This window comes from Psychromonas sp. L1A2 (genome assembly GCF_009828855.1).
In the GTDB taxonomy this organism is placed as follows: domain Bacteria; phylum Pseudomonadota; class Gammaproteobacteria; order Enterobacterales; family Psychromonadaceae; genus Psychromonas.
In genome coordinates this window covers 1-57,671 of sequence record NZ_WUAG01000001.1, presented here as the reverse complement: position 1 = coordinate 57,671, position 57,671 = coordinate 1, and the positions used below count along the sequence as shown (strand labels likewise).

The following is a 57,671-nucleotide window of genomic DNA, read 5'->3' as shown; positions in this document are numbered from 1 at the left end:
GTACAGCCCTATTAATATTTTTTGGTGTTGGGTGTGTCGCTGCATTGGTATTAGCAGGTGCCAGTTTTGGACAGTGGGAAATTAGCATCATGTGGGGAATGGGGGTCGCGATTGCGATTTACTGTACTGCAGGTGTTTCTGGCGCGCACATTAATCCAGCAGTAACGATTGCGTTAGCTTTATTTCATGGTTTTGGTAAAGAAAAAGTATTGCCTTATATTATATCGCAACTGCTAGGTGCATTCTGCTCAGCAGCTTTAATTTACGCGCTTTACAGTAACCTATTCACAGATTACGAAATAGCACATGGATTCTTACGCAGCAGTGAAGCTGCTTTATCAACCGCTGGCATATTTTCAACTTACCCTCATCCATCACTATCAATGTTTGGTGCATTTTCAGTAGAATTTGTTATCACAGCAGTATTGATGTTTGTAATTTTAGCACTTGGTGATGAAAATAATGGTGCTCCGCGCGGCGCATTAAATCCAATTTTAATCGGCGTCTTAATCGCAGTGATCGGTGGTTCATTAGGTCCATTAACCGGCTTTGCAATGAACCCAGCGCGTGACTTTGGCCCTAAATTATTTGCTTACCTAGCAGGATGGGACTTTGCCTTAACAGGTGCAAAAGAAATTCCTTACTTTATTGTTCCAATATTAGCGCCAATCTTCGGTGCATGTTTTGGGGCGTGGATATACCCTAAAGTGATTTCTCCATACTTACCTGAAACAGGCCACGGCTGCACAATTCCAAATGAATGTGATTAAAAAATTAATGAATATAAACAAATAACCAACAATATTTTAAAAGAGCGGAGTTATCCGCTCAATATTAAACAAAGAGGAAAATGTAATGACAGATAAAAAATATATTGTGGCACTTGATTCAGGCACAACAAGTTCTCGCGCAGTGATCCTTGATCATGATGCCAATATCGTCAGTGTTTCTCAGCGTGAATTTACGCAAATTTACCCACATTCAGGATGGGTAGAGCATGACCCAATGGAAATTTATGCAACACAAAGTGGCGTATTAACTGAAGCATTAGCAAAAGCAAGTATTCGCAGTGATCAGGTTGCTGCTATTGGTATCACTAACCAACGTGAAACTGCGATTGTATGGAACAAAGAAACAGGTAAGCCAGTTTATAATGCGATTGTATGGCAGTGTCGCCGTACGGCAAGTATCTGTGAAGAACTAAAAGCACAAGGTTTAGAAGAATACGTACGTGAAAATACAGGCTTAATGCTTGACCCATATTTCTCAGGCACCAAAATTAAATGGATACTCGACAACGTAGAAGGCGCTCGTGAAGACGCTGAAGCTGGAAAATTATTATTTGGTACCGTTGATACTTGGTTAATTTGGAAAATGACGCAAGGAAAAGTACACGTCACTGATTACACCAATGCATCACGTACTATGTTATTCAACATCAACACATTAGAGTGGGATGACAAACTATTAAAAGATTTTGGTATTCCAAGATCAATGATGGCTGAAGTGAAAAGCTCTTCAGAAGTTTACGGTAAAACGAACATTGGTGGTAAAGGTGGAACACGTATCCCTATTGCAGGTATTGCTGGTGACCAACAAGCTGCATTATACGGACACATGTGTGTAGAAAAAGGCCAAGCAAAAAACACTTACGGTACAGGTTGTTTCTTGTTAATGAATACAGGTAAAGAAAAAATAACATCCACACATGGCCTATTAACAACAATAGCTTGTGGTCCTAGAGGTGAGGCAACTTACGCACTAGAAGGTGCAGTATTCATGGGTGGTGCTTCAATTCAATGGCTTCGTGATGAAATGAAATTAATCTCAGATGCAAAAGACTCAGAGTACTTTGCTACTAAAGTTGATTCATCAAATGGCGTTTATGTTGTCCCAGCTTTTACTGGTTTAGGTGCTCCTTACTGGGACCCGTATGCTCGTGGCACAATTGTTGGTCTAACACGCGGTACTAATTCCAACCATATTATTCGTGCAACATTGGAAAGTATTGCTTACCAAACACGTGATGTACTTGATGCAATGCAAGCAGATTCAAATATTCAATTAGCGTCATTACGTGTTGATGGTGGTGCTGTTGCGAATAACTTTTTAATGCAGTTCCAGTCTGACGTGCTAAATACCGCTGTTCATCGACCAGCAGTGACTGAAATGACAGCATTAGGCGCTGCTTACCTTGCCGGCATTGCCGTTGGATACTGGGACGGGTTAGAAGAACTATCTAATAAAGCAACAATTGAACGCTCTTTCGAACCTAAAGCAGTACAAGAAAAACGTCAACAACGTTACAACGGTTGGAAACGTGCCGTTAAGTGTGCAATGGTCTGGGCAGATCTTCATAATGAAAATAACGAAGATACACCATAAATATCCAATAATGACTTAACGCTTCTATACTGTTCAGTTATTAAGTAACCTAAACCAATATAAAAGAGCATCTCTAGGATGCTCTTTTTCGATACTATGCCTTTCCTAATGCTCAAAAAACATTAACAAAATGAAGATAAATGATACAACTTGTTGATAATCGAAACTAAAATACTACTTACCACTCAAAAAAATTGTAATTTCTTGCTATTCGTTTTAGTCGCAGTAAACTTGATTTATTACATTTCGGCAGAAAGACAAGGAGTAATATTTAGTGAAACAGACAACCAGGCACCAAGAAATTGTCAACCTAGTACAAAAAAATGGATATGTTAGTACTGATAGTCTTGTTGAGCACTTTAAGGTCAGCCCTCAGACTATTCGCCGAGATCTCAATGAACTTGCAGGTGAAAATAAGATTCGTCGTCACCATGGCGGAGCAACAACACAACAAAGTTCTGTTAATACCTCTTATAGCGCACGTAAAGTAATGCAATTAAATGAGAAAGACTCTATTGCAGAAGCGCTAGTTAAATACATTCCTAACGGTGCAACCTTATTTATTGATATCGGTACCACCCCAGAATCAATTGCTAAAGAACTCGTTAAAAACCACAAAGGTCTACGTGTTGTGACTAACAACATTAACGTGGCGGGTATTTTAATGGGTAATAAAGATTTCAAAGTTATCTTAGCCGGCGGTGAAGTACGTAATAGAGATGGTGGTATTGTTGGAGAAGCGACGTTAGACTTCATCAAACAATTCCGTTTAGATTTCGGTATTTTAGGGATTAGTGGCATTGATTACGACGGTTCATTATTAGACTTTGATTATCATGAAGTACGCGTTAAACAAGCTATTATAGAAAATAGTCGCAGTATTTATCTTGCTGTGGATCATACAAAATTTGGCCGTAATGCCATGGTAAACTTAGGTAACATCAGTGAATTAGATATGTTAATAACCGATTTACCGCCGCCAGATGAAATTGTAGCGATTCTAAAAGAACATGATATCCCGTATGAAGTCACCTCAGTAAAAACAACACCATAACGTTATATGATGTTGATGTTATAAATATTTTGGCTCAGTGAAATGATTATACAAAGCAAAACTTGAGTATAATCATTTCATTATTTCACCTCAATGCTGGTTAATGGAAGTTGATTATATTTAACATCATAAGGTACTATTTTTTACTAGTCAGTGCCGTTAGTTTTGCGTAGTTCAAGACTAATTATTGAAGCAATAACGGGTTATTGAGAAATAATTTAACGTAGAAATTCGCGCAAATAGAGGTGTTGTATCGTTTTGCTTATCCAGAACTGAGGTTATTTACCTTACCGCTAACATCTCTTTGTTTCGTGCCATATCAGGACGAGTCCCTTTAACCAACCTAGTCACTATCTGTTCAAGTGCTACCCTTCTAGCATCTAATAATGATTGCTTAGATAAGAATCCAACATGCGGTGTAACGATGACATTATCCATTCCTATTAATTGACTACCGCAACCATTGTCAGCAGTTAACTCGTTTTCACCGCCCTATCTACTTTTAATACATTAGAATAAATGCAGCTTCAGTTATTAATAATCAAAGGGGGTAATTAGGTGAGCCGAAAAAGAAGAACGAGAGGTATTCTACAGGCTAAAAATGTATTGGAAGCTAAGTAATAAACTCAGTGAATAGATAGCAATCACTTAATATCTTAAGCGATTGCTATCTTTAAAATACGCACGCTTTAGTTTACTGCTTATTTTCTTTTAAGAAGTTAACGGCGCGATCTGGAAAATCTGTAAATACACCATCAACACCCGCTTTGTTGTAGAAAATATCTAACAAATCTTCGAAGTTTTCTGCATATTGAGGAATTCTACCTTCATCTAATCTAAAGGTGTACGGGTGTACTTGCATACCCGCTTGATGTGCATCTTTAACCAGAGAAGTGAAAACAAGGTGCCCTTTAGTTGATTCAGGTGCCACTACCATTGGTTTCCATGGACCAACACCATCTGCATAGGTTGCAATTTCTTTCATTGCACCAGGCTTAAACATCCAATCATAATTATAATCGACCGGTTTACCGTCTACATATTCCTTTGTTTCGCCCCAGCTCGTTTCAGCCATTAACTGTACTAGCTTTATATCCATTGCTAATTTAGGCATTAATTCAGTTTTAATACGCTTCAATTCATTAGTATCAAATGACTGAAGATAGACGCGAGAAGACTTATCGGTGTAATCATATTTTTTAAGTACTTTTAATACGGCAGTACTAATATCTTTACCTTCATGACGATGGAACCAAGGCGCTTTTATTTCAAGATAAAGACCAATATCATGACCAGTACTAGCATTTAACCCTTGAATTAATTCTATTTCATTTTCTAAAGTATGTACTTGAAAGTGAGATTGACCAAGCGGAAAACGTGCTGGATAATCAGCTGATTTTTTACCTTCTTTAACATTGAATGCTTCAGTCATTTCCAGCTTTTCGATTTCAGCGAACGTAAAATCAATCGCATAGTATCGACCATCTTCACGCTTACGATCAGGGTAAACATCAGCCACATTTGTTACGCGATCTAAATAGTGGTCATGTAGTACCACTAACTTATCATCTTTTGTCATCACTACATCTTGCTCGATGTAATCAACACCCATTGCATAGGCCATTGATTTAGCTGCCATAGAATGCTCTGGTAAATAACCGCTTGCACCACGATGCGCCACAACGATTTTATCTGCATAGGTATAACTAGCGATAGGTAATGAGATAACAATACCTAATAACAGTTTTTTTAGACTTGGTAATTGTGTAAACATAGTTTAATTAACCCTTATAGTTTAATAACTTATTTAATAAATGATTTAATAAATTTTATGATTCGTTTTCCTGATGTTAAACATATTGAGATAGCTAAAAATAAAGCCTGGATTAAGTATAAATAACTCAATACAGGCTTTGTTCAATCAAGATATTAATGCATCAGTTTACCCTTAGGCTTCTTTTGCATTCTCTTGATCTATTTTGCGTTGTTTATATATCTTATTCTCGCCAAACATCGCTAAGATAAAAAACAGTATAGATAAAGCACATGAAAGAATAATGACAAGGAAGCCACCATTCCATCCAAAGTGATCAACAGTGTAACCTAATTAGGCATTGGCTGCGACGGCACCACCAAGATACCCAAATAGGCCGGTTAATCCCGCGGCAGTATCCGCTACTTTTTTAGGTGCAAGTTCAAGTGTGTATAAACCAATTAACATCACAGGGCAATAAATTAAGAAACCAATAGAGATTAAAGCTAGGATATCAACGGAAGGGTTACCTGTAGGATTGGCCCCATAAACAAGCACAAGGGAAGGAGTTAATTATTAGGAGAGCATAATAAAAATTATACTTCCTAATACTGATTTTTTGTTAAGGTTCAATTTACAAAGAAGCATAAGATAGCCGTCACTTTATATTGAAAAACGTTTTATTTTGGAGGCCCTGTCGGTGCTTCATTCACAGTAATATAACCATCTCTATTTTGGTCAAGAGACTGAAAACGCTTAGCCCTCCCTTTAAACTCTTCCATTGATACTTTATTATCATGGTCTTTATCGAATCTCTCAATAAATTTCATTTTACGGTTATTCGAATTATTTTTAGGTCTTTCATTCTTTATTGAATCAGCTCTTACTGAAGAATCATTAGGTAAAGTATTACTGATAGAACCACTACGCTTAGAGTAGGTATGAACTGTTTTTTCAGATACTTGGACAGAAGCATCGATTACACCTCCCCTGACACTGCGTACATAGTTATTTACTCTAATCATATCGCCTTGCGGCCCTCTAGACATCGCTTCGCCTGTTTTAGAGTCACTTCGCTGAGCACCTGCACCATGAACATCCATGATGCTGCCTCGCATTTGTCCTAACGACTTTCCAAAAGCAATATAGACTGCATTTTTCTCAGGAACCGGCCCATCAAGGTGAGTCGTTGAACTCCAATAATATGGATAATCCTTTTCTCCAGCTTCATTTTTAATAGTAGATGCTTTAAATACTGAATCAATAGCAGCAGAGTTCGAGGTTGCTGGCGAGCGACTATAATCAACAATACTTTGTAGTTCTTTGGCATTAGGTAATCGCCAATCGTCATGCCCGCCTAATGTTAGGTTATTAGAATATGTTAAAGCATCTTGCCAATTCATACCTTTATCGCTATCTGCGGTTTGCCACATTAAGCCCGTTGCGGTATCTGTAATAGTGCCATCATTGTTATCAACAAAGTGATTTTCACCGTAGCCTTCATTACCTCTCACAAACCTAAAGTACATTTTATTAGGCTCTTTGGTACGAGGGTTAAACTTTGGATAGCCTTTAATACGGCCATCAACAAAGTTAACACCAAACACTGTTTTATCCCCTTTCATCGTTGTTGATACATATTCAGTGCTACTCCACACTTGAGCATCAATTTCTCGCTCCCCTTGGTTTACATCACCTAATGGTTGTTGAAAGTAATCAGTATCGATAAACGGTGTAATCGCAGACTCACCTTTAACTGAGCCAGTAAATTGAATTAAAGAATAAAGCTCTTTAACATTAGCGATACGCCAATCACTATGCCCCCCTAAGTTAAAGCCTTTAACTGCTTCTAATGCTTCTTGATAAGATAGTTTTTTAGTTAACCTTTGTTGCCACATTAGTTGCGTTACGTTATCTGTAATCGTACCGTCATTATTGTTCGTGTAAGAAGGACTATTAATGATAAAACTGGCATCTTGCCCGAAGAAACGCTCTCTTTCGCTAGGATCTGCGATCACACTATTATTGCTATAAAACGTAGTTTGCGCTGTATCAACCACCTGGTAGATATAAGTTTCTTTGTTGGAGTTTGATGCAACTGTACTATTTTGAATGCTACTATTTTGAATGCTACTATTTTGATGATGAAGCACCATCAAGTCTTCGCCAAAAATAACATGACCAGCGTAGTTTTTTTGAATGACTTTCAAACTCGCTTCTTGATCCACATTGCCGGTATTAAAATGGGTATAAACCAAATTTTTAACATCTGATAATTGAGCCATTTTACTTGAATCAGCTAAGTCTAGATGTGCACGTTGACGTGTACTTTTAGCTTTTTTACCGTCATTGTTACCTTGTCTTTTTTTCGCGTTGTTTTGTTTACCATTAGCGTTTTGCATCACCATGCCACCAGAATCGATTATCATAAAATCAGCATTCTTAGCTAGCTTGGGTAATTTTTCTGAATAAGTAAGGTCGCCTGTAATCACAATAGACTGTCCTTTGTAATCAAAACGATAAGCAATAGTCTGAATAGTATGCGGCACCTCTACTGTGCTCACTTTAATATCACCCACTTTAAATGATTCACCGCCTTGTATATCTTTAACATCAAATGCTTTTTTACGATCAGCAAGTGTTCGTTGAGTCTTACCCAAACGGTACTCTATATCCTCTTGGTAAAGGTCTAAGTTTGTCTCAGTCAATTTAATAGTATTAGCTGGACCAACAACGTTGAAGTTATTACGTCCCATTAAAGCGTTGATTAAAATAGGTACAAATTCTTCATTATGATCAAGGTGATGATGAGTAAAAAATAGACTTGATAAATCACGAACTTTAATACCTAAACGATGTAAGTTAGCCTGAGTACCATTCCCCATATCGACAAGAATCTTAGTTTTTCCTGCACTAACTAATACACTCGCACTCGCCCTATTTTCATTATATTTAGGTGAACCCGATCCAATGATAGTAGCCGTCAATAAATCCTCTGCATTAACGGTATTAATTAACATTGTATTCAATAGAAAAAGCCCAACTATCATTTTAATTTTTATCATCATCGTCTCAATTTCATTAAATGAATTTTATTTCCAGTTAAAAGACTATAAAACTAAAATGAGCAAGCATTATGGAGAAAGGAATAAAACTTTTTCATAAGATGTACCAAGATCTCTATTTGGCTATATTCATTAAAAAATAATGTCTCCTTGCTTTTTAAAGTAAAAAATAACCAAAAATACAAAGTAATATAGTAAAATTTCATGTTATGAGACTTAATAATAGTTATGACTAAAACTATTTTTCAATAGACTAATCAGCCAAACACCTCTCTACAAAACCCATCTAAACACCCCACCACAAGCGGGTGAAAGCAATAAAGCAATCAAAATGTAACAAGTTAGTTAAAGCAATGAATAAACTTATAACATCAACACTATTTAAATTAACACTTGATAGTTAGTGCACTAATCATTAGGATCGTTATTAATTGAACGTTCAATTAATAACGTTTTATGAAAAATAAAAATAATAAGGAAGTTATCTATGGCGAGACCAGCGGTCAAAGAAGTTAGACAACAACAATTGATCGATGCGACATTAATGTCAGTAGAACGCCATGGTTTACAACACACTACTATCAATACAATCAGTGCAATGGCGGGTATGTCATCTGGCATTATTAGTCATTATTTTGGTGGTAAACAAGGCTTAATCGAAGCTGCACTTAAATACCTTCTCGACCAATTAAAACAAGCATTATTAAGCAGGATATCAGGTCAAGACCTATCTCCAATAGATCGTTTATCAATGATCGTTGAAGCAAACTTCACCGAATTACAACGATCGAGTGCAGCAACTAAAACATGGTTAAGCTTTTGGTCTCAAGCTATGCATGATCCAGGTCTAGCAAGACTACAAAATATCAATAGTCAGCGTTTATATAGCAATCTACTTTTTTGTTTTAAACAGCTACTACCTAACACCGCTGCAATTAATGCAGCTAAACAAACTGCAGCTGTGATTGACGGTTTCTGGTTACGTAGCGCTTTAAGCTCAACACCGGAAGAAGAATTCAAACAAGCTCAAATTTTATCTAAAGCCTTTATTAATACTGTTCTTACTCAGTATGGAGAAAATCAATGTCATCATTAATCGTTTATCAAAATTATGTCCATGGTCAATACATTGCTAATGGCACTGGCGAAACATTTGAAGTCATTAACCCAGCAACGGGTCAAGTTAGTTATTTAGTAGAAACAGCAACTGAAGCGGTACAACAAGCAGCGATTGCGAGTTCAAAAGCAGGATTTGCAACGTGGTCAAAAATGACTGCGATGGAACGTAGCCGTATCTTACTTAAAGCCGTTGCGTTATTACGTGAACATAATGACGAGCTTGCGGCAGGTGAAGTTTTAGACACAGGCAAACCATTACAAGAAGCAATCGAAGTCGATATCGTTACGGGTGCTGACTCAATCGAATTTTTTGCAGGACTCGCGCCAAGTATTGAAGGTAACCAACAAACAGTTGGTGACGACTTCTATTACACACGCCGTGAACCATTAGGTATATGCGCAGGTATCGGTGCTTGGAACTATCCATTACAGATTGCTTGTTGGAAAGCCGCACCCGCTTTAGCTTGCGGTAACGTGATGATTTTTAAACCTTCAGAAGAAACACCACGCGGAGCAATGCGTTTAGCTGAAATTTTCACTGAAGCAGGTATTCCAGATGGTGTATTTAATGTTGTTCAAGGTGATGGACGTGTGGGTGCATGGTTAACCGGTAATGAAGATATTGCAAAAGTCTCTTTCACAGGTGAAGTCGGTACGGGTAAAAAAGTAATGGCGGCAGCCGCAAGTTCATTAAAAGAAGTCACCATGGAGTTAGGCGGTAAATCACCATTAATTATTTTTGATGATGCCGATGTTGAAAATGCCGTTTCTGCAGCGATGTTAGCTAACTTTTACACTCAAGGTGAGGTTTGTACTAACGGTACGCGTGTTTTTGTTCAAAAAGAACTCTACCCTCAATTCATTAAACGTTTAGTTGAACGTACAGAACAAAACATTATCTGTGGCGATCCAATGAATCCAGAGACAAACTTTGGTGCATTAATTTCAAAAGACCACCAGCAAAAAGTGCTCGAGTACATTGAAATCGGTAAAAAAGAAGGTGCAACGTTATTAACCGGTGGTAAAGCATTACAACCTGAAAGCGCACCAAACGGATTCTTTGTAGCGCCTACTATTTTCACAGATTGCACAGATGAAATGACACTCACTAAAGAAGAAATCTTCGGTCCTGTCATGTCTGTACTGACTTTTACTGACGAAGATGAAGTGGTTAAGCGTGCAAATGATACGCGCCTAGGTTTAGCCGCAGCAGTATTTACACAAGACATCACGCGCGCGCACCGTGTAATACATCAAATTCAAGCAGGTATTTGTTGGATCAACGCTTATGGTGCATCGCCAGCTGAAATGCCAGTAGGCGGTTACAAAATGTCAGGTATTGGCCGCGAAAACGGCAGTGAGACATTAAAAGCTTATACCCAAATTAAAGCGGTATATGTTGGTATGCAAAATCTTGAAAGCCCATTTTAAGGATGACTATGACTACAACAAACTATGATTATATTATTGTGGGTGCTGGCAGCGCAGGCTGTGTGCTAGCAAACCGTTTATCAGAAAATTCTAATAATAAAGTACTACTACTAGAAACGGGTGGCAGTGATAAGAGCATTTTTATTCAAATGCCGACTGCATTATCTATCCCGATGAATACTAAGAAATATGCTTGGCAGTTTGAAACGGAAGCTGAACCCTTTTTGAATAATCGTCGCATGCATTGCCCTCGCGGTAAAGTACTGGGCGGTTCATCGTCAATTAACGGTATGGTTTATGTTCGTGGCCATGCTCGTGATTTTGATGAGTGGCAACAAGCTGGCGCTGAAAACTGGGATTATGCACATTGCTTACCTTATTTTAAGAAAGCAGAGACTTGGTCATTTGGCGGTAATGAATACCGTGGTGACTCAGGTCCACTAGCCGTTAATAACGGTAACAACATGAAAAACCCACTATACCAAGCATTTGTTGATGCAGGTGTAGACGCAGGATATTTAGCAACAGCTGACTACAATGCAGAACAGCAAGAAGGTTTTGGCCCAATGCACATGACCGTTAAAAACGGTGTACGTTGGTCTACTGCAAATGCTTATTTAAGACCTGCTATGAAGCGAAGCAACTTAACAGTGGTGACACACGCTCTAGTACACAAAGTATTGCTTGAAGATAAAAAAGCAGTCGGTGTCCGTTACCAAGTTAAAGATAAAGTAACTGACGTACTGTGTAATAAAGAAGTCTTACTCAGTGCTGGTTCAATTGGTTCGCCACATATTCTTCAGTTATCAGGTATTGGCAAAGCAGAAACATTAAAAGAAGCCGGTATTGAACAGCATCATGAATTACCTGGTGTAGGTGAAAATTTACAAGACCACCTTGAGTTTTATTTTCAGTTTAAATGTTTAAAACCGATTTCATTGAATGGCAAGATCGATCCACTGAATAAGCTATTAATTGGTATGCGTTGGATTTTAAATAAATCAGGTTTAGGCGCCACTAATCATTTTGAATCATGTGGATTCATCCGCTCAAAAGCCAGCTTAGAATGGCCAGATCTTCAATACCACTTCTTACCAGCCGCAATGCGTTATGACGGTAAAGAAGCGTTTGCAGGCCATGGTTTCCAAGTACATATTGGTCACAATAAGCCGAAAAGTCGTGGCGCAGTGAAAGTTGTTTCAAACGACCCACATGCAGCACCACAAATACAATTTAATTACTTAGCACATCAAGATGATATTGAAGGCTTTAGAGCTTGTGTTCGTTTAACACGTGAGATTATTAATCAACCTGGGTTAGATGAATATCGTGGTGAAGAAATACAACCAGGATTAACTATACAAACGGATGAAGAAATCGATGAGTTTGTAAGAAGTTCAGTTGAAAGTGCTTATCACCCTTCTTGTTCATGCAAAATGGGTGAAGATGAAATGGCAGTAGTTAACTCAGAAACTAAGGTGCATGGCATCGAAGGTCTTCGTGTTGTTGACTCATCTATTTTCCCAACTATCCCTAACGGTAACCTTAACTCGCCAACCATTATGGTCGCAGAGCGTGCAGCAGATATTATTTTAGGTAACAAGATGCTAGCACCAAGCAACGCTAAAGTGACAGTGGCGGAAGATTGGCAACAAAAGCAACGATTAGCAGAGCCAAAACGAAAAACCAATTAATTGTAAACCAGTTTCACTCTTTGTGGGTCGTTGATAAAAATCATCGAGTCACTTAGATGAGGTGTAAGGTCAACCTATGCAAGCATTGCAAATGGCCTATTAAACTACGTTATTTTTCAGGGTTTAACTATCGTCATCTAACTATGCCATTTATTGGCATTATCACTACGATACTTAAGGTTTGAGGGCAAGATTGTCTTAAAAATAATGGCGTAGCGTTTAAAACATAAAACAAGGAATTATCTATGTTTATCAACACTATCCACTTGGAGGCCAAATAATGACTCTTTGGCTTTCGATCGGCATCTTATTCGTTTTTGCTGCCATCGCATTTATCCTATTCCGTTGGGGTAATATGCAATGTATTGGTGTAACACCAGTACGTAAATTTACCTTTATCGCGATTCTATTTACATCAGGTTTAGATGTAGGTTTAATCATGTTCCCGCTCACTGAATTCGCAGGTTATGCAGATTTAGCGACTAGCCCTGAGTATGGTTTTACTAATCCACTCTCTATTGAATTTGGATTTTGGGCATTCTTGATTTGGGCTTTCTACTTTGTTACTTGTTTCTATTTTTGTGTTATTGAACCAAGAGTTAAGTTTTTCGAAATTCCACTAATCAAGTTTATTAACAATGTCGTCATTATCGGTACCTGTGCCTTTACTGCTTACTTATTGCTAACCAACTTACCTTGGTATTTACCGGGTATTGGTGATGGTGAAAGCATTGTTGGTAGTTTCTACTTAATCGTATTCTTAGCGATCGCAGCGGCTGTATATTCAAGTACAAGTATCCGTTACGTACGTATTTTAAGTTTAGGTAGTAGCTGGTTATTTTTCACATTGATTATCATCATGTGGGCAGGTGCTTTCTTATCTGATAACTCAAGTGTTGGCGAGTTCTTTACTACCTTTGGTTTAATCGGTGATTACTTTGCTAATTTAAATCATTTTGTATTACCGCTGAATGACTACCATGAGTTTTACCTTTATTGGTGGTTCGCTTGGAGCATTATGATTGGTCAATTTACCTCTCGTTTTGTAAGTGGTATGAAAACGTATCAAGTACTAGGCGCAATGATGATATTCCCATCAATTCCAATTGCGATTTGGTTTACTGTACTTTATTACTACAGCGTCAATGCTATCTCAACAGCAGGCTTTTATAACTTAGCGATGGTTATTGTAGGTGTCACCTTTGTAATCAATTCTCTAGATTCACTGGTTCGTTTATATACTGATAACTTAAACTTAACAGTACAACGCTTTGGTAAAATACCTTATATCATTGGTAATATTGTTTTATTAAGTGCTTTAACATTGTTATTCAAACTAAACTTTTTACAAATCCAATGGGTTGGTGCTTTAGCAATCGGCTTAATCTTAGGGTGTTTTGGTTATATGTTATTAACTCATTACCGTAAAGTAGCTGATATTGAACATTCTCCAAAAGAGAATAAAATCGACTTTACTAAAATTGAGTTGATGGATTAATAAATGATTACGACCTTATATTAGGTATGTTTAATACTTAATATAAAAGACAGTAATAGAACAATAAAAAGCAGAATAACGCGTTTCGTTATTCTGCTTTTTTTATGATTTTACACATGAGTCTTATGATTATTTTTGTTATGCTACACAAAAAATAGAGTGAGCATTATGGAAAAGCAAGAGCAGTTATTAATTTCATTACGCAGAGTGATCAGAGCGATTAGTATACACTCACGTCAATTGAATAAAGAGTCTGGATTAACTGGCCCACAGTTATTGGTAATGAGAAAAATTGATCAACTTGAAGCGCCACTTGCAAAGCAAATTGCTCAAGAAATAACATTAAGCGCTGCGACAGTAACGACGATTATAGATCGATTAGAAGCGCGCGACTTTGTCATTAGAACCCGCAGTAAAACAGATAAACGTAAAGTGCACTTATCATTAAGTGAAGCTGGACAAGCGGTTTTAAGCTCATCACCACAGCCATTACAAGATCACTTTATTAAACGCTATCAGCGCCTTGAAGAATGGGAGCAAAGTCAGTTACTGTCTGCCGTAGAGCGTATTGCTTCAATGATGGACGCAACTGAACTTGATGCGGCTCCAGTACTGTTGGTCGGTACTATCCAAGATGCTGAGTCTTAACAGTATCAATCTAATATTTTTACTCTTCCGTAATTTAAACTCCCCTATCAGTTAAACTCTACCGGATAGTGACTCGCTCAGTCGCTATCACTAAAAATCCTTATATTCATATCCCCCATAGCTTCATGATAGCTTTGATTATGGCTAAATAATTTGTTGGATTTGCTCTATTTGATGATTAAATATCGAATCTAGTGCTTTAATACTATCGGTCGCTAACGCAAAATACTCATCTTGATTAATACTGATTTGCTCTGTACTAATTAACTCGTTTTCAATAGTGTTGCTTAAAAACTCCATTTTTAATTTAGCGACGCTTAATAACGCCTTATGTTCATTCGTAAAGCGTTCAAGTGACGATAATTTAGGTAATGTGCTATTAATGGTTTTCTGCATATTTTGTTGTAAAAACGATAAGCGAATTTTGTGAACGCTAGTACATTTTTTACTGGTTGCAACACCCGTTCCTATTGCGCGCGATTGGCCTATTATTTCAGTCGTAACAACCAACTCTCGCCATACAAATCCAATATTAGGCAACTTAGGAAAAGACCCTGCATTTAAATGCCCTCTCTCTGCCTCATCTTCTAGTAGATAGAGTAAATTAGCGATTAACTGTGTATGTTGCTTAAAACTATTTTCTGCATCTCGAGCTTTATCATTTGTTTTTAAGCGCCCCCAATGATCGATAAACGATCCCCAACGACCATTTTTATCAAGAGTACGCTGTTCTTCAAGGTACTTAATTTCACTTTTAACTTGTTGCTCAATAGTGGCTAGTATTACTTGTTTGCTTTGGTCACCATTTAATAATGCAGAACTTAACCCTCGATGAGTTTGTATAGCGCTGATCAGCAATTTAATATGTGTGATGTTATCCAACCCTTGTACGCATAATGCTTTTTGTTGTCTCGTTTTATAATGATGTAGCCACACTGAAAATAAAATAATCAGTAATAAAATAATGATATAGATTTCCATATCCGTTCCTTATTCAATAATTTTAGCCAGCGATTTGTGTCAGTGATTTAAGGTGAGTTGCGACGGTCTCAGCCTGCTTTGCCACTTCAGCATTTGCCCTAGCACCTTGCACCACCAACTCAACATGTTCTGATATTTCATTGATAGCTAACGTTTGTTGCTCAACATTATAAGCAACAGTCTTTATTTTCTCTTTTACATCAAAAGTCGCTTCTTCAATTTGTTGTAACGATTGATCCACAACATTTGCCTCTTGTTTACATTGTGTAGATTGTTCAACAACATTAGACATGCTAAGACTAATTTTATTACCTTGATTTATCACCGAACGAACATTTTTTACAATGCTATCCGCTGCAGTATATGAGCGATGTGATAAAGCCCTAACCTCATCGGCAACAACAGCAAAGCCTAGTCCGAACTCACCAGCTCTTGCTGCTTCAATAGAGGCATTTAACGCTAATAAATTAGTTTGATCGGCTATGCCTTGAATAGACTCTGAAATTTCTGCAACAGTATTTGCGAGTGTCATTAATAGCTCAATATCATTGGCTGTTGTTCCTGCTTCAAAAGCGACTTTTTCTAATGATGCTTGTAACTCCGCAATAGATAAACGACCTTGTTCAGCGGTATTAAATGCATTTTCTGACGAGGAATGAACACCACTGATACGAGTATTAACCTCATTTAAAGAAACACTCATTTCAGTAATGGCTGCAGCCGTGGCATTCGTCGCATCTGATTGTTTTTGTACGTTTTCAGTCACGGAATGTGCAGTATTAATAACTTGTATCGCAGAGTAAGAAACTTCACTCAACTTATCTTTATTTTTATCATTAACTCGTCCAAGCTCTCGATAGGAAGAGGTTAATTGTTCAAGTAAGTTTTCAGGGAGTAAGTTGTTTGTTTTAAGATCTCGATAATCGAAAGTATCCGCATTTAATGAACTAAGCATCCTTTTAAAAGAGTGTAGCTCATCATTTATAACCATTATTAATGCCACTGAAAAATAGAACAGAACAGCTAACTCTATAGATAATAGATGTGTTGGTACTTTACCAGGGAAGTTCACTACCGAAAATTGTGTAGCAAGAATAGTCAAAAGCATACAAATATAAAAGCTAACTACCACTTTAAAACCAACGAACTGAATAACCTTTTGTACTGGCAAAGAAAATAGTTGACGCATTTTTTGCTCCATGATGACCTAGATATCACTTATTAGGTACAAATAACATACCAATTTATAAGTAACTGATAAATAATAAAAATGTTTATTAAGTTTATATATGAACGTGATAATTTGGTGCAACTTAACTATAAAGAGTCAGATTAGTGCATGATGAGATGATAATTAGATGAGTTAATTCAACGCCATCAAGGTTAATCATTAGCTAACCTTGATGGCGTTGAATAAGTTAATGAAGACTTTAATAAATGAGTTAATGAATTTAATTGAATAAAAAAGCTTAAGTTAATAAACGGGCTTAGCCTAACGAGTGAGCTAGTTACTCTCTATCGGGAAGGTAAGCCCATTTCAAAGTGATATTTACTCTCCAAGTAAATTCTTTTTAATAATATAAAGGCGATTAGCATCGACCGTATTTTTGTCTAAATACTTTTGTTCTAATTTTCCATCCGTTGACCAAGTCGCAAAATCATCATCATTTAATACGCCTAAATGCTGATCATCAATGATCCATAACCCTTCCATTTTATCGTGTGCATAAGCGATTTCTTTAACCATATCTATCACTAGTTTTTTAGTTACCGGTTTTATGCCTTTTTCAGCTAGCGCATCCCAACCATGCTTCTGTGCATACTGCTCTAATGTTAATCCATCAATCAATAAACCATGGCTTTCATCTTTAGTAATAGATGAGGATAAAGAGACTTTAGAGAGTGCAGTACCAGAACTAAGATCAACACGATAAACTTGCTTTTGTGCATTAGGGTTGGCCTTTTTAGGACCACCAAGCAGGAAACTACCATCTCGCTCAATCACTAAGAATTTATCTGCGGTTAACGCAGCGATCTCAGAGTTAGCATTTTCAAGTTTCTCTTGGCGATATAAATATTGCTCAGTTTGTCCATTACTTAAATTGAGACTAACGATGCGCGTAAGATCGCCTTTTTGTGCCGCTTTATCAGGGTTCTTTAAGGTAGATTGCATGATACCCACCAGCATCTTTTCATCAGGTGTAATGGCGAGTCCTTCCATACCGCGATTAGCACGACGATGCTGATAGACGGCAGGTAAATGTAATGAGGTACGGCTGTCATCTTTAAAGGCATTGATACGATCTATTTCGATGCCATTAGCATCAAAGTGAACAATATGTGGGCCGTATTCATCACTTACCCAAAATGAACCATCTTTTAAAGCGACTAAGCCTTCGCCATCTAAACCATAATCATCTAATTTAATGGGATTTGTTGTCGCGTTATACGGTAATTGATCATTGACTAATACTGGCTTTCCATCGGCATGGTAAGGCGTTTCACCTGTTCCTCCCAATGCAGAGCTATTAGGCAAACCTGAAATAAGGCTGCCATCGGGACGTTTTAATAGGATATCTTTTAGTTGGACAATCTTACCGTTAGCTTTAACTTCAAATAGACCAATACGAGGAGTGTAATCAGCAACAGGAAAGCTCTTACCTTTACCGTATTGACCTTGATGATTAGCATTAGGACCGCGGTCTGTTAATGCATAAAATTGATTAGCTTGAGTAGGGTGTGCAGTCATCGCTGAACCATAACCACCATTACGAATATCAAAAGGTAATTGTGTTTTTGCATCTTTTAAATCAGCACGTAATACTGAATAAGGTAATTCAGAACCCTGCTTAGGAAATGTCTCTAAGATCGTATCCATTTCTGTTGCGATTGCACTATTAACAGAGCTAAACAGAGCCACAACAGAAAGAACACTCATTAAACCAGTTTTATTTTTTAACATGTTAAACCTTAAGATCAGTTATTTTATTATCTCAAAGTACAAAATGAATATGACGATTTAATGAATTTTATAGATTCGAACACATAATTAGCGAATGCCTTAAGAATTAGGTTCATAAAAATGGATAGCGTTTTGATCCGGTGCTTTTGATTTGTACATTGCACAATCTGCCTTTTCAATTAATTCAGTAGCAGTAATAGCATCATCAGGAAATATTGCGATACCGACTGAAGCTCCAACTTGTAATAGATTTCCATTGATTTCAAGGGGTTCTTTAATGGCGTTTATAATACGTTCTGCAAGATCTAATACTTCCTTTTCTTGTATCGAATTATCAACCACAAAAATAAATTCATCTCCACCTAAACGCGCCACAATATCAGATTCTCTTACTAGTACTAATAATCTAGTAGAAATTACTCTCAGTAATTCATCACCAATATTATGGCCAAATGTATCATTAATTAATTTAAATCCATCTAAATCCAAAAACATAACGGCAAGTTTATTCTGCCTACGTTGACAGCTAAGAATTTTTTGGCCTAAACGCTCCATTAACAACGTTCTATTAGGTAAATCTGTTAATGCATCGTAAAAAGCTAAATGTTTTAAATTCTCATCTTTATGCCAATGATCAGTGATATCCCTGAATACTGAAACATACCTTATGGTTTTACCATTTATATCTTTCACTATACTAATATTCATTTGTACTAAAAAAAGATCACCACTCTTTCGGCGATTCCATATTTCTCCTGACCATTTTTCCTGCTCTTTTAATTCAGCCCATAAAGAAATATAAAAATCTTTATTTTGACGATAGGACTTAAGGATATGAGGTGTTAATCCAATTGCTTCTTTAGCAGAGTAACCTGTGATATCAATGAAAGCAGGGTTAACAGATAAAATAATCCCATTAACATCTGTAATTAAAACCCCATCAACTGTGCTATCAAAAACACAAGTTGCCAATTTTAACTGCGCTTCTGTTTCTTTTAATTCAGTTACCTCACTAGACTGAATCGCAAAACCTTTCACTGAGCCATCACTATCGAAATGAGGAACATATTGCGCGAGAATAGCGCCTGTACTTCCATCTGTTTTTTTCAGTGTACGTTCAAAGCGCTGAGCTTTACCCGCCAAAACATTGTTAATATAAGGCTCATTCAAGCGATAAAGCTCTTCTCCAGCTAACTCTTTAAAAGAGAGCCCAATAAGATCTTTAGGATCTTGAGTATGCCATTCACTAAAAGCTTTATTGGCGAATTGACAATTTAGTTCTTTATCCCAATAACCAATCATATTAGGCATAGAATTAACTAATTTAGTCATAAATTGGTTTTCCTGCTGTTCTGCTTGATAAGCTAATTCAGATTGCTTTAACTGTGTTTTATTACGTTGTAATAAACCATGTAGATAAGAAATATAACTACAAATAAGAATAAATAAGGACATTTCTATAATGTCTAAAACACTATTGAATAAGGGATGTGTTGAAATTAAGGGCCAAACAAAAAAGAGCGTAAAAGGTGTCAGTAAGGTTGTGATAAAACCAGCAGAAATACCACCATAAAGTGTTGCGAGGATAACCGCCGGATAAAACACAAACCAAGTGATATCTTTACCAATAAACTGCAATGACCAGGTAAGTAACAGAGAAGCAAAGCAGATTAACGTCAGTGAAATAATGAAGTGTTTAATATACCTAGAGAAAAGAAATTGTGCATTAACGGTGTTAATATTTTTCATTTCATTCATGCCCACCTCTTTGATTATTAGTATAAATATAGCGTTTTACTAATAGATGACATTCACCAACAATATGTTTATTTTGATTTAAAACTAAAAATATTAAAAAAAAGTATAAATATCATACAACAAAGTAGCCTAGTTTGAATTAAAAGTTAATATAAATAGGTAATTTTAGTACAGTAAAGGGGGCTTATATTGTTTATGGCTGTGATTGCAGGTAATAAAATATGCTGAAAAGAATACTAAATATAATGGAGTATTATTGACATAAAAACATCAACTTTTTACAAGTAGAAGTTATTTTTACTTATACTTATACTTATAAAAGATAAATCATATTTTATTCGTTAAGAGGTAGGTATCTGATTGTCTAATAACAATCATTGCTTCATACCAGTTGTTGACTTCGAATTGTTTGTCTTCAATTTTATTTAACATTAATTTCGACATTCCTTCACCAACCAATCGAGTATCGTATTTAACTGTAGTTATCGATGGTTTGGTATAACCGCTATACTCATAATCCCCATAACCTGCAATGGCAATATCAATACCCACTTGGTAACTTAATGCTTCACACGCTGCAATCGCACCTAACGCCATCGTATCGTCTGCGCATAAAATACAGGTAGGACGCTGAACTAAAGACATAATCTCTTGCGTCATTTTCATTGCATCATGTTCATTCAGCTCACCATTTAATAACCAACGTGGATCAATCGTTAAATGTGCTTCATGCATGGCTTGTAAATATCCTCGTTTCCGCGCCAGTGAAAAGGTCAACTCAAGTGGTGCATCAAGAAAAGCAATGTGAGTGTGTCCCTGCATTATTTGACGTTGAGTCAGGTCATAAAAAGCTTGTGTATTATCCACATCAACAAAACTGTCATTCGTAAAATTAGCATCAAACCCAAAACAAACATAGGGAAAGTGATGTTTTTTTAACATAGCAATGCGCGGATCTTGATGACGAGTACGCACAATAAAAACACCATCGACTAACCCACTGCTGATAAAATCATAATAGACTTGTTGTTCATCTTGCCACTCAAAAATAGTCGTTACAATTAACTGGTAATCATGTTTTGCTAAAAACTCTGCAGCAGCCGCCAATACTTTAGAAAATGCAGATGACACAAACGTTCTTGAATGAGCCGGTAGAATAATGCCAATATTTCGAGATTTACCAGAAGCCAATCGCTTAGCAGTCGGATTTGCCCTATAACCTATCTCCTGAGCTGCCTTTAATACTTTTTCACGTGTTTGCTCATTCACATCTGTATAGCCATTCAACGCCCTGGATACAGTCGATTTTGATAAGCCTAAATGTGCAGCGAGTTTTTTAATCGACATAAATTACCTAATATTGAGACATTAAAAATCAATCTACAACTTAGAGACGCAGATCTGTTTCATGGTCGAAAATTAACACTCGAGAGAGATCGACCAACAAGTCAATTTTTGCACCCAATGTAATATCAGATCGTAAATCTAATCGTGCTTTTACCGAGCCACCCGCTAAGTTGAACAAAACTTCTTTATCAAAACCCATTGGCTCAATCAGATCAATAACGACATTGTTAAAGTTAAAAGTTAAATCTGTTTCAGAAAAGAACGCTTTATCGTTAAAAAAGTCAGGGCGAATACCTACCTTTACCTTAAGCCCAGCCTCTGAAATTGTTTCTTGATAAGCAACATTTGATAATTGTTGTCTTGGTAAGTGATGACCATCAATATCTAAGTAATCATTAAATAAAGTACCTTCTATAATATTCATAGAAGGTGAACCAATAAACTGTGCAACGAATATATTGGTCGGGTTCAGATATATCTCCATCGGTGTACCGTATTGTGCAATATAGCCATCGTGTAAGACCACAACCTTATCCGCTAAAGTCATAGCCTCAACTTGATCATGCGTCACATACACACTGGTGCGGCCAAATTTGTTATGAATCTTGCCAATTTCTGTGCGCATATGACTGCGTAATTTCGAGTCCAAATTCGATAAAGGCTCATCAAACAAAAACACATCCGCTTCTCGTATAATGGCGCGCCCCATGGCAACACGCTGACGCTGACCACCGGATAGATCCGCAGGTTTTCTATCTAATAACTCCTCAAGTTGTAACATCTCACTAATTTCACTCAAGCGACGTTCAATTTCATCGTTATCGACCTTTAAACGACGTAACGCAAAAACAATATTTTCCTTCACTGACTTATGAGGGTAGAGCGCATAATTTTGAAAGACCATCGCGATATTACGATTTTGCGGTTCAATATCATTTACCACGCGCTCACCAATAATAATATCACCCGATGTCGGTTGCTCTAAGCCAGCAATCATTCTTAGTGTTGTTGATTTACCACAGCCCGAAGGGCCAACCAATACCACGAACTCACCATCTTCAATCGTTAAATCAATGCCTTTTACAACCTGTGTTTTGTCGTAACTTTTAATGATATTTTTTAATATAATAGCCGCCATAATTATCCTTTAACCCCGCCGTCTGTTTTTCCGCCTTTCATAAAGCGAGATGCAAATAAGAAACAAATTACAATTGGTGCCAAGGTCAACATTGATGCAGCCATGATCCGATCCCAAATTGCATTTTTGGATACAAACAACTCCTGTAATGCTAATGGTAACGTGTGGAATTCTGGGTATTGTTTAAGAAACACTGATGCAAATAAATACTCGTTCCAGCCAATAATAAAACAGTAAATAAAGACGGTGGCTAACATAGGCAAAGACAGTGGCAATACCACTTTGATAATCGCTTCCTTACGCGAACAACCGTCCATCATCGCTGCTTCTTCTAATGCAAAGGGAATGCCTCGAAAATAATTTCCCAACATATACATACCGACCGGTAAGGTTTGCACAATGTAAATCAAGAACAAACAGAAGGCACTTCCCCACAAAGAAGACGCTAACCCAATATTCATTGCCATTTGATATAAAGGGACCATCAATAACACGCCACCGACCATATACACAAACAACACCGAACGCTGTATAACGACTTGTCCTTTGAAACGCAATCGACTAATCGAATAGGCTCCCATCACAGAGAAAATAAGGGAAAACGTTGCTGCACCAACGGAAAATATAACGCTATTAAGCATGTACTTACCAAAGGGAAACAAATTATCGTTAGACGTGTATTTAGCGGCAATAGCCTCTTTTTTATCTTTAGGTAACTTTGGATTATTGAGTATCTTTTGAATGGCAGCAGGTATTTCGACTTTTTTAGCTTCTGTTAATCCTAATAGCTCTTTGTACGCGTCTAGATTAATCGTTTGTGGAATCAACGAAGGATTCCCCCAGTCATACTGGTGTTTAAGCGACGTTGAAAGAATTTGAGCAAAAGGTAATAAACTAAAGCTCACCAATAATAAGATAGCTAAAGCAAATCCAATACGTCCTGTTAAAGTTCGTTTTCCTAACATTTTAAATCACCACTTCATTATTTTTTTGATGTAAAACCAAATGAATACAGACAATACAGCTAATTGAATAACAGATGTTGCGGCGGCTAAGCCTTGATCGATAACACCTGTAAAGGCTTGATAATAAGTAAAAATAGGCAAGGTTTGCACATTAGGCGCAAGAAGGTATACATCTTCAAAACGATTAAGATTCCAAATAAGACGAAGTAAAACGACTGTCGCCAATACAAAGTACAGCTCAGGTAAGGTTACATGAAAGAAACGACCAATTGGTCCATAACCATCAATAGCAGCAGCTTCATATTGATCCCGTGATACTGATACTAATTTCGAGAGTATGAGTAAGTAGGCAATCGGTGCATGCTTCCAAATATCAAACAACACAACGACCCATAATGCTGAGTCAGGATTTCCAATTAAATTAGTGCGTTCACTCCATATACCGAATACATCTACAAACAGATAATTTACAACACCAGAAATAGGATCAAACAAAAACTGCCAACCAAATACAACCGAGATAACAGGTGCAACATAGGGCAACATAATGGCGGCATTCACCAAGCCTCGGCCGTTAAAAGGGTCTTTCAACAGCAGTGCCATCGCTAAACCTAATAGCGTTGTTCCTACAACAGTACCCAATAAATACAAACTGGTTGTGCCGATTGCAGAATAGTAATCGGTATTTGAAAGTAATTTTATGTAGTTTTCAAAGCCAACAAATGTTTTATAACCGTTTAACTGAACATCAAAAAAACTCAGATAAACGTTATACATCAGCGGATAAAGAATCAGTAGGCCAAGAATGAGAATAGTCGGTGCAACCAACTTCCAACCAAACTTAGCTTCTGCTCGTTCTAGTGGCGTCATAGTGTTCCCTTATCCATATGAGGAATAGCAGCCTCATATGGATCATTGATATCTGTAAAACAGAATAACAAGCGCGAATTAAAATTAATTATTCAGAAACAACCTGTTTCATCTGTTTTTCAGCCCAATCTAACGATACTTGTGTGTTCTCATTTTCAATAGTCGCGCGGTAGATCATGCGAGGAATAATTTGTTTCGCAAAGATTTCACCAGACTTAGGAAAGGTTTTTCCATCCACTACAGAAAAATTCTTAATATTGTCAAAACCGGCAACGATTTCCTTAATAGACTCTTTGCCGTATTGCGCAAAAATACCTTTAGGATCATTTAAAAACTCATCCGTTTCAGCAATATCTCGTAACATTGGTAAATGTCCGCCAACCGCCATATGTGAATACGCAACGACTTGGTCTTTTTCATTCATATATTCAATAAAGGCTTTCGTTGCTTCAACTTCCTCTTTATTGTCATTTTTCATCACACTCAATCCAACCAAAGTACCGAATGATGAAGGAGACGTTTTAGTGATGGTGGTGGCTAAGCGTGTATTTTTTGCTAAATCAGGATCAAAAGCCGCACCTTTAAGGTCAGTAAAATTTTCAGCACTTAATGAACTAGCAGCGGCTTCTGCAAGCGCGATATCATCTAAAATATAAGATGAGTAAAAGAACATCGCTAACTTACCTTGTAAGTAATAATCTCGTGCTCTCCAACTTTGTGGTCCAGGAGGATTGTATTCCGATAGTTTTTTATAAAAGTCTAAGACTTCTTTTTGTGCTTTCGAGTTAAAAACAAGCTCACCATCTTTGTTAAACTGCCCAGCATCATTAGATAATGCAAATTGTGTATAACATTGCTCAGCATAATTATCTGCTTTAGTACCAATCAAAATTCCGTATTGATTTTCAGTTGGTTTATAAAAATACTTTGCAGCTGCTTCAATGGTTTCCCAAGTAGTCGGTGGCGCTAACCCAGCTTCTTTAAACCAATCGGCACGATACCAAATACCTTGCACCCAGCCACTATAAGGAACAGAAACGTATTCATTAAGCGTGGTACTTTCTACTAACTTAAGTGCACCAGAATAAAAACGTTGCTTACCAATTCGTTTGACTAAATCCGTATTAGAAGCAACGTCTATAATACCTTCTTCAGCAAAAGCTAATGAAAGGTCAGAACCTACTTCAATCATATCCGGTAATGTATTGGCCGCTGCCGCAGCTGCTATTTGCTTTGGCATGTCGTTTTCGTCGACTGCAATTATTTTCACATCAATACCTGTATTAAGCGCTTCGAAAACATCAGCCATCACTTCAATGGTTTGAAGTCTGTCTGATTGTGTTTGTGTCGTCCAATATTCAACTGTTGTTGCATTTGCTAAACTAGTAAATGGCAAGCTAGCCGCTAACCCGAGAGTTAAGGTATTAATTTTCATCGTTATTTCCTTATTTTAAAATAGACTTAAAGTATTCAGAGAATCAACTTAGAAAAATTCAGTAGGATTAAATACAATTTTTTAATGATGAGTAAAAAATCAGTAAGAAATCGAACAATTTATTTAATGAATTATTTGTCAAAATATATGATTATTTATTAGTCTACCCTAAATAAGAGCGATTATTATTTGAACTAAGTCTCTTTATTAGCGGATAACAAAACCGGTTTTGATCCATGCGATCGTGGTCACTATTTATACTAATACTAGTAATCGTGGATCAGAATGCCACGGTGATAGTCTTTATGTGTGATCATTTATAAGAAGTATAAAAGACTATTTTGGTGCAAAAAGATGTATTTAAAATTCAAAAGTTAGGAATATAGAAGGTGTTTATAGGAAGAACAGGCTTAAATAGATAAGAGAATGTCGTAAGATATTGGTTAAGCTAAATTTAATTAATTTTTAGCTATTTTAAAAAATGAAAAGCATTACAGTTTACATCGAGTATAAATGGCAAAGAGTTGACTAGGGTCTTCTTTTGACGGTATATCATAAGTTTTTGCATCATTAGCAATATCACAAACTAAGTGGCTTAATAATTCAGTCAATGTTTCACTGTCCTCAGCTTGGGTGATTCTGGCATACCATAATACTAGTTCATCATCGTTATCTGTTTTTGCATAAATATGTTGATTCAAACTACTGTTGAAAAACATTTGTGACGGTTTTGAACTACGAATAATTTTATCAGGAAAATAGAAATGACCATTTTCATCTGTGACCACCTGATCTAAATGTTCTTCTCCATAGGTTAACACTCTAAATACTTTAATATTAGATAGCGGTTGTCCATTATCGAGTAAAAGCCCATGAACTTCTCTTGATAAAACAACGTCCTGTTTTTTTAAGAAACCAAACATATCTGCAAATACCAATGTTGAGACGAGTGAAAGAAAAGCAATAGAAACAACCACTATGAATCGTCTTTTTAACTTAGATGATGACAAGATAATAGACTCCTCTTAAAGCGTGTTTATAAATAAGAAAAAGCAGGGCTATAAAATAAAGAGCACTCAAACATACTGATAACTAAGTTTAAAAACTTTTCTATAACAAACGATACGGCAGTTAATAAAACCAACATTAACTTACCGTACCATTTTTAGATTATAAAATTTTCCATATAACAAATGCTGCAGCAAAACCGATTAAATAAAGTAACCCTAACCAAGTTAAACTACGTAATAATGCACTATGTTGAATACTCGCTTCTGAACGTACTAGCCTAAAGTTAAGCCATGCAAATATTGGCGTCGTAACAAAAGCGAGTGTCATCGCAAACATCAACATTGGCGCAAGAACCGATTTAAAGAACAATATAACCGCCATACCAGAAAAAGATTGTAGCAATAGCCAAATATTCAAACTGTGTTTCGATTGCTTAAAGCCTAATAGTTTATGCGATTCATTAAGCGTACGCGCATAACCGTCAAGCACCGTTAAGGTTGTTCCAAATAAACATAAAAAAGCAATAATCGATACTAGGGGACGCGACCATTCACCGATCGTCATGGCATACATGTCAGTCAGTTGTTTAGCAAATGCAACGCCACCTAATACTGCCGTACTACTTTGACCATATTGTATTAATACACCTAAGCCAAAGAATACCAATGCCAAAATCGCTGTTAACCAATAGCCAACATTAAAATCCAGTAAGCCCTGTTTTCTAGTGATGGTTTGTTGTGTTTGTTTTTCCTTTAACCATAATGAACTAAGTGCAGAGACTTCAATAGGTGCCGGCATCCACCCCATTAGCGCAACCATAAAGCCAATCATAGCTAATTCATAAGGCGATGGACCTACGTAATCAGCAGGCGCCATAGGGCCGTTATTAAAGGCAATAATAAATGCAATCACAGTCGTAACCGTTAATATCAACATAATAAGTTTAGCAACATTATCAAGCGCTTTAAAATGCCCAAGTAATAGGATAACTAAACAAACTGCGAGTATTAACCAACACAACACCGTAACCGGAACAATAATAGGCAGAGCATAATGCAATAAACTTGCAGTTAACAAAATAACACCAGCAGTATTCACTACGGCGGCAATGATGTTTAAAACAATAAACGAATAAAAAAACCAAGGCCCTTTACTTTGGTACCCCTCAATCAGGCTTTTACCTGTCGCTAATGTATATTCGACACCAAAACGAAAGAAAGGATATTTAAGTATATTAACGGCAATAATTAACCAAATCAGCTGCCAACCAAAAATAGACCCCGCTTGAGTTGATGCGACTAAATGAGAACCACCTATAGAAGCTGTCGCCATGAGTATTCCAGGGCCAAAAGCATTAAGACGTGATTTGAATGTTGAGACTGATTGATTCATTTATAACCTTAAACATATATTTCTCGGGGCACTTAACATACAGAAATTAAAGGCAATAAAAAAGAATAAGTTTTTCTAATAAGTCACAGAATTAAGTTTTTTCACTTAACATTCGCTATTTTGTGAAATAAATTTAAATAATGAAGTAAAAAATATAAAAATAGATTTAAAATCTAATTAAAAGAAGATAAGTAACAGGAGAGTTATAGTAGGCAATAGAAAGTAAATTTCGATGAAACATTAAAAATAAGTTAACAAACAGAGATTATATTTTTTGTTGAGATATTGAGGGAATTAATTATTTAGATTTGAAGAGGATGGTTTATTTAGATTTAAAGAAGATGGTGCTGATAGGCGGATTCGAACCGCCGACCTCACCCTTACCAAGGGTGTGCTCTACCGAACTGAGCCATATCAGCAAATGGGGATCTGACAATGACCTACTTTCACATGAGGAGACCTCACACTATCATCGGCGCAACTGCGTTTCACTTCTGAGTTCGGCATGGGATCAGGTGGTACCACAGTGCTATTATTATCAGAAAAAATCTTATATTTATAGCATTATAAATATTAAAACCCCAGCCGTAGGACTGGGGTTTTGAATTAGGCGCTTGGCAATGACCTACTTTCACATGAGGAGACCTCACACTATCATCGGCGCAGCTGCGTTTCACTTCTGAGTTCGGCATGGGATCAGGTGGTACCACAGCGCTATTATCGCCAAGCATAAAAAATAAATTAGAAAAGCTAATAGTCGATATGTTCTAATTCTGAAATTGTTTTATCTTACAAATTTAACTATGTAAATATACTTCACAAGCGCTAGTTTAAAGAGATTCCACTCTATGTGTCTTGGTAAACACCAACACCACTTAGGTGTTGTATGGTTAAGCCTCACGGGTAATTAGTACAAGTTAGCTCAATACATTACTGCACTTACACACCTTGCCTATCAACGTTGTAGTCTCCAACGGCCCTTTAGGGAACTTAAAGTTCCAGTGAGAACTCATCTTGAGGCTCGCTTCCCGCTTAGATGCTTTCAGCGGTTATCGATTCCGAACGTAGCTACCGGGCAATGCATCTGGCGATACAACCCGAACACCAGCGGTTCGTCCACTCCGGTCCTCTCGTACTAGGAGCAGCCCCTCTCAATTCTCAAACGCCCACGGCAGATAGGGACCGAACTGTCTCACGACGTTCTAAACCCAGCTCGCGTACCACTTTAAATGGCGAACAGCCATACCCTTGGGACCGACTTCAGCCCCAGGATGTGATGAGCCGACATCGAGGTGCCAAACACCGCCGTCGATATGAACTCTTGGGCGGTATCAGCCTGTTATCCCCGGAGTACCTTTTATCCGTTGAGCGATGGCCCTTCCATTCAGAACCACCGGATCACTATGACCTACTTTCGTACCTGCTCGACGTGTCTGTCTCGCAGTTAAGCTGGCTTATACCATTGTACTAACCTCACGATGTCCGACCGTGATTAGCCAACCTTCGTACTCCTCCGTTACTCTTTAGGAGGAGACCGCCCCAGTCAAACTACCCACCAAACAGTGTCCCAAACCCCGATTCAGGGGCCATGGTTAGAACTCAAAACATACAAGGGTGGTATTTCAAGATTGGCTCCACGTCATCTGGCGACAACGCTTCAAAGCCTCCCACCTATCCTACACATGTAGGCTCTAAGTTCACTGCTAAGCTATAGTAAAGGTTCACGGGGTCTTTCCGTCTAGCCGCGGGTACACAGCATCTTCACTGCGATTTCAACTTCACTGAGTCTCGGGTAGAGACAGCATGGCCATCATTACGCCATTCGTGCAGGTCGGAACTTACCCGACAAGGAATTTCGCTACCTTAGGACCGTTATAGTTACGGCCGCCGTTTACCGGGGCTTCGATCAAAAGCTTCGACCTAAGTCTAACCTCATCAATTAACCTTCCGGCACCGGGCAGGCGTCACACCCTATACGTCATCTTACGATTTAGCAGAGTGCTGTGTTTTTAATAAACAGTTGCAGCCATCTGGTATCTTCGGCCTCTAGCAGCTTAGAGAGCAAGTCTCATCACCGCCAAAGGCGTACCTTCTCCCGAAGTTACGGTACCATTTTGCCTAGTTCCTTTACCCGAGTTCTCTCAAGCGCCTTGGTATTCTCTACCTGACCACCTGTGTCGGTTTGGGGTACGATCCTTTATTATCTGAAGCTTAGAGACTTTTCCTGGAAGCATGGCATCAATGACTTCAGTACCTTAGTACCTCGACATCGTATCTCAGTGTTAGTAGAAACCCGGATTTACCTAAGTCTCCCACCTACATACTTGAACCTGGACAACCATCGCCAGGCCCACCTAGCCTTCTCCGTCCTCCCATCGCAATAATAAAGGGTACGGGAATATTAACCCGTTTCCCATCGACTACGCCTTTCGGCCTCGCCTTAGGGGTCGACTCACCCTGCCCCGATTAACGTTGGACAGGAACCCTTGGTCTTCCGGCGGGGAGGTTTTTCACCCCCCTTATCGTTACTCATGTCAACATTCGCACTTCTGATACCTCCAGGATGCCTTACAGCTTTCCCTTCGACGGCTTACAGAACGCTCCTCTACCACGCATATAAATATGCGTCCGCAGCTTCGGTGATATGTTTAGCCCCGTTAAATCTTCCGCGCAGGCCGACTCGACTAGTGAGCTATTACGCTTTCTTTAAAAGATGGCTGCTTCTAAGCCAACTTCCTAGCTGTCTAAGCCTTCCCACATCGTTTCCCACTTAACATATACTTTGGGACCTTAGCTGGCGGTCTGGGTTGTTTCCCTTTCCACGACGGACGTTAGCACCCGCCGTGTGTCTCCCATGATTGCACTTGTTGGTATTCGGAGTTTGCAAAGGGTTGGTAAGTCGGGATGACCCCCTAGCCTTAACAGTGCTCTACCCCCAACAGTGATACATGAGGCGCTACCTAAATAGCTTTCGAGGAGAACCAGCTATCTCTTGGTTTGATTGGCCTTTCACCCCCAGCCACAAGTCATCCCCTAATTTTTCAACATTAGTGGGTTCGGTCCTCCAGTTGATGTTACTCAACCTTCAACCTGCTCATGGCTAGATCACCAAGTTTCGGGTCTAATCCCAGCAACTATTCGCCCAGTTAAGACTCGGTTTCCCTACGGCTCCCCTAAACGGTTAACCTTGCTACTGAAATTAAGTCGTTGACCCATTATACAAAAGGTACGCAGTCACGGAATAAATCCGCTCCTACTGCTTGTACGTACACGGTTTCAGGTTCTATTTCACTCCCCTCACAGGGGTTCTTTTCGCCTTTCCCTCACGGTACTGGTTCACTATCGGTCAATTAGGAGTATTTAGCCTTGGAGGATGGTCCCCCCATATTCAAACAGGATTTCTCGTGTCCCGTCTTACTCGTTTTCACTGTAAAGAAGTTTTTGTGTACGGGACTATCACCCTGTACCGTGGCACTTTCCAGAGCCTTCCACTAACTTTTAAACAGCTTAAGGGCTGTTCCGATTTCGCTCGCCGCTACTTTCGGAATCTCGGTTGATTTCTTTTCCTAAGGGTACTTAGATGTTTCAGTTCCCCTCGTTTGCTTCGCTTAGCTATGTATTCACTAAACGATGACACTAAGTGCCGGGTTGCCCCATTCGGAAATTCCAGGATATAACGCTTGTTATCAACTCCCCTGGACTTATCGCAGATTACCACGTCCTTCATCGCCTCTAATTGCCTAGGCATCCACCGTGCACGCTTATTCACTTAACCATACAACACCTAAACAGTGTCTAGATTAGTGTATGTTGCTTCCAAGACGCTTGTGACTCATATTTTACATATGAAAAACAATCGTTTTTCGTGCACCTATCAATTAATAAATTAACTGAGTAGATACGTACTCACATTACGGTAACGAATTACTATAATGTGTGCTTTTTATTTTGCTTGATTACAGTATCTAATTTAACTACAAGTAGTTATTTTAAATACTGAGAACAATTTCGTTTATATTTATCACATCAATCAACTTACTCTGTAAAACAGAACTAAGTCATTGTTATTATGTGATAAATAAGAACATTTATCAGCTTTCCTAATTGTTAAAGAGCAGACTTTTTCGTTAAAAAAAGCCTTAGATAAGGAGTGTTGCTTATCTAAGGCTTCTCATCATGTTGGTCACTTATTCTATTTAAGAATGAGTGGTGGAGCTATGCGGGATCGAACCGCAGACCTCCTGCGTGCAAGGCAGGCGCTCTCCCAGCTGAGCTATAGCCCCAACATGGTGTATATAAATAGAAATCCAATTTCATTTTACAAGAAATTGGTGGGTCTGGGCAGATTCGAACTGCCGACCTCACCCTTATCAGGGGTGCGCTCTAACCAACTGAGCTACAGACCCAAACAGGTCTATCTATACGTCTCTTCACTTTCTAATCAAACAATCTGTGTGGGCACTCATATGAAAATTGCCTAAGCAAGCTTTCATAGCCGGTAGATTTATTTGCCTAAGCAAATTCATCGTAAGGCTTGTATGTGTTTCTTTACGTAAGGAGGTGATCCAGCCCCAGGTTCCCCTAGGGCTACCTTGTTACGACTTCACCCCAGTCATGAACCACACCGTGGTCATCGCCATCCCCGAAGGGTTAAGCTAATGACTTCTGGTGCAGCCCACTCCCATGGTGTGACGGGCGGTGTGTACAAGGCCCGGGAACGTATTCACCGTGGCATTCTGATCCACGATTACTAGCGATTCCAACTTCACGGAGTCGAGTTGCAGACTCCGATCCGGACTACGACAAACTTTAGGAGATTCGCATACCATCGCTGGTTAGCAGCCCTTTGTATTTGCCATTGTAGCACGTGTGTAGCCCATCCCGTAAGGGCCATGATGACTTGACGTCGTCCCCACCTTCCTCCGGTTTATCACCGGCAGTGTCCCTAGAGTTCCCGGCATAACCCGCTGGCAAATAAGGATAAGGGTTGCGCTCGTTGCGGGACTTAACCCAACATTTCACAACACGAGCTGACGACAGCCATGCAGCACCTGTCTCAGAGTTCCCGAAGGCACTCATCAATCTCTTGGTGATTCTCTGGATGTCAAGGGATGGTAAGGTTCTTCGCGTTGCATCGAATTAAACCACATGCTCCACCGCTTGTGCGGGCCCCCGTCAATTCATTTGAGTTTTAACCTTGCGGCCGTACTCCCCAGGCGGTCTATTTAATGCGTTAGCTTTGAATCCCACGGCATATAGCCACAAAATTCTAATAGACATCGTTTACTGCGTGGACTACCGGGGTATCTAATCCCGTTTGCTCCCCACGCCTTCGCGCCTCAGCGTCAGTCTTTGTCCAGGTGGCCGCCTTCGCCACTGGTATTCCTTCAGATCTCTACGCATTTCACCGCTACACCTGAAATTCTACCACCCTCTACAAAACTCTAGTTAACCAGTTTCAAATGCAGTTCCAAGGTTGAGCCCTGGGATTTCACATCTGACTTAATTAACCGCCTACGCGCGCTTTACGCCCAGTAATTCCGATTAACGCTCGCACCCTCCGTATTACCGCGGCTGCTGGCACGGAGTTAGCCGGTGCTTCTTCTGCGAGTAACGTCACAGATAAAACCTATTAAGATTTACCCTTTCCTCCTCGCTGAAAGTGCTTTACAACCCGAAAGCCTTCTTCACACACGCGGCATGGCTGCATCAGGCTTGCGCCCATTGTGCAATATTCCCCACTGCTGCCTCCCGTAGGAGTCTGGACCGTGTCTCAGTTCCAGTGTGGCTGGTCATCCTCTAAGACCAACTAGGGATCGTCGCCTTGGTAAGCCATTACCTTACCAACTAGCTAATCCCACTTGGGCTACTCTTATGGCGTGAGGCCCGAAGGTCCCCCACTTTGATCCGGAGATGTTATGCGGTATTAGCAGTCGTTTCCAACTGTTGTCCCCCACCATAAGGCATATTCCCAAGCATTACTCACCCGTCCGCCACTCGTCAGCAAAGTAGCAAGCTACTTTCTGTTACCGTTCGACTTGCATGTGTTAAGCCTGCCGCCAGCGTTCAATCTGAGCCATGATCAAACTCTTCAATTTAAAGTTTAATTTGCACTTAATTAAAAGTGCGACTCAATACTACTGACTAAAACTTACTGCTAATGACTTATATAAATATAAGCAATTAACAATTTATTATTCTGAAATAATGAATTATTTCGTGTGTCACTATTATTGATGTTGCCTTTACAAGAAAGGACTTTGATTTTTTTGAAATCACATCAACAACAAGTGCTCACACAGATTGTTTGATTAAATTGTTAAAGAGCGTGCCTTTCGGCTAGGCGGCGTATATTACGCGCCTTTCGAACAATGTCAACGTCTTATTTTAACTTAATTTCAAACCGAAGTTCGAATCGTTAAAGCGTTTCTTTTATTCTCAGTCTTGGTTAGTGGCTTGCGCCTCCGTCCTTGTCTGTGCGGCGTATTATAGGGATCGCGAAACTATTGGCAAGTGTTTTATTGCGATTAATTACAATTAATTTTTATACCTACTTTGACCACAAGTTATCCACAACTTTGCTTTTGTTATCCACACTTTTGTGTCGTATAGTGAGCTTTTAATATAACGATCAGAAGGTTTATTATGTTTCCTACACTACGTCCTTATAAAAATATCCATCCAACTATTGGTAATGATGTTTATATTGACCCATTTTCTTCGATTATTGGTGATGTGCATTTAGCTGATGACGTTAATATCTGGCCAATGTGTGTTTTACGAGGTGATGTTAACTCTATATATGTTGGTGCTCGTACTAATATTCAAGATGGTTCTGTTTTACATGTAGCCAGAAAAGGTGAAGCGACGGTTGATGGCTACTCATTAACTATTGGTGAAGATGTTACTGTTGGCCATAAAGCAATGCTACATGCTTGCTCTGTTGGTAACCGCGTGTTGATTGGTATGGGTGCTATTGTTCTCGATAATGCATGTATTGAAGATGATGTTATCCTTGCAGCCGGTGCTTTGGTACCCCCTAATAAAACGTTGGCTTCTGGATTTTTATATGTAGGCTCTCCAGCAAAAGCTGCTCGTGAGTTAACTGAAGCTGAATTTGCTTTTTTAAAACGCTCCGCAAGCCATTACGTTAATTTAAAAAATGAATATATTGAAGAAGCATCTAAATAGTTTCTTTATTTAGGATAGTTTCATTATTTAAGCTTATTTCACTGAGCTAGCCCCTTATTATTAAGCTACTGTTTAGGTTGTCATTTCAAGTAGCTTAAATATTCATTCAAAGCACAACTGTAGTTTTAACTACATGCCTACGTATCTAAAATAGTTATCCTTCTAGTTTACTAACGCATTTGCCACCGCTTCAATTATTTTACTCATCACTTATCTGTCCATTAAGTAATAAACAAATATCCACCAGCTATTTTTAAAAACGTCCTCTTAACTTCATAAATCTACGTTATATATTAAATAAAACTCATAACATAAAAAATTCATGCATGAGCTTACAGCCAAAGGTATGCCTAGCTTCCCTGTTTATTTTCCAATCAAAATATAAATATTATTATTTATAATCAATAATTTACTGTTTTTTTTAAATCCATTTTATGTAATAAAAAAGCGCAACGTTGATGCAGTACTGCGCTTCGTTATGACTTTGAGGTAAGCAATTCAGCTTATCTATACATATAAATGGAATAAACAATGAAAAATATAAATTACGATCATATTAAAACAACCGTGGCACAACCTTTATCAAATTTTGATTCGTACTGGCCATATCATGTGACTCAAGACATTTTGGAAGGTAGTTGGAGTCAAACCAGTATTAACAAGCGTATCAACTTAGCTGAATGGCAAACCTACCTAGAAGATTTACCAAGAGATACCTATGTTGATACTCGTTGGAAAAGAATGTCATGGCTTTATTTGGATCAAGCTGGCGAGATCAATACATTAGATGATTGTCCAATGGCGCAAGGAGGAAGTTATAATGATGCAGATACGATGGCCGATAAATTACGCTATTACCCCGCATTAGAAACCTCTTTCTTGCAACGAGATGATGTGCAATCATTTATAAAAGCTTGGGCAGATCTTTGGGATATTAATCCTAAAGAACCCATTTTAATGCAGATTAATGGTATCAAAGGAAATCAAGCTATCGATCCTTTACAAGGACAAGGCATTCATCAAGATGGTAGTCAATTTTTAAGTATATTAGTCTTAAGTAGAGAAAATGTAACAGGGGGAGAAAATACACTGTATGAAGATAAAGCAGGACAACGTCAAATTACCCATGCGACATTAGTACCAGGTGAAATAATGCATGTTAGAGATAATGAAGTGTTTCATAATATATCGTCAGTACAACCTCTAAATAGTGACGTACCTTTTGAACGGTTTATCATTATCATTAATTGTCGTTTTAACGACACGTTCCAAAATAGAATATTACGTCAGCACTTTCCTGATGTTGTACTTAATCAAGGGTAAGCTTTTATTTGAATGAACAATGATATTACTAGGACTGGTTTGTGATATTGCAGATTAGTCTTTAATAGAAGGTGTGTTTCTATTAGTAAAAACACACCTTATTAAGTCTTACTTACCTTTTACTCATCTCTTTCTGAAGTAACATACTTGTTTTGTAGTTTAGCTCTAATGCTTTTTCACCATTAGCATGCTCACTGACAAACATCGCACAATCTTTCAGTACTTTTTCTGGCATCGTTGTTTTACTTGCAGGACTAAACCCTAACTTCATATAAAAATCAGCCATACGTGTTAATGCAAATAAACGTTTAATTGCTAATTTTTCAGAACGTTTAACTAACAGTTCGACGATTGCACTCCCTTGACCACGGCCTTCATAACCAGGCTCTATACCTAATGAGCGAATTTCAGCCAAACCTGTGTCATAAATATGAACAGACCCGCAACCCGTTACTTTTCCATCTAATTCAGTTACCACAAATTCACCAACTGAATGAGATAGATCTGATTTATCTCTTGGTAGGTTCTCACCTTTTTCAGCCCAATGATTAACCATCGATTCAATACGATCTATATCATCTAAACATGCCGCTCTAATGGTGACACCTGATGTATCTCGTTTTGCCAAACGTTGTTCAGCTTCTGTTAATGCAAATTCAACTTGGTTAGGAGAAACTCCACCTAATGCAACACGAGCAGCTAAGGTCGCTTCTAATGTTAGTGTTGGGTAAACATCTTCTTCAATCACATCTGAGAATTGTTTGAACTCTTCAACGCTCAAGTCTTCAAGTGGCACACCTTTTTCAATGGCTGCAACAACAGCTACGCCAACAATATGGTGAGCTTCACGGAAAGGAATACCTTTTGCTACTAGATAGTCAGCCAGTTCAGTCGCATTTGAATAACCACCTTGTGCCGCTTCTTTAGTGCGTTCTTCATTAACTTTAAGATCAGTTAACGCCATTGACGCCATTTCTAAACAATCGCCCCACGTATCTAACGCATCAAACAAACCTTCTTTATCTTCTTGCATATCTTTGTTGTAAGCCAAAGGTAATGCTTTAAGTGTCATTAACATACCCGCTAATGAACCAAATACACGACCTGATTTACCACGGATCAACTCCATTGCATCAGGGTTTTTCTTTTGTGGCATTAATGATGAACCAGAAGTCACAAGATCCGACATTTCGATAAAGGCTGCTTCACCACTGTTGTAGAAGATAAGGTCTTCTGCCATACGTGATAAATGCACCATTGATAATGTGGCACAACTCATTAACTCAACAACATGGTCACGGTCAGATACTGAATCTAAACTATTACGTGTTGCACGTTTAAAACCGAGAGAGTGTGCTAATACAGTACGATCCATTGCATAACCAGTACCTGCAAGTGCGCCACTACCTAATGGACAGGTATCCATACGATCTAAACAACCTTCTAAACGGCTATGGTCACGCTCTAACATTTCTAAGTAAGCTAAACACCAGTGAGAGAAAGTCACTGGTTGTGCACGTTGGAGATGAGTATAACCAGGTAAAATAACACCTTGGTGAATACGTGCTAATTCGATTAATTTCGCTTCTAATTGCTCTAGATTGGTAATTAAGCTTAATGTCGTTTTTTTACACCATAGTTTCAAGTCAGTTGCTACTTGGTCATTACGGCTACGACCTGTGTGTAATTTTTTACCTAAATCACCCACTTTATTAATAAGTTGGCCTTCGACCCAAGAGTGGATATCTTCAGCATCTGACTGTAGCACTTGTTCAGGATTGGCTTGCACTGATACTAATAATTCATTCAAGCTAGCTTCAATACTTTTTTGCTCTTCCGTCGTTAATACATTAACTGACAACAAAGCATGAGACCATGCGATTGAACCAATAATATCTTGTTCAGCAAGACGGTAATCGAATTTCAATGAATCATTAAATAATTTAAATTTTACGTCTGCCGCTTGGCTGAAACGTCCGCCCCATAGTGCCATTTGTTACTCCATTCTGACTTGGTTGTTAACCCGATCTATTTGTTAAAGGATTTGATTAATAACCCAGTCCATTTGTTAAAGGATTGGTAATATTGAAATGCAATTTATAAACACTCTAATTTTAAAACGCTTATAAATAGAAATTCCTGCCCCCGATAACCGGAGACAGGAATTTTATAACATATTTTGCTTATTTGTTACTGTTTAGCTTACGAATACGGCTAGACAGTGAATATAAACGGATGAAACCTTCAGCATGTTTTTGGTCGTAAACATTATCATCACCAAAAGTAGCAAACTCTTCTGAGTAAAGGCTATTTGGAGAACGTTTCTTAACCGCTGTTGCTTGTCCTTTGTATAAACGAACAACCACTTCACCGTTAGCATCTTGCGCTAATGATTCAGAAGCCGCTAATAAAGAACCGCATAATGGTGTAAACCAACGACCGTCATACACTAAGTGAGCAAATTCTTGGCCCACTTGGTCACGCCAGCGACGAGATGGTTTGTCATGTACTAGCTCATCGATACCACGAAGTGCAGTTACCATCACTGTGCCTCCTGGTGTTTCATAACAACCACGAGACTTCATACCAACTGTACGGTTTTCAGTAATATCGATACGGCCAACACCATGTGCTGCTGCTTTATCATTTAGTAACATTAATGCATCGTAAGGAGAAAGCTCAACACCATCAACAGCGGTTACACGTGCTTTTTCAACTTTTAACGTTACATATTCAGGCTCATTTGGTGCATCAAGCGGATCAACCGTTAATGTCCAAACACCTTTACTTGGCTCGTTATATGGGTCTTCTAATTCGCCACCTTCGTGCGAAATATGCCATGCATTTGCATCACGGCTGTAGATTTTAGTTGCTGAAGCAGTTGTTTCGATTTTACGTTCAGCAAGGTAGTCTAATAAATCTTCACGAGACGTCATTTCCCACTCACGCCAAGGCGCAATTACTTTTAGTTCTGGTGCTAGTGCAGCAAAACAACTTTCAAAACGAATTTGGTCATTACCTTTACCAGTACAACCGTGACAAACTGCGTCAGCGCCTACTTTTAAAGCCACTTCAACTTGTGCTTTAGCAATGATTGGACGCGCCATTGAAGTACCTAATAAATAAGTACCTTCATATACTGCGCCAGATGCAATCGTTGGGTAGATGTAGTCTTTAACAAACTCTTCTTTTAAATCAACGATGTGACATTCAGATGCACCAGAAGCAATTGCTTTCTCGTGCAAACCGACTAATTCTTCTGCACCTTGGCCAACATCGGCACAAAACGCTACGATTTCACAATCATTATAAGTTTCTTTTAACCATGGAATGATTGCTGATGTATCTAAGCCGCCTGAATAAGCGAGAACTACTTTTTTAACTGAACTCATTGAATATTTTCCTTTCTCAATTATTTTATTTGTTAATTAGGGTAAGCATTATAGCGTTTTGAATGTGCATTCTATTTTCAGCTTGATCAAAAATCAATGACGCTGGACCATCCATTACATCTGATGTGATATCTAGACCACGATGTGCAGGTTGGCAATGTAAAATATGTTTAATACCGGTATTATCAAGCAATGCTTGGTTAATTTGGAATGGCATAAATTTAGCTTTAATTTGTTCTAGTGGTGTATCGTCGCCCATTGATAACCAAGTGTCACCATAAACAACATCATAACCTTTAATATCGTCGATATTATTTGTCACAGTGATCGTCGCGCCAGTTTCTTTTGCGATTTCTTCTGCTTTTTTCATAATTTGTGCATCTGGGCTATGGCCTAAAGGACAAACAGCCGTGACTGTCGCACCTAAAATAGCACCAGCAATAAATAATGAATGCGTTACATTATTACCATCGCCAATATAAGCGAGTTTAACTTTGGTTAAATCATCGTAATTTTGTGCGATTGTTAAGAAGTCTGCCATACCTTGACACGGATGGTATAAGTCACACAGAGAGTTAATCACTGGTACGCTTGCATATTCTTGCATTTCAACCAATGTTTTATGGTCAAATACACGCGCAACAATACAATCTGCCCAACGAGAAATATTAGCGGCGAAGTCTTTAACGTCTTCACGGCTACCCATCGCGCCATTAGTTTGATCTAAATAAACAGCATGGCCGCCTAATTTATTAACACCAATATCAAAGGTCACTCGTGTACGTAGCGATTGCTTTTCAAATAAAGTAACAACGCTTTTACCGGCTAATGCCTGCGCATATTTACTTGGATTTGCTTTTAAATCTTTACCCAATGCAATCAGGTCTAATGCCTGTTGTTGAGTCATTTCCATGCCAGTTAATAAATTTTCCATTGTCACTCTCTATTGCTTCTTCATTTAATTACTTTGGTCCCCACTGCTTTACCTGCAAGCAATGACACTAAATTCTCTGGATTCTTCCAACTTGCTAACATTACATAGCCTAATTGATCAGCAGCTTGTAATGCAGCTTTTACTTTAACAGCCATACCATCTTGAATCACATTTTCAGCAATAAGTGTATCAGCTAGTTGTGTATTTAACTCAGGTATAACTTGTTTCTGTGCATCCCATACGCCATCCACATCGGATAAGAATACAAGCTCTGCGCCCACCAGCTCACAAATAGCAATGGCAGCTTGGTCTGCATTAACATTATATAGATTACCATCTTCACCAATCGCAATTGAAGAAATTACAGGTAAAAACCCACCCGCTAATAAACCATTAATTAAGGCTGGATTATTTGGGCTACAAATACCTACGGCACCAAGATCTGGGTCCATCTGCTTAACTGAACAACTAAATCCATCTGCTAATGATAAACCAACCGCTGATAAACCTGCTTGTAATGCTTTAGCCATCAACAGTTTATTAGATGTACCTGCTAATGCACCTGCAACATAAGGGATTTGATCAAATGGTGTAATACGTAAACCATTTTTCTTCTCACTTTTAATGTTCATCTTTTTCAGAACATCTTCCACAATCACACCACCACCATGTACTAATAACAATGGACGTTGTTGTATTGCTAAATATTCAGTTAATGCTGAAAACAAATTAGTCAGTGCTTGATTATTCTCTAAAACCGCTCCGCCTAATTTAATTAACAGCGGTTTTTGTTGTACTTGTGTCATTTAAAATCCGTTTTATAAAATAGAAGTCGTAATATCAAAACCGAAACGTAAATTAATGCATTGCATTGCTTGTGATGACGCGCCTTTTAATAGGTTATCGATAGCACTAAACACGACTAAATCCTGCCCATCAACTGCCCAGCCTAAATCACAGAATGGCGTACCAACAACATTTTTCAGTGCAGGGAACGATCCTTCCATTAAACGAACAATCGGTTTATCCGCATAAGCAGTTTGATAAGCTTGATTAATTTGCTCCGCAGTTGTGCCTTCATTCAATACCACATTGATACTCGCTAAAATACCACGCTTGAAACTGCCTAAGTGCGGTGTAAATACAACGTCAGTCCCTAAATGCTGATCAATTTCTGGTTTGTGACGATGTGTGAAGACACCATAAGGTTGTAAACTCACTTCACAAAAGCTGCTTGCCACATTGGCTTTACGGCCTGCACCACTCACACCACTTGTTGCATTAATAGTCGGCTTAATGCCTGCTTTAATTAAACCAGCATCAAACAATGGTTTTAATGCAGTTAAAGAAGCCGTGGTATAACAGCCTGGTACTGCAATTAAATCAGTTCCTTTTACTTGTTCAGCATTCCATTCCGCTAAACCGTAAACTGCTTTTTCTAATAAATCTGGATGTTGATGCGTGAAGCCATAATATTTTTCATAAAAGCCAGCAGATTTAACACGGAATGCACCAGACAGATCAAACACGACCGTATTTTCAGCTAAAAACAATGGTGCTAAGTCATGGCTTACTTCATGCGCAGTTGCAAGAATAACAATATCAATATTTTCACAAGCAGCTTTAATACCACTTACACCAAGAGGTTGTAATGCTAGGTCAACACAACCGCGTAAGTTACCGTATAACTCAGATATACTTTTTCCTTTATCTAAGCTACCTTCTGACACATATAATCCAGCCAATTCGATATTCGGATGACGCGTTAAAAATTGTGCTAACTCCGCTCCTGTATAACCGCTAGCTCCCACTACAATTGCTTTTAACATAAAGAAAATTCCTGTTTCATTACTGACTTAATGCGTGATAAATAAATATGGGTAACAAGGCGCTTTTCACGTTACCAACTATAAAAAGACATTTTAAATCAAAGTGACTATTTATTCAATAAATGTGAATAAATATACCAAAAATGGTAAATTGCTTATAAACTCAATAAACTTATTTAGTTCTATTAAAGAAAAAATTAAAAATAAAACCGTAAGCAATTGAATTTAAATAAATTTATTTTAAATATTTTTTTTATACTATTTTAATCAATGTTGAATACCATAGAAAATAAATACAGTCAGCAAACTCAAAAAATTATAATTGCATAAAATATTACAAACAAAGTAAATAAAATAACCAAACTGAGTTTTAGCTTATATTACTATTTAAATTAAAGACTGTATTAACAAGTGATTAAGTATTTTAATCACTACAAAAATAACGTTAATAAAATGTAAAAAAAGAGCATAAAATACAAACAGTCGAATATCTTAGATATTCATCAATATTTAACATATCCGATTGTCATTTTAAAAAATCACCACTGACGCCAATTGAATTAAATTCGTGACTTTATAAGGTGTAAATAGTAGATTTAAAAATAGATAGAAATGGTCATACCATTTCACCTACGGATCTATTAGCCCTTTTGTTGTTCAATTAATACAAGGTAACAGTTTAATTTTAAGGAATAGTATGTCATTACCTGCATTCATCGACCTATATAAAGATCTTATTAAATTACCCTCTATTAGCTCAAGTGATAGCGCATGGGATCAAAGTAACGTAGCTGTTATTAATCAATTAGCAGAATGGCTATCAGACCTAGGATTTACCACGGAAATTTCTGAAGTTGCCGCTGCACCAGGTAAATTTAACTTAGTAGCAACATTAGGCCAAGGCGATGGTGGTTTACTATTAGCAGGTCATACTGATACCGTTCCTTACGATGAAGGAAAGTGGCAAACTGATCCTTTCACAGTGGTAGAAAAAGATAATCGTTTATACGGTTTGGGTACAATAGATATGAAAGGTTTTTTTGCTTTTGTTATCGAAGTACTGAAAACAATGGATCGTGAAAAATTCACTAAGCCTTTACGTATCCTTGCTACTGCAGATGAAGAAACAACCATGTCAGGTGCACAGCAAATATCAGAGCAAAAACATTTTCGTCCTGACTATGCTGTGATTGGCGAACCTACAGGTATGGTCCCTGTTACCATGCATAAAGGTCACATGTCTGAAGGTATTCGTATTACCGGAAGAAGTGGGCATAGTTCAGATCCGGACAAAGGGTTAAATGCCATTGACGTTATGCATCTAGTGTTAACTGAATTAAAACAAGTACAACAAACCTTTAAAGACAAATACCATAATCCACACTTTGAAGTACCGTATCCAACGCTTAATTTTGGTGCGATCACCGGTGGCGATAGCCCTAACCGTATTTGTGGCTGTTGTGAATTACACATTGATATGCGACCTATTCCAGGCGTAACAACCAATGAATTATTCATTACTGTTAAACAAGCATTATCAGAAATAGAAAAACGTTACCCAGACAGCTTAGAGATTTTCCATTTGCATGAGCCTATTCCCTCTTATGAATGCCCATTGCACTCAGATCTGATCAATAACGCAGAAATTTACACGGGCAACAAAGCAACCAGTGCGAACTATTGTACAGAAGCGCCATTTATTCAAGCATTAGGCTGTGACACCATTGTGCTAGGTCCTGGACACATAACACAAGCACATCAGCCAAATGAGTATTTAGACCTTTCATTTGTGAAACCAACCAAAGAGGTGATTGGTAAATTAATCCAACATTATTGCGTCTAAAGTAATAAATATTGGTACCTCGTTACAACGTGTTTAACCATGCGTCTAACAAAGTAACGAGTATAACAATTTCAACAATGTAGATAGTAAGGTGTAAGAGAGCCTAAATTGACTAGCCTCTTGATTATGGTATTTTATTTAACTCCACTATAAAAAATGTAATTTGATTACAATAATAAGGAAGAACGATGACAGAAACATATGCAAACTTACGTAGTAACGTTAGTTTATTAGGACAATTACTTGGTAAGAGTATTAGTGACCATTTAGGTGAACCTTTCCTTGAAAAAATTGAAACCATACGTCAGCTTTCTAAATCATCTCGTTCTGGTAATAGCCAAGATGGAGAACGCTTAATTGATGTATTGTCTAATCTAAGCGACAACGAACTACTCCCTGTAGCGCGTGCCTTCACTCACTTCTTAAATCTAGCTAATATTGCAGAACAATTTCACGGCATTTCTCGCCATTGTGATGGTGACGTTTGTGCACCAGACCCGCTACAAGAGCTCATCGTTAAACTCAAAAACAGCGACGTTTCTGAAGATGAAATGCGCAAATCAGTCGCTGAACTGCACATGGATATGGTATTAACAGCACATCCAACAGAAATCACTCGTCGTACATTAATTCATAAATACGCCGCGATTAATAAATGTTTAACACTATTAGAACTCACTGATATTTCAGATAAAGAACGTGACCAGCTTTTAGTTCGCCTTGAGCAACTAATCACTCAAGCTTGGCACACAAACGACATTCGTAAAAACCGCCCAACACCCGTTGATGAAGCTAAATGGGGCTTCGCAGTTATTGAAAACAGTCTGTGGGAAGCAGTACCACAATATGTACGTGAACTTGATAAAACACTAGAAGACGGATTAGGCATTTCATTACCGCTTGACGCTTCACCAATCAAATTCACTTCATGGATGGGCGGAGACCGTGACGGTAACCCATTCGTAACAGCGAAAGTTACAAAAGAAGTATTGATTACTAGCCGTTGGGTAGCGGTGAGCTTATATCTTGAAGATATTCAACAGCTGACTAAAGAGTTATCAATGGATAACTGTGATCCTGTATTACGTGCCTTTGTTGGTGAAGATGCAGATGAACCTTACCGCGTTGTTTTACGCAAATTGCGCACTGAGCTTAAAGAAACATTAACCGCTTTAAGTGCAACGCTTCAAGGTCATAACAGCACAGCGAAAGATATCATCATCAGCACTAAACAGCTTAAAGAGCCTTTAGAGTTATGTTATCGATCACTGACTAAGATGGGCATGAGCTCAATTGCTAACGGTTTACTATTAGACATTATCCGTCGAGTAAACTGTTTCGGTGTAAACTTAGTTAAATTAGATATTCGTCAAGATGGCGAACGTCACGGTGATACATTATCTGAACTAACACGCTACTTAGGCATTGGTGATTACAATGCATGGAGCGAAGAAGACAAACAAGCCTTCTTACTACAAGAGCTGAACAGCAAACGTCCATTGATACCAACATCATGGGAACCCTCTGCTGAAGTACAAGAAGTATTAGATACCTGTAAAGTGGTGGCTCAAACCGATCCAGAAGCATTAGGTATTTATATCATTTCAATGGCACGTGAAGCATCTGATGTATTAGCAGTACAGCTATTACTAAAAGAAGTGGGATGCCCATTCCGCATTCCAGTTGCACCACTATTTGAAACGCTAGATGACTTAAACAATGCCGCTGACGTTATGCAACGTTTATACGCTGTTGACTGGTACCGTGGTTACATTAACGGTGAACAACACGTAATGATTGGTTATTCTGACTCAGCAAAAGATGCCGGCGTAATGGCAGCGAACTGGGCGCAATACACATCACAAGAAGCATTGATCAAAATCAGTGAAGAAAACGACATTCAATTAGTCTTGTTCCACGGACGTGGCGGCACAATTGGTCGTGGCGGTGCGCCAGCACAACAAGCATTATTATCACAACCTCCAGGTTCATTAAAAGGTGGTTTACGTGTAACAGAGCAAGGCGAAATGATCCGCTTTAAATTCGGCTTACCAAAAGTAGCGATTAATAGCCTAAACATCTATACCGCTGCAATATTGGAAGCAAACTTACTGCCGCCACCAGCACCAAAACAAGAATGGCGCGACTTAATGCAGCAATTTGCAGAACAGTCTTGTGAAGAATATCGCTTCTTTGTTCGTGAAGAACCAGATTTCGTTCCTTACTTCCGTAGCGTAACACCAGAACTTGAGCTAGGTAAATTAGCATTAGGTAGTCGCCCTGCGAAACGTAAAGCAAATGGTGGTGTAGAAAGCCTACGTGCTATTCCATGGATTTTCGCTTGGAGTCAAAACCGCTTAATGCTTCCAGCATGGTTAGGTGCAGGTACATCATTAAAAACATTGTTAGACGAAGGTAAAAAAGAGCTGTTACAAGAAATGTACGTTAACTGGCCTTTCTTCCACACCCGTTTAGAAATGTTTGAAATGGTATTCATGAAAGCAGATGAAGAGTTAACTCGATTCTATGAAGAGCGTTTAGTGCCTAAAGAGCTATGGCCATTAGGTCAGCGTTTACGTGACAACCTTAAACTAACTCGTGAAGTCGTATTAGAAACGATTCCAGACCACAAGTTAATGCAAGAGCAACCATGGATTAAAGAGTCGATTAACCTGCGTAACCCGTATGTTGACCCATTAAACATGTTGCAAGCTGAGTTGTTATCTCGTTCACGTTCATGTGAGCAAAATGAGACTATCAACCCAGATATTGACCAAGCATTAATGGTAACTATTGCAGGTATTGCAGCCGGTCTTCGTAATACAGGTTAAGACACACTAAAGCAGCACGATTTATATAACGCTTTGGCTTATTAAGATTGTGCTCTTATCAAGTATGTTGATTAAATAGGTTTAACGTTGTTTTTATGATCCAATAAAACTATAAAAATGACGTTAAGCTTCTTACAAGAATACTGTTTCAAGCAAATATACACCTCACACCTAAAAAGCATTTCCATATTGCAATTAAGTTGTTTTCTAGCTTCAACAAATAACCTCAGCTCGATCTGAAATTTTACTATAAAGACTTAAACTCCTTTTTTGCCACACATTTAACTTATTTCACTATGCTATTTTAAGCATAATTCATATTAGTGATTGTTAAAGAGTCGTTCTTCGACAGTACTTTAAAAACACACTATGGTTTATTTATAGCTCATTAGCATAAGGAAATTTAAATCATGAAATACTATTTAAGTTCAATATTCATCTGCTTAACACTACTTTTACAAGGTTGCGGTGAAAGTACTGCTGCGATGACTAAAGTAAGTGATTACAAAGGTACAGGTTCATTGACTCAAGGTATTGCAAAAACGACTGAAACTAATTTATTTCCTGAAGGTCGTCGTGTAGCGGCACTTGGCACTATTACTAGCATCAATGACCAAGCTACATGGGCTGTACCCGCAGTGGTTAATTATACAAACGACAACTTCCCTATCGCACCCGACCTCTATAATGACTATGGTCATCAGTACCCTAATGCACAAGCAGCACTTGCCGCATTAAATAAAAACAATGTTGTAGAGGTAGATGCAGATGGTGAAGTGGTTACCGCTTACATATTTGCTGATAACTACTTTGAAATGTACATCAATGGTATCGCTGTTGGTAAAGATCCAATTCCTTTCACTGAATTCAACTCCAACATCATTCAATTTAAAGTGAATAAACCCTTTGATATAGCAGTGCTAGCCGTAGACTGGGAAGAAAACTTAGGTACAGGAACAGAAGCGAATCGTGGTACTAAAGCACATCCGGGTGATGGTGGTTTTGTTGCCGTGTTTAAAGATGAAAGTAATCAAACCATCGCGATAACAGATGGAGATTGGAAAGCACAAAACTATTATACCTCGCCTATTTCAGATCTAAGTTGTTTGTCTGAATCAGGCTCTGCACGTTTATCTACAAACTGTACTATTCAAGGTACTGATGATGCATCACAACTTTATGGCGTACATTGGACAATACCAACAGATTGGCAACAACAAGGTTTTGACGATAGCCAATGGCCAGTAGCAAAGACCTTCACTAACGATACAGTCGGAGTTGATAATAAAAAGTCATACACTAACTTCACTGATATTTTTGATGACTCAAACAACGATGCTCAATTCATTTGGTCTGCGAATTTAAATTTAGATAATAAAATATTATTAAGAACAACAGTTAATAAATAAGCAATTACCTAAACGACAAACAGTTCAACTAACAAACACATTGTTAGTTGAACATATAACCTGAAAATACCTGAACGAAAAGAAAGCTAATACACTCCCTTTGAACGGCTCTCCATTAATTGTTTGTGCTAAAAACCAAAGTATTTCGAAGATGCTATTCCTTACTTATAAATATCCCTTATAGCTTTTATCATTTCAGTAATAGTGGTTTAGAGAATAATGGTTATGTTAATATTCCCTTTTTACGTATGACTTGGTTAATAACATGACAAACGATACAACAATCAAACAGCTTGATGCATTAGGTTTACGCTGCCCAGAGCCAGTAATGGTGATCAGAAAAACCGTAAGACAATTAGCAACAGGTGACTTATTAGAGATTATTGCCGACGACCCTGCTACAACAAGAGATATCCCAAGCTTTTGCCGCTTTATGGAACATCAACTAATAGAAGCACAAGTAGAGACGATACCGTATCGTTATTTAATTAAAAAGGGATTGAAATAAAGGGGGAATTAATGGGGATCTGCAATCAAAAATATTTTTTTGGAAAACTATATCAAGGCCATTTTGGTTTAGCTAAAACGGTATGGTTATACGGCGTATTAGTTAATATCACTTATCTCATTACAGTCAATGTATTCAATCTATTTAAGGCCAATATAACTCCTCAAGAATTAATACTGTTTACGCTATTAGCGCTAGCATATAACTTAATATACATGTCAGGAGCATGGGAAGCGGCCGAAAAATATCAAGGCCGACACCTTTGGGTTGCATTGACGAAATGCTTTCTTATCATTGAATATTTTATTTGGGCAATTGGCTTTTTTATACTTATTGGGATGTTACTCGAACTTTAAATATTGAGGTATATGTCGGTTAAGTTCCAACAATGCCAAAATTTAAAATTATTACCCTATATCAATAACATAAAACCAAATCTGCATTGCAAAATTTCACCTATCATCTAGAGTATTTATCAACTGAAGTACTATGCATATTATAAAAATTTCACGAGATAACCGTTCACAAAATAACTAGTAGTTATATTGCCTTGCTTTAATAATATTAGCCAATTCATATTCAATAAAAATTGCTATTTAAAAACTATTCTTTTAATAAAAAAGAATCTTACTTTATAGCTTAAATTACACCAAAATGAAAAATATAAACTGTAATGATTAATACTTACAAAAAATCAGACTCACATTCATTTTGATACGACACTGCGTAAAGCTTTAAATATTAATAATATTTTACACACTAAGAACTTAAAGTCCTTAATGTGTAATTACTAAAGATTAATCTGTCGTCGTTTCATCTATATCTGCAGACACAGAGTCACTTGCATAGGCACTCGAATCATCTGAAACAATCAATGCACCATCATTGATTAATCCATTAATAATAGTGACATCGTTACTACCGTATTCAGTAACTAGATCAACATCATCCAACACGATATATTGCGTGACTTCATCATTTACCACTTCTATCGTTGTATTTGTGACACCTTCATCATCAGTATCTACAGAGAAATTAAGGTATGAATCAAGTGTATCGCTAGTTGCATCAACAAGTAGTTCGCTTAAATCTAGGACATCTTCACCATCGATATCAAAATCAGTAATGGTATCAATATTGTTGTTAGCATTGCTATCAAACTCCCATATATAAGTATCGCCACCGTCACCACCAATTAATATGTCATTACCTAAACCACCGGTTAACATATCATCACCATCGCCACCCACTAAGGTATCGTCACCATCCGTTCCTATAATGATACTGTCAACGCCATCAACACGTACGGTAGCTAAAGCTGTACCAACTTCAGTACCATCACTAATGGTGTATTCAATCTCAAAGGTTTGAGAGTCGCCTTCATTCAACGTAACACCTAATTCTTCGCTCGGCGTAAAGACGATTTCACCATCAACAAGCTGACCTGTACCGACTACAATATCGCCTATTGTAATATCTACGGCATCTCCTCCGTCAATGACACTTTGTTCTTGGATTTGAGTAATGGTAATTTCGTCATTATCATCATCTGTATCATTAGATAAAACATCGATAGTGATTGAACTGTTTTCGTCAGTAAATATATCGCCTTCGGTAATAGATGTATTTATTTCAGGTACTTTACCTGTTACATCGACAATGGTACTTGCATCATCATAGTTAAGATCAAGCTCTATAACTTCTGTGGTTTCACTACCGTCTGCCTGTGTTCTTGTAAACGTAATTTCATCTGCGACGGTTCTAGACAGCGTCATATTTTGTACTACATAGGTACCGTTAGATCCCGATGTTGTTAATTCAAAAGAATCCACCGGTAACTCGTTGTCAAAACTAAAAGTATAAGTATCTACATAACTACCACTTTGTCTAAAAGAAGATTGTGTTTCAGAGGTCCCATCTTCAAAGTAAGCTGTAATAGATACTTTGGTTGCATTGTTACTCGACTCATCAAAAAAACCACCTAACCCATCAAGTGTAAAGGTTACTTCATTAATATTTTCACCATCAATGTCAATTACCAGAGTTTCTCCTTGGCTTAACCCTGCGCCATCTCCATTACCAATACCGTTACCTGTATGTGTCCCCCCATTCCAAGCCCTTAGTACTTGCGAATCGTTGGCATTCGTAGTGCTTATAGAAGTTGTTATTGTGGCATTATTAATTATTGCAGTTACTTCAGTGCCGTCACTATTAACCGTTCCCCAGTCACTCACACTAGCAACAAAACTTGAAGAACCATCATCACCGAACGAACCAACTCCAATATCAACTGAGTTAAGTTGAATCGCTTCTTTATCTGGCACAAATTGTACTTCAGAATCTGAGTCATATTCTTCGCCAACGACCATATCAACCCACACACCATCAACCGAGACTTGCATTGTTCCAAACTCAGGTTGTTCATCTAAACGGATGGTTGTAGCGTAGGTCATTTCCGTATCATCAACGGCAGTTGGTGCATAGTCCACGCCATTAATAGTGATTTCGATATCCTGAGTGTTTCCATCACTAGTGTTAACTGTAATGATATCGGTTAAGGTATCACCGTCATCAAGATCTTGAATATCTGCTTGTGTATTATCTGCTGAATACGTCCAGTTACCATCTGCACCAATAGTTATTGCACCGTAAGTACCTGTCACAGTTTCAGCTGTGAAGCTAGTTGTATCGGCGGTATCGACATCCGTTAATGCTAACTCACCTGATACGGTTAGGGTTGAAGCATCATCGTCTTCTGTTACTTCGCCTTCCGTATCGCCCGTAACAACTGATATATCGTCTACACCATTAATGGTAACGGTAATGTCTTGTGTTACACCATTTAATGTAACGGTATAAACCTCTGTTAATGTTTCACCGTCATTTAAGTATTGAACTGCACTGTTATCTACTTCATAAGACCAATTACCATCTGCATCAATACTCATTTCACCTAAGGCTGTATCACCCATATTTGTTGGTGAAAATGCAACGGTAGGTTCAAAGTTTTCACTATCTGTAGTGTCAACATCAGTAAAGGTTAATGTACCTGAGTCAGTTAATTTTCCATCACTATCAGCCGTATCTTCAGTTACTGAACCTACATCACTATCGCCGACTAATGAATTAACAGTGATTTCTGTAGGATCTTCTGCCCCAAAAATAAATACGCTAATCTCTTGTTCCGTACCATTGACAGTGATCACAAAGTTTTCGACTATTTGTTCGCCATCATCTAAGTACTGCACAAGGCTATTATCAACTACATATGACCAAACACCGCCATCTGTAATTGTCATTGTACCCAGTTGTCCAGTACCTGAAGTTGAACTTACAAAAGCAACGTTCGCATCAAAACTAGCACTATCCGAATCGTCAGCATCGGTGAACTGGAATCGACCACCATCTGTAAGTTGTCCTGAAGTGACGTTAACATCTTCAGTTACGAACCCTCTTTCAAATGCAGTACCGACGGGTTCAATTGTTGTCGGATCATCTGAACCATTAATAGTAATAGTGATATCGTGCGTCGTACCATTTAATGTAACGGTATAAACTTCTGTGATTGTTTCGCCTTCACCTAAAAACTGTACGGCGCTGTTATCAACTTCATAAGTCCAATTACCATCAACGTCAATAGTAATCTCACCTAGAGCAGTATCTCCATCTTCTGTTGGTGAAAACTCTATCGTAGGTTCGAAGTTCTCACTATCTTCAATATCAACATCAGAGAATGTTAACGTACCACTATCTGTAAGTTTACTATCTGTTGTTACATCGATATCTTCTGTCACTTCACCTAGATCAGAGTCTGAACTTCCGACTAATATTTCAGTTGGGTCTTCAACTGGGCTTACAGTTACAGTGACCGTTTCAGTGTTGCCATCGACATTGGTGTAAGTAAAGGTATCGGTGCCATTGAAATCAGCATTCGGCGTGTAAGTTACCGTACCATCATCATTAATAGCGACGGTGCCGTTAGCACCTTGCGTCACGGTATCAACCGGTGATACTTCACCGTTATCAACGTCAGTATCGTTCGCGACTACATCAATCGTAATCGGTGTGTCTTCATTCGTTGTCGCTGAGTCAGCAACCAATACGGTGTCATCTGCAATTGGATCAACCGTCACAGTCACCGTTTCAGTATTGCCATCGACATTGGTGTAAGTAAAGGTATCGGTACCATTGAAATCGGCATTCGGTGTGTAGGTTACCGTGCCGTCATCGTTGATCGCCACGGTACCATTCGAGCCTTGCGTGACTGTATCAACTGGGGATACTTCACCGTTATCAACGTCAGTATCATTCGCGACTACATCAATGGTAATTGGTGTGTCTTCATTCGTTGTCGCTGAGTCAGCAACTAATACCGTATCATCAGCAATTGGATCAATCGTGACCGTCACGGTTTCAGTGTTGCCATCGACATTGGTGTAAGTAAACGTATCCGTACCGTTGAAATCGGCATTCGGTGTGTAAGTTACCGTGCCGTCATCATTAATCGCCACGGTGCCATTCGACCCTTGTGTCACGGTATCAACGGGGGATACTTCACCGTTATCAACGTCAGTATCGTTCGCCGTAACATCAATCGTCACAGGTGTATCTTCGTTCGTTGTCGCTGAGTCAGCAACCAATACCGTATCATCTGCAATTGGATCAACCGTGACCGTCACGGTTTCAGTGTTGCCATCAACATTGGTGTAAGTAAAGGTATCGGTACCATTGAAATCGGCATTTGGCGTGTAGGTAACCGTACCATCATCATTAATAGCCACGGTGCCGTTAGTGCCTTGCGTGACCGTATCAACCGGTGAAACTTCGCCGTTATCGACGTCAGTATCGTTCGCGACTACATCAATCGTAATCGGCGTGTCTTCGTTCGTTGTTGCGCTATCAGCAACTAATACCGTGTCATCTGCGATTGGATCAACCGTGACAGTAACCGTTTCAGTGTTGCCATCGACATTGGTGTAAGTAAAGGTATCGGTACCATTGAAATCGGCATTTGGCGTGTAAGTCACGGTGCCATCATCGTTGATCGCAACCGCGCCGTTAGTGCCTTGCGTGACCGTATCAACTGGTGAAACTTCACCGTTATCAACGTCAATATCATTCGCCGTAACATCAATGGTGATTGGTGTATCTTCGTTCGTTGTCGCTGAGTCAGCAACCAATACGGTGTCATCTGCGATTGGATCAACCGTGACCGTCACCGTTTCAGTGTTGCCATCGACATTGGTATAAGTAAACGTATCCGTACCATTGAAATCGGCATTCGGCGTGTAAGTCACGGTGCCATCATCGTTGATCGCAACCGCGCCGTTAGCACCTTGCGTGACGGTATCAACCGGTGAAACTTCACCGTTATCAACGTCAGTATCATTCGCGACTACATCAATGGTGATTGGTGTATCTTCGTTAGTCGTTGCGCTATCAGCAACCAATACCGTGTCATCTGCGATTGGATCAACCGTCACAGTCACCGTTTCAGTATTGCCATCGACATTGGTATAAGTGAACGTATCCGTGCCATTGAAATCGGCATTTGGTGTGTAAGTCACCGTGCCGTCATCATTAATCGCCACGGTGCCATTCGACCCTTGTGTCACGGTATCAACGGGGGATACTTCACCGTTATCAACGTCAGTATCGTTCGCCGTAACATCAATCGTCACAGGCGTGTCTTCATTCGTTGTCGCTGAGTCAGCAACCAATACCGTGTCATCTGCGATTGGATCAACCGTCACAGTCACCGTTTCAGTATTGCCATCGACATTGGTATAAGTAAACGTATCGGTGCCATTGAAATCGGCATTTGGCGTGTAAGTTACCGTACCATCATCGTTGATCGCAACTGTACCATTCGAGCCTTGCGTGACTGTATCAACTGGGGATACTTCACCGTTATCAACGTCAGTATCGTTCGCGACTACATCAATGATAATTGGTGTGTCTTCGTTAGTCGTTGCGCTATCAGCGACTAATACGGTGTCATCTGCAATTGGATCTACCGTCACAGTCACCGTTTCAGTGTTGCCATCGACATTAGTATAAGTGAACGTGTCGGTGCCATTAAAATCAGCATTTGGCGTGTAAGTTACCGTACCATCATCGTTGATCGCAACTGTACCATTCGAGCCTTGCGTGACTGTATCAACTGGGGATACTTCACCGTTATCAACGTCAGTATCGTTCGCGACTACATCAATGATAATTGGTGTGTCTTCGTTAGTCGTTGCGCTATCAGCGACTAATACGGTGTCATCTGCAATTGGATCTACCGTCACAGTCACCGTTTCAGTGTTGCCATCGACATTAGTATAAGTAAAGGTATCGGTGCCATTGAAATCGGCATTCGGTGTGTAAGTTACCGTACCATTATCGTTGATCGCAACTGTACCATTCGAGCCTTGCGTCACGGTATCAACTGGGGATACTTCGCCGTTATCGACGTCAGTATCGTTCGCGACTACATCAATCGTAATCGGTGTGTCTTCGTTAGTCGTTGCGCTATCAGCGATTAATACCGTGTCATCTGCGATTGGATCAACCGTGACCGTCACCGTTTCAGTGTTGCCATCGACATTGGTATAAGTAAACGTGTCCGTGCCATTGAAATCAGCATTCGGCGTATAAGTTACCGTGCCATCATCGTTAATCGCAACAGCGCCGTTAGTGCCTTGCGTGACCGTATCAACCGGTGAAACTTCACCATTATCAACGTCAGTATCGTTCGCGACTACATCAATCGTCACAGGCGTGTCTTCATTCGTTGTCGCTGAGTCAGCAACCAATACCGTGTCATCTGCGATTGGATCAACCGTCACAGTAACCGTTTCAGTATTGCCATCGACATTGGTATAAGTAAACGTATCGGTGCCATTGAAATCGGCATTTGGCGTGTAAGTTACCGTACCATCATCGTTGATCGCAACTGTACCATTCGAGCCTTGCGTGACTGTATCAACTGGGGATACTTCACCGTTATCAACGTCAGTATCGTTCGCGACTACATCAATGATAATTGGTGTGTCTTCGTTAGTCGTTGCGCTATCAGCGACTAATACGGTGTCATCTGCAATTGGATCTACCGTCACAGTCACCGTTTCAGTGTTGCCATCGACATTAGTATAAGTGAACGTGTCGGTGCCATTAAAATCAGCATTTGGCGTGTAAGTTACCGTACCATCATCGTGATCGCAACTGTACCATTCGAGCCTTGCGTGACTGTATCAACTGGGGATACTTCACCGTTATCAACGTCAGTATCGTTCGCGACTACATCAATGATAATTGGTGTGTCTTCGTTAGTCGTTGCGCTATCAGCGACTAATACGGTGTCATCTGCAATTGGATCTACCGTCACAGTCACCGTTTCAGTGTTGCCATCGACATTAGTATAAGTAAAGGTATCGGTGCCATTGAAATCGGCATTCGGTGTGTAAGTTACCGTACCATTATCGTTGATCGCAACTGTACCATTCGAGCCTTGCGTCACGGTATCAACTGGGGATACTTCGCCGTTATCGACGTCAGTATCGTTCGCGACTACATCAATCGTAATCGGTGTGTCTTCGTTAGTCGTTGCGCTATCAGCGATTAATACCGTGTCATCTGCGATTGGATCAACCGTGACCGTCACCGTTTCAGTATTGCCATCGACATTGGTATAAGTAAACGTATCGGTGCCATTGAAATCAGCATTCGGCGTGTAGGTAACCGTGCCGTCATCATTAATCGCCACAGAGCCGTTAGTGCCTTGCGTCACGGTATCAACTGGGGATACTTCGCCGTTATCAACGTCAGTATCGTTCGCGACTACATCAATCGTCACAGGCGTGTCTTCATTCGTTGTCGCTGAGTCAGCAACCAATACCGTGTCATCTGCGATTGGATCAA

At 38.8% G+C, this 57,671-nt stretch carries 36 protein-coding genes, 3 tRNA genes, 4 rRNA genes and 1 pseudogene (1 of these 44 running past the window's edge); 15 read left to right on the top strand and 29 right to left on the bottom strand.

Annotated features, from left to right (window positions below; all coding sequences use genetic code 11):
- The 3 genes from GQR59_RS00220 to GQR59_RS00210 all read left to right on the top strand — a co-directional run.
- A protein-coding gene (locus GQR59_RS00220) for an MIP/aquaporin family protein (protein WP_160062286.1) crosses the window boundary here: on the top strand, positions 1-770 show its 3' portion. Its footprint begins 55 nt before the window's first position; 770 of the gene's 825 nt are visible here — the last part of the coding sequence; its start codon lies beyond the left edge, outside the window; the stop codon is at positions 768-770.
- Between the two features lie 85 nt (positions 771-855).
- Positions 856-2,385, top strand: coding sequence for a glycerol kinase GlpK (gene glpK, locus GQR59_RS00215; RefSeq protein WP_160060184.1), 1,530 nt, complete (start codon positions 856-858; stop codon positions 2,383-2,385).
- A 274-nt stretch (positions 2,386-2,659) separates the two neighbouring features.
- On the top strand, positions 2,660-3,439 hold the full coding sequence (locus GQR59_RS00210) for a DeoR/GlpR family transcriptional regulator (protein ID WP_160060183.1): 780 nt from the start codon (positions 2,660-2,662) through the stop codon (positions 3,437-3,439).
- A 282-nt stretch (positions 3,440-3,721) separates the two neighbouring features.
- On the opposite strand, the gene GQR59_RS00205 is transcribed toward GQR59_RS00210, so the two are convergent.
- From GQR59_RS00205 to GQR59_RS18415, 4 genes and pseudogenes are all read right to left on the bottom strand, one after another.
- Complete coding sequence (locus tag GQR59_RS00205) at positions 3,722-3,877, bottom strand: hypothetical protein (protein WP_160060182.1); 156 nt, start codon at positions 3,875-3,877, stop codon at positions 3,722-3,724.
- A 256-nt stretch (positions 3,878-4,133) separates the two neighbouring features.
- Entirely contained in the window at positions 4,134-5,213 is a 1,080-nt protein-coding gene (gene glpQ, locus GQR59_RS00200; RefSeq protein ID WP_160060181.1) for a glycerophosphodiester phosphodiesterase, read from the bottom strand.
- A 174-nt stretch (positions 5,214-5,387) separates the two neighbouring features.
- Positions 5,388-5,750, bottom strand: a pseudogene (glpT, locus tag GQR59_RS00195) (glycerol-3-phosphate transporter); the annotation flags it as partial.
- A gap of 122 nt (positions 5,751-5,872) precedes the next feature.
- Positions 5,873-8,212 carry an Lcl domain-containing protein gene (locus GQR59_RS18415; RefSeq protein ID WP_236546715.1) on the bottom strand — a complete coding sequence of 780 codons (2,340 nt, stop codon included), beginning with the start codon at positions 8,210-8,212 and terminating at the stop codon, positions 5,873-5,875.
- Positions 8,213-8,744: 532 nt separating this feature from the next.
- Between GQR59_RS18415 and betI the strand changes: the two genes are divergently transcribed.
- From betI to GQR59_RS00165, 5 genes are all read left to right on the top strand, one after another.
- Positions 8,745-9,353 carry a transcriptional regulator BetI gene (betI, locus tag GQR59_RS00185; RefSeq protein ID WP_160060180.1) on the top strand — a complete coding sequence of 203 codons (609 nt, stop codon included), beginning with the start codon at positions 8,745-8,747 and terminating at the stop codon, positions 9,351-9,353.
- Positions 9,341-10,807 carry a betaine-aldehyde dehydrogenase gene (gene betB / locus GQR59_RS00180; protein ID WP_160060179.1) on the top strand — a complete coding sequence of 489 codons (1,467 nt, stop codon included), beginning with the start codon at positions 9,341-9,343 and terminating at the stop codon, positions 10,805-10,807. Before betI ends, betB begins: the two co-directional genes overlap by 13 nt.
- 2 nt (positions 10,808-10,809) lie before the next feature.
- Positions 10,810-12,501: a choline dehydrogenase gene (betA, locus tag GQR59_RS00175; RefSeq protein WP_160060178.1), complete on the top strand. Its 1,692-nt coding sequence runs from the start codon at positions 10,810-10,812 to the stop codon at positions 12,499-12,501.
- A 280-nt stretch (positions 12,502-12,781) separates the two neighbouring features.
- Entirely contained in the window at positions 12,782-13,999 is a 1,218-nt protein-coding gene (locus GQR59_RS00170) for a BCCT family transporter (RefSeq protein WP_160060177.1), read from the top strand.
- Between the two features lie 168 nt (positions 14,000-14,167).
- Positions 14,168-14,647, top strand: coding sequence for a MarR family winged helix-turn-helix transcriptional regulator (locus GQR59_RS00165; RefSeq protein ID WP_160060176.1), 480 nt, complete (start codon positions 14,168-14,170; stop codon positions 14,645-14,647).
- A gap of 144 nt (positions 14,648-14,791) precedes the next feature.
- On the opposite strand, the gene GQR59_RS00160 is transcribed toward GQR59_RS00165, so the two are convergent.
- From GQR59_RS00160 to GQR59_RS00075, 18 genes are all read right to left on the bottom strand, one after another.
- The gene (locus GQR59_RS00160) at positions 14,792-15,628 is read right to left on the bottom strand and encodes a nitrate- and nitrite sensing domain-containing protein (protein WP_160060175.1); all 837 of its coding nucleotides are present in this window, start codon (positions 15,626-15,628) and stop codon (positions 14,792-14,794) included.
- Positions 15,629-15,650: 22 nt separating this feature from the next.
- Positions 15,651-16,817 (bottom strand): methyl-accepting chemotaxis protein, encoded by a 1,167-nt coding sequence (locus GQR59_RS00155; RefSeq protein WP_160060174.1) that lies wholly within the window; start codon positions 16,815-16,817, stop codon positions 15,651-15,653.
- Between the two features lie 360 nt (positions 16,818-17,177).
- A complete protein-coding gene (locus GQR59_RS00150; RefSeq protein ID WP_160060173.1) occupies positions 17,178-18,590 on the bottom strand; it encodes an esterase-like activity of phytase family protein in 1,413 nt (470 codons plus the stop codon).
- A 99-nt stretch (positions 18,591-18,689) separates the two neighbouring features.
- Positions 18,690-20,348 carry a diguanylate cyclase domain-containing protein gene (locus tag GQR59_RS00145; RefSeq protein ID WP_236546608.1) on the bottom strand — a complete coding sequence of 553 codons (1,659 nt, stop codon included), beginning with the start codon at positions 20,346-20,348 and terminating at the stop codon, positions 18,690-18,692.
- 327 nt (positions 20,349-20,675) lie between these two features.
- Entirely contained in the window at positions 20,676-21,695 is a 1,020-nt protein-coding gene (locus tag GQR59_RS00140; protein WP_160060172.1) for a LacI family DNA-binding transcriptional regulator, read from the bottom strand.
- Between the two features lie 40 nt (positions 21,696-21,735).
- Positions 21,736-22,833 carry an ABC transporter ATP-binding protein gene (locus GQR59_RS00135; RefSeq protein ID WP_160060171.1) on the bottom strand — a complete coding sequence of 366 codons (1,098 nt, stop codon included), beginning with the start codon at positions 22,831-22,833 and terminating at the stop codon, positions 21,736-21,738.
- 2 nt (positions 22,834-22,835) lie between these two features.
- Positions 22,836-23,798: a carbohydrate ABC transporter permease gene (locus GQR59_RS00130; protein WP_160060170.1), complete on the bottom strand. Its 963-nt coding sequence runs from the start codon at positions 23,796-23,798 to the stop codon at positions 22,836-22,838.
- A 6-nt stretch (positions 23,799-23,804) separates the two neighbouring features.
- Positions 23,805-24,668: a carbohydrate ABC transporter permease gene (locus GQR59_RS00125; protein WP_160060169.1), complete on the bottom strand. Its 864-nt coding sequence runs from the start codon at positions 24,666-24,668 to the stop codon at positions 23,805-23,807.
- An 88-nt stretch (positions 24,669-24,756) separates the two neighbouring features.
- Positions 24,757-26,103, bottom strand: a complete 1,347-nt coding sequence (locus GQR59_RS00120; RefSeq protein WP_160060168.1) for an ABC transporter substrate-binding protein — start codon at positions 26,101-26,103, stop codon at positions 24,757-24,759.
- Positions 26,104-26,594: 491 nt separating this feature from the next.
- Positions 26,595-27,113 (bottom strand): DUF6795 domain-containing protein, encoded by a 519-nt coding sequence (locus GQR59_RS00115; RefSeq protein WP_160060167.1) that lies wholly within the window; start codon positions 27,111-27,113, stop codon positions 26,595-26,597.
- 160 nt (positions 27,114-27,273) lie between these two features.
- Positions 27,274-28,446, bottom strand: coding sequence for an NRAMP family divalent metal transporter (locus GQR59_RS00110; protein WP_442966186.1), 1,173 nt, complete (start codon positions 28,444-28,446; stop codon positions 27,274-27,276).
- Between the two features lie 402 nt (positions 28,447-28,848).
- Positions 28,849-28,925, bottom strand: a tRNA-Thr gene (locus GQR59_RS00105).
- A gap of 8 nt (positions 28,926-28,933) precedes the next feature.
- Positions 28,934-29,049: ribosomal RNA gene (gene rrf, locus GQR59_RS00100) — 5S ribosomal RNA — on the bottom strand.
- Between the two features lie 69 nt (positions 29,050-29,118).
- Positions 29,119-29,234, bottom strand: a 5S ribosomal RNA gene (gene rrf / locus GQR59_RS00095).
- A gap of 158 nt (positions 29,235-29,392) precedes the next feature.
- Positions 29,393-32,281: ribosomal RNA gene (locus tag GQR59_RS00090) — 23S ribosomal RNA — on the bottom strand.
- A gap of 432 nt (positions 32,282-32,713) precedes the next feature.
- Positions 32,714-32,789, bottom strand: a tRNA-Ala gene (locus GQR59_RS00085).
- 46 nt (positions 32,790-32,835) lie between these two features.
- Positions 32,836-32,912, bottom strand: a tRNA-Ile gene (locus GQR59_RS00080).
- A gap of 147 nt (positions 32,913-33,059) precedes the next feature.
- Positions 33,060-34,604 (bottom strand): 16S ribosomal RNA (locus GQR59_RS00075).
- Together the 16S, 23S and 5S rRNA genes with 3 tRNA genes alongside form the textbook arrangement of a ribosomal RNA operon.
- Before the next feature lie 547 nt (positions 34,605-35,151).
- Here GQR59_RS00075 and GQR59_RS00070 point away from each other — a divergent pair.
- Entirely contained in the window at positions 35,152-35,697 is a 546-nt protein-coding gene (locus GQR59_RS00070) for a gamma carbonic anhydrase family protein (protein WP_160060165.1), read from the top strand.
- A gap of 531 nt (positions 35,698-36,228) precedes the next feature.
- Entirely contained in the window at positions 36,229-37,020 is a 792-nt protein-coding gene (locus GQR59_RS00065) for a 2OG-Fe dioxygenase family protein (protein WP_160060164.1), read from the top strand.
- A 112-nt stretch (positions 37,021-37,132) separates the two neighbouring features.
- Here GQR59_RS00065 and argH read toward each other — a convergent pair whose 3' ends face one another.
- The 5 genes from argH to argC all read right to left on the bottom strand — a co-directional run bounded on the left by argH (position 37,133) and on the right by argC (position 43,175).
- Positions 37,133-39,013, bottom strand: coding sequence for an argininosuccinate lyase (argH, locus tag GQR59_RS00060; RefSeq protein WP_160060163.1), 1,881 nt, complete (start codon positions 39,011-39,013; stop codon positions 37,133-37,135).
- Positions 39,014-39,203: 190 nt separating this feature from the next.
- On the bottom strand, positions 39,204-40,412 hold the full coding sequence (locus GQR59_RS00055; RefSeq protein WP_025564412.1) for an argininosuccinate synthase: 1,209 nt from the start codon (positions 40,410-40,412) through the stop codon (positions 39,204-39,206).
- A 25-nt stretch (positions 40,413-40,437) separates the two neighbouring features.
- Positions 40,438-41,346 carry an ornithine carbamoyltransferase gene (locus GQR59_RS00050; protein ID WP_160060162.1) on the bottom strand — a complete coding sequence of 303 codons (909 nt, stop codon included), beginning with the start codon at positions 41,344-41,346 and terminating at the stop codon, positions 40,438-40,440.
- Positions 41,347-41,366: 20 nt separating this feature from the next.
- Complete coding sequence (argB, locus tag GQR59_RS00045) at positions 41,367-42,152, bottom strand: acetylglutamate kinase (protein ID WP_160060161.1); 786 nt, start codon at positions 42,150-42,152, stop codon at positions 41,367-41,369.
- Positions 42,153-42,164: 12 nt separating this feature from the next.
- Positions 42,165-43,175, bottom strand: a complete 1,011-nt coding sequence (argC, locus tag GQR59_RS00040) for an N-acetyl-gamma-glutamyl-phosphate reductase (RefSeq protein WP_160060160.1) — start codon at positions 43,173-43,175, stop codon at positions 42,165-42,167.
- 697 nt (positions 43,176-43,872) lie between these two features.
- On the opposite strand from argC, the gene argE reads away from it, so the two are divergent.
- The 5 genes from argE to GQR59_RS00015 all read left to right on the top strand — a co-directional run bounded on the left by argE (position 43,873) and on the right by GQR59_RS00015 (position 50,122).
- Positions 43,873-45,018 carry an acetylornithine deacetylase gene (gene argE / locus GQR59_RS00035; protein ID WP_160060159.1) on the top strand — a complete coding sequence of 382 codons (1,146 nt, stop codon included), beginning with the start codon at positions 43,873-43,875 and terminating at the stop codon, positions 45,016-45,018.
- Positions 45,019-45,206: 188 nt separating this feature from the next.
- Positions 45,207-47,849, top strand: a complete 2,643-nt coding sequence (gene ppc, locus GQR59_RS00030) for a phosphoenolpyruvate carboxylase (protein WP_160060158.1) — start codon at positions 45,207-45,209, stop codon at positions 47,847-47,849.
- 410 nt (positions 47,850-48,259) lie between these two features.
- A complete protein-coding gene (locus tag GQR59_RS00025) occupies positions 48,260-49,258 on the top strand; it encodes a hypothetical protein (RefSeq protein WP_160060157.1) in 999 nt (332 codons plus the stop codon).
- A 265-nt stretch (positions 49,259-49,523) separates the two neighbouring features.
- A complete protein-coding gene (gene tusA / locus GQR59_RS00020) occupies positions 49,524-49,766 on the top strand; it encodes a sulfurtransferase TusA (protein ID WP_160060156.1) in 243 nt (80 codons plus the stop codon).
- Positions 49,767-49,777: 11 nt separating this feature from the next.
- Positions 49,778-50,122, top strand: a complete 345-nt coding sequence (locus GQR59_RS00015) for a hypothetical protein (RefSeq protein ID WP_160060155.1) — start codon at positions 49,778-49,780, stop codon at positions 50,120-50,122.
- A gap of 441 nt (positions 50,123-50,563) precedes the next feature.
- On the opposite strand, the gene GQR59_RS00010 is transcribed toward GQR59_RS00015, so the two are convergent.
- Complete coding sequence (locus GQR59_RS00010; RefSeq protein ID WP_160060154.1) at positions 50,564-56,869, bottom strand: Ig-like domain-containing protein; 6,306 nt, start codon at positions 56,867-56,869, stop codon at positions 50,564-50,566.
- A gap of 80 nt (positions 56,870-56,949) precedes the next feature.
- A partial coding sequence (locus tag GQR59_RS00005) for an Ig-like domain-containing protein (protein ID WP_160060153.1) occupies positions 56,950-57,671 on the bottom strand: 722 nt, incomplete at its 5' end.

Bases quoted from the DNA above. Each gene is read 5' to 3' on its own strand.
- glpK (WP_160060184.1), top strand. From the start codon at position 856: ATGACAGATAAAAAATATATTGTGGCACTTGATTCAGGCACAACAAGT.
- GQR59_RS00205 (WP_160060182.1), bottom strand. From the start codon at position 3,877: ATGGATAATGTCATCGTTACACCGCATGTTGGATTCTTATCTAAGCAA.
- glpQ (WP_160060181.1), bottom strand. From the start codon at position 5,213: ATGTTTACACAATTACCAAGTCTAAAAAAACTGTTATTAGGTATTGTT.
- GQR59_RS18415 (WP_236546715.1), bottom strand. From the start codon at position 8,212: ATGTTAATTAATACCGTTAATGCAGAGGATTTATTGACGGCTACTATC.
- betI (WP_160060180.1), top strand. From the start codon at position 8,745: ATGGCGAGACCAGCGGTCAAAGAAGTTAGACAACAACAATTGATCGAT.
- betB (WP_160060179.1), top strand. From the start codon at position 9,341: ATGTCATCATTAATCGTTTATCAAAATTATGTCCATGGTCAATACATT.
- betA (WP_160060178.1), top strand. From the start codon at position 10,810: ATGACTATGACTACAACAAACTATGATTATATTATTGTGGGTGCTGGC.
- GQR59_RS00170 (WP_160060177.1), top strand. From the start codon at position 12,782: ATGACTCTTTGGCTTTCGATCGGCATCTTATTCGTTTTTGCTGCCATC.
- GQR59_RS00165 (WP_160060176.1), top strand. From the start codon at position 14,168: ATGGAAAAGCAAGAGCAGTTATTAATTTCATTACGCAGAGTGATCAGA.
- GQR59_RS00160 (WP_160060175.1), bottom strand. From the start codon at position 15,628: ATGGAAATCTATATCATTATTTTATTACTGATTATTTTATTTTCAGTG.
- GQR59_RS00155 (WP_160060174.1), bottom strand. From the start codon at position 16,817: ATGCGTCAACTATTTTCTTTGCCAGTACAAAAGGTTATTCAGTTCGTT.
- GQR59_RS00150 (WP_160060173.1), bottom strand. From the start codon at position 18,590: ATGTTAAAAAATAAAACTGGTTTAATGAGTGTTCTTTCTGTTGTGGCT.
- GQR59_RS00145 (WP_236546608.1), bottom strand. From the start codon at position 20,348: ATGAATGAAATGAAAAATATTAACACCGTTAATGCACAATTTCTTTTC.
- GQR59_RS00140 (WP_160060172.1), bottom strand. From the start codon at position 21,695: ATGTCGATTAAAAAACTCGCTGCACATTTAGGCTTATCAAAATCGACT.
- GQR59_RS00135 (WP_160060171.1), bottom strand. From the start codon at position 22,833: ATGGCGGCTATTATATTAAAAAATATCATTAAAAGTTACGACAAAACA.
- GQR59_RS00130 (WP_160060170.1), bottom strand. From the start codon at position 23,798: ATGTTAGGAAAACGAACTTTAACAGGACGTATTGGATTTGCTTTAGCT.
- GQR59_RS00125 (WP_160060169.1), bottom strand. From the start codon at position 24,668: ATGACGCCACTAGAACGAGCAGAAGCTAAGTTTGGTTGGAAGTTGGTT.
- GQR59_RS00120 (WP_160060168.1), bottom strand. From the start codon at position 26,103: ATGAAAATTAATACCTTAACTCTCGGGTTAGCGGCTAGCTTGCCATTT.
- GQR59_RS00110 (WP_442966186.1), bottom strand. From the start codon at position 28,446: ATGGCGACAGCTTCTATAGGTGGTTCTCATTTAGTCGCATCAACTCAA.
- GQR59_RS00070 (WP_160060165.1), top strand. From the start codon at position 35,152: ATGTTTCCTACACTACGTCCTTATAAAAATATCCATCCAACTATTGGT.
- GQR59_RS00065 (WP_160060164.1), top strand. From the start codon at position 36,229: ATGAAAAATATAAATTACGATCATATTAAAACAACCGTGGCACAACCT.
- argH (WP_160060163.1), bottom strand. From the start codon at position 39,013: ATGGCACTATGGGGCGGACGTTTCAGCCAAGCGGCAGACGTAAAATTT.
- GQR59_RS00055 (WP_025564412.1), bottom strand. From the start codon at position 40,412: ATGAGTTCAGTTAAAAAAGTAGTTCTCGCTTATTCAGGCGGCTTAGAT.
- GQR59_RS00050 (WP_160060162.1), bottom strand. From the start codon at position 41,346: ATGGAAAATTTATTAACTGGCATGGAAATGACTCAACAACAGGCATTA.
- argB (WP_160060161.1), bottom strand. From the start codon at position 42,152: ATGACACAAGTACAACAAAAACCGCTGTTAATTAAATTAGGCGGAGCG.
- argC (WP_160060160.1), bottom strand. From the start codon at position 43,175: ATGTTAAAAGCAATTGTAGTGGGAGCTAGCGGTTATACAGGAGCGGAG.
- argE (WP_160060159.1), top strand. From the start codon at position 43,873: ATGTCATTACCTGCATTCATCGACCTATATAAAGATCTTATTAAATTA.
- ppc (WP_160060158.1), top strand. From the start codon at position 45,207: ATGACAGAAACATATGCAAACTTACGTAGTAACGTTAGTTTATTAGGA.
- GQR59_RS00025 (WP_160060157.1), top strand. From the start codon at position 48,260: ATGAAATACTATTTAAGTTCAATATTCATCTGCTTAACACTACTTTTA.
- tusA (WP_160060156.1), top strand. From the start codon at position 49,524: ATGACAAACGATACAACAATCAAACAGCTTGATGCATTAGGTTTACGC.
- GQR59_RS00015 (WP_160060155.1), top strand. From the start codon at position 49,778: ATGGGGATCTGCAATCAAAAATATTTTTTTGGAAAACTATATCAAGGC.